Origin of the sequence: Streptomyces sp. NBC_00005, assembly GCF_045160215.1 — a bacterium.
Classification (GTDB): domain Bacteria; phylum Actinomycetota; class Actinomycetes; order Streptomycetales; family Streptomycetaceae; genus Streptomyces.
Map to the genome: position 1 here is coordinate 1,926,412 of NZ_CP108316.1, position 54,956 is coordinate 1,981,367.

At 70.9% G+C, this 54,956-nt stretch carries 56 protein-coding genes, 1 tRNA gene and 1 pseudogene (2 of these 58 only partly in view); 24 read left to right on the forward strand and 34 right to left on the reverse strand.

Annotated elements, in window-relative coordinates:
* The 10 genes from OG303_RS09220 to OG303_RS09265 form a co-directional block, all read right to left on the reverse strand.
* Positions 1–879, reverse strand: the 5' portion of a protein-coding gene (locus OG303_RS09220; protein WP_405866675.1) for a sensor histidine kinase. It extends 486 nt beyond the left edge of the window; only the first 879 of its 1,365 coding nucleotides appear in the window; its start codon is at positions 877–879; its stop codon lies off the left edge, out of view.
* Positions 880–917: 38 nt separating this feature from the next.
* Complete coding sequence (locus OG303_RS09225; RefSeq protein ID WP_405866677.1) at positions 918–1,130, reverse strand: hypothetical protein; 213 nt, start codon at positions 1,128–1,130, stop codon at positions 918–920.
* 98 nt (positions 1,131–1,228) lie between these two features.
* Positions 1,229–2,014: an alpha/beta fold hydrolase gene (locus OG303_RS09230; protein ID WP_405866679.1), complete on the reverse strand. Its 786-nt coding sequence runs from the start codon at positions 2,012–2,014 to the stop codon at positions 1,229–1,231.
* 168 nt (positions 2,015–2,182) lie between these two features.
* On the reverse strand, positions 2,183–3,508 hold the full coding sequence (locus OG303_RS09235) for an MFS transporter (protein WP_405866681.1): 1,326 nt from the start codon (positions 3,506–3,508) through the stop codon (positions 2,183–2,185).
* Between the two features lie 221 nt (positions 3,509–3,729).
* Positions 3,730–4,680, reverse strand: coding sequence for a catechol 2,3-dioxygenase (locus tag OG303_RS09240; RefSeq protein WP_405866683.1), 951 nt, complete (start codon positions 4,678–4,680; stop codon positions 3,730–3,732).
* Positions 4,677–5,789, reverse strand: a complete 1,113-nt coding sequence (locus OG303_RS09245; protein WP_405866685.1) for a 4-oxalomesaconate tautomerase — start codon at positions 5,787–5,789, stop codon at positions 4,677–4,679. The genes OG303_RS09240 and OG303_RS09245 overlap by 4 nt, the downstream gene beginning before the upstream one ends.
* The gene (locus OG303_RS09250; protein WP_405866687.1) at positions 5,786–6,490 is read right to left on the reverse strand and encodes a 4-carboxy-4-hydroxy-2-oxoadipate aldolase/oxaloacetate decarboxylase; all 705 of its coding nucleotides are present in this window, start codon (positions 6,488–6,490) and stop codon (positions 5,786–5,788) included. Before OG303_RS09250 ends, OG303_RS09245 begins: the two co-directional genes overlap by 4 nt.
* Positions 6,487–7,236 carry a PIG-L deacetylase family protein gene (locus OG303_RS09255; protein ID WP_405866689.1) on the reverse strand — a complete coding sequence of 250 codons (750 nt, stop codon included), beginning with the start codon at positions 7,234–7,236 and terminating at the stop codon, positions 6,487–6,489. Before OG303_RS09255 ends, OG303_RS09250 begins: the two co-directional genes overlap by 4 nt.
* Positions 7,237–7,295: 59 nt before the next feature.
* Complete coding sequence (locus OG303_RS09260) at positions 7,296–7,946, reverse strand: GntR family transcriptional regulator (protein ID WP_405866691.1); 651 nt, start codon at positions 7,944–7,946, stop codon at positions 7,296–7,298.
* A gap of 284 nt (positions 7,947–8,230) precedes the next feature.
* The gene (locus tag OG303_RS09265) at positions 8,231–8,758 is read right to left on the reverse strand and encodes a MarR family winged helix-turn-helix transcriptional regulator (RefSeq protein WP_405866693.1); all 528 of its coding nucleotides are present in this window, start codon (positions 8,756–8,758) and stop codon (positions 8,231–8,233) included.
* A 334-nt stretch (positions 8,759–9,092) separates the two neighbouring features.
* Between OG303_RS09265 and OG303_RS09270 the strand changes: the two genes are divergently transcribed.
* The 3 genes from OG303_RS09270 to OG303_RS09280 all read left to right on the forward strand — a co-directional run bounded on the left by OG303_RS09270 (position 9,093) and on the right by OG303_RS09280 (position 12,748).
* Positions 9,093–10,130, forward strand: a complete 1,038-nt coding sequence (locus tag OG303_RS09270; RefSeq protein WP_405866695.1) for a zinc-binding dehydrogenase — start codon at positions 9,093–9,095, stop codon at positions 10,128–10,130.
* A 137-nt stretch (positions 10,131–10,267) separates the two neighbouring features.
* A complete protein-coding gene (locus OG303_RS09275; protein ID WP_405866697.1) occupies positions 10,268–11,143 on the forward strand; it encodes a sensor histidine kinase in 876 nt (291 codons plus the stop codon).
* A gap of 129 nt (positions 11,144–11,272) precedes the next feature.
* Complete coding sequence (locus OG303_RS09280; RefSeq protein WP_405866699.1) at positions 11,273–12,748, forward strand: MFS transporter; 1,476 nt, start codon at positions 11,273–11,275, stop codon at positions 12,746–12,748.
* Between the two features lie 78 nt (positions 12,749–12,826).
* Here OG303_RS09280 and OG303_RS09285 read toward each other — a convergent pair whose 3' ends face one another.
* Genes OG303_RS09285 through OG303_RS09300 form a run of 4 tightly spaced genes read right to left on the reverse strand, consistent with a single transcriptional unit; the run spans position 12,827 to position 15,960 of the window.
* Positions 12,827–13,909 (reverse strand): maleylacetate reductase, encoded by a 1,083-nt coding sequence (locus tag OG303_RS09285; protein ID WP_405866701.1) that lies wholly within the window; start codon positions 13,907–13,909, stop codon positions 12,827–12,829.
* A complete protein-coding gene (locus tag OG303_RS09290; RefSeq protein WP_405866703.1) occupies positions 13,906–14,772 on the reverse strand; it encodes an intradiol ring-cleavage dioxygenase in 867 nt (288 codons plus the stop codon). Before OG303_RS09290 ends, OG303_RS09285 begins: the two co-directional genes overlap by 4 nt.
* A gap of 42 nt (positions 14,773–14,814) precedes the next feature.
* Positions 14,815–15,408, reverse strand: coding sequence for a hypothetical protein (locus tag OG303_RS09295; protein WP_405866705.1), 594 nt, complete (start codon positions 15,406–15,408; stop codon positions 14,815–14,817).
* 39 nt (positions 15,409–15,447) lie between these two features.
* Positions 15,448–15,960 (reverse strand): hypothetical protein, encoded by a 513-nt coding sequence (locus tag OG303_RS09300; protein WP_405866707.1) that lies wholly within the window; start codon positions 15,958–15,960, stop codon positions 15,448–15,450.
* A 131-nt stretch (positions 15,961–16,091) separates the two neighbouring features.
* On the opposite strand from OG303_RS09300, the gene OG303_RS09305 reads away from it, so the two are divergent.
* The gene (locus tag OG303_RS09305; protein ID WP_405866709.1) at positions 16,092–16,436 is read left to right on the forward strand and encodes a cupin domain-containing protein; all 345 of its coding nucleotides are present in this window, start codon (positions 16,092–16,094) and stop codon (positions 16,434–16,436) included.
* 60 nt (positions 16,437–16,496) lie between these two features.
* On the opposite strand, the gene OG303_RS09310 is transcribed toward OG303_RS09305, so the two are convergent.
* Entirely contained in the window at positions 16,497–17,501 is a 1,005-nt protein-coding gene (locus OG303_RS09310) for a LacI family DNA-binding transcriptional regulator (RefSeq protein WP_405866711.1), read from the reverse strand.
* 158 nt (positions 17,502–17,659) lie between these two features.
* Between OG303_RS09310 and OG303_RS09315 the strand changes: the two genes are divergently transcribed.
* The gene (locus OG303_RS09315; protein ID WP_405866713.1) at positions 17,660–18,823 is read left to right on the forward strand and encodes a Gfo/Idh/MocA family protein; all 1,164 of its coding nucleotides are present in this window, start codon (positions 17,660–17,662) and stop codon (positions 18,821–18,823) included.
* Here the strand turns inward: OG303_RS09315 and OG303_RS09320 are convergent.
* Together OG303_RS09320 and OG303_RS09325 are read right to left on the reverse strand one after the other, a co-directional pair.
* Positions 18,801–19,421 carry a poly-gamma-glutamate hydrolase family protein gene (locus tag OG303_RS09320; RefSeq protein ID WP_405866715.1) on the reverse strand — a complete coding sequence of 207 codons (621 nt, stop codon included), beginning with the start codon at positions 19,419–19,421 and terminating at the stop codon, positions 18,801–18,803. The two genes, OG303_RS09315 and OG303_RS09320, sit on opposite strands and share 23 nt — an antisense overlap.
* 107 nt (positions 19,422–19,528) lie before the next feature.
* Positions 19,529–20,560, reverse strand: coding sequence for a LacI family DNA-binding transcriptional regulator (locus tag OG303_RS09325; RefSeq protein ID WP_405866717.1), 1,032 nt, complete (start codon positions 20,558–20,560; stop codon positions 19,529–19,531).
* 130 nt (positions 20,561–20,690) lie between these two features.
* Here OG303_RS09325 and OG303_RS09330 point away from each other — a divergent pair, with 130 nt between their 5' ends.
* From OG303_RS09330 to OG303_RS09350, 5 genes are all read left to right on the forward strand, one after another.
* Positions 20,691–21,854 carry a phytanoyl-CoA dioxygenase family protein gene (locus tag OG303_RS09330; RefSeq protein ID WP_405866719.1) on the forward strand — a complete coding sequence of 388 codons (1,164 nt, stop codon included), beginning with the start codon at positions 20,691–20,693 and terminating at the stop codon, positions 21,852–21,854.
* A 17-nt stretch (positions 21,855–21,871) separates the two neighbouring features.
* Complete coding sequence (locus OG303_RS09335) at positions 21,872–22,648, forward strand: SDR family oxidoreductase (protein WP_405866721.1); 777 nt, start codon at positions 21,872–21,874, stop codon at positions 22,646–22,648.
* 115 nt (positions 22,649–22,763) lie between these two features.
* The gene (locus OG303_RS09340; protein WP_405866723.1) at positions 22,764–23,768 is read left to right on the forward strand and encodes a Gfo/Idh/MocA family oxidoreductase; all 1,005 of its coding nucleotides are present in this window, start codon (positions 22,764–22,766) and stop codon (positions 23,766–23,768) included.
* A gap of 162 nt (positions 23,769–23,930) precedes the next feature.
* The gene (locus OG303_RS09345) at positions 23,931–25,289 is read left to right on the forward strand and encodes a protoporphyrinogen/coproporphyrinogen oxidase (RefSeq protein ID WP_405866725.1); all 1,359 of its coding nucleotides are present in this window, start codon (positions 23,931–23,933) and stop codon (positions 25,287–25,289) included.
* A gap of 15 nt (positions 25,290–25,304) precedes the next feature.
* Entirely contained in the window at positions 25,305–26,321 is a 1,017-nt protein-coding gene (locus OG303_RS09350) for a Gfo/Idh/MocA family protein (RefSeq protein ID WP_405866727.1), read from the forward strand.
* Here the strand turns inward: OG303_RS09350 and OG303_RS09355 are convergent.
* Entirely contained in the window at positions 26,276–27,964 is a 1,689-nt protein-coding gene (locus OG303_RS09355; RefSeq protein WP_405866729.1) for a hypothetical protein, read from the reverse strand. The two genes, OG303_RS09350 and OG303_RS09355, sit on opposite strands and share 46 nt — an antisense overlap.
* An 86-nt stretch (positions 27,965–28,050) precedes the next feature.
* On the opposite strand from OG303_RS09355, the gene OG303_RS09360 reads away from it, so the two are divergent.
* A complete protein-coding gene (locus OG303_RS09360; protein ID WP_405866731.1) occupies positions 28,051–28,506 on the forward strand; it encodes a GNAT family N-acetyltransferase in 456 nt (151 codons plus the stop codon).
* Here the strand turns inward: OG303_RS09360 and OG303_RS09365 are convergent.
* Genes OG303_RS09365 through OG303_RS09385 form a run of 5 tightly spaced genes read right to left on the reverse strand, consistent with a single transcriptional unit; the run spans position 28,497 to position 33,453 of the window.
* A complete protein-coding gene (locus OG303_RS09365) occupies positions 28,497–29,516 on the reverse strand; it encodes a Gfo/Idh/MocA family protein (RefSeq protein ID WP_405866733.1) in 1,020 nt (339 codons plus the stop codon). The two genes, OG303_RS09360 and OG303_RS09365, sit on opposite strands and share 10 nt — an antisense overlap.
* A gap of 18 nt (positions 29,517–29,534) precedes the next feature.
* Complete coding sequence (locus OG303_RS09370) at positions 29,535–30,437, reverse strand: sugar phosphate isomerase/epimerase family protein (RefSeq protein ID WP_405866735.1); 903 nt, start codon at positions 30,435–30,437, stop codon at positions 29,535–29,537.
* 1 nt (position 30,438) lies between these two features.
* Complete coding sequence (locus tag OG303_RS09375) at positions 30,439–31,353, reverse strand: ATP-binding cassette domain-containing protein (protein ID WP_405866737.1); 915 nt, start codon at positions 31,351–31,353, stop codon at positions 30,439–30,441.
* A gap of 4 nt (positions 31,354–31,357) precedes the next feature.
* On the reverse strand, positions 31,358–32,434 hold the full coding sequence (locus tag OG303_RS09380) for an ABC transporter permease (protein ID WP_405877151.1): 1,077 nt from the start codon (positions 32,432–32,434) through the stop codon (positions 31,358–31,360).
* Positions 32,434–33,453, reverse strand: a complete 1,020-nt coding sequence (locus OG303_RS09385; protein WP_405866739.1) for a sugar ABC transporter substrate-binding protein — start codon at positions 33,451–33,453, stop codon at positions 32,434–32,436. Before OG303_RS09385 ends, OG303_RS09380 begins: the two co-directional genes overlap by 1 nt.
* A 293-nt stretch (positions 33,454–33,746) precedes the next feature.
* Between OG303_RS09385 and iolC the strand changes: the two genes are divergently transcribed.
* The 7 genes from iolC to OG303_RS09420 are packed head-to-tail and all read left to right on the forward strand — an operon-like array spanning position 33,747 to position 41,799.
* Positions 33,747–34,709, forward strand: coding sequence for a 5-dehydro-2-deoxygluconokinase (iolC, locus tag OG303_RS09390; protein ID WP_405866741.1), 963 nt, complete (start codon positions 33,747–33,749; stop codon positions 34,707–34,709).
* Between the two features lie 14 nt (positions 34,710–34,723).
* The gene (locus OG303_RS09395) at positions 34,724–35,602 is read left to right on the forward strand and encodes a deoxyribose-phosphate aldolase (protein ID WP_405866743.1); all 879 of its coding nucleotides are present in this window, start codon (positions 34,724–34,726) and stop codon (positions 35,600–35,602) included.
* A 16-nt stretch (positions 35,603–35,618) separates the two neighbouring features.
* Complete coding sequence (gene iolB, locus OG303_RS09400; RefSeq protein ID WP_405866745.1) at positions 35,619–36,509, forward strand: 5-deoxy-glucuronate isomerase; 891 nt, start codon at positions 35,619–35,621, stop codon at positions 36,507–36,509.
* Positions 36,509–38,386: a 3D-(3,5/4)-trihydroxycyclohexane-1,2-dione acylhydrolase (decyclizing) gene (gene iolD, locus OG303_RS09405; protein ID WP_405866747.1), complete on the forward strand. Its 1,878-nt coding sequence runs from the start codon at positions 36,509–36,511 to the stop codon at positions 38,384–38,386. The genes iolB and iolD overlap by 1 nt, the downstream gene beginning before the upstream one ends.
* 51 nt (positions 38,387–38,437) lie before the next feature.
* Positions 38,438–39,931, forward strand: coding sequence for a CoA-acylating methylmalonate-semialdehyde dehydrogenase (locus tag OG303_RS09410; protein WP_405866749.1), 1,494 nt, complete (start codon positions 38,438–38,440; stop codon positions 39,929–39,931).
* Between the two features lie 33 nt (positions 39,932–39,964).
* The gene (locus OG303_RS09415; protein ID WP_405866751.1) at positions 39,965–40,747 is read left to right on the forward strand and encodes a GntR family transcriptional regulator; all 783 of its coding nucleotides are present in this window, start codon (positions 39,965–39,967) and stop codon (positions 40,745–40,747) included.
* Between the two features lie 50 nt (positions 40,748–40,797).
* Positions 40,798–41,799, forward strand: coding sequence for a glycoside hydrolase family 43 protein (locus OG303_RS09420; RefSeq protein WP_405877153.1), 1,002 nt, complete (start codon positions 40,798–40,800; stop codon positions 41,797–41,799).
* A gap of 60 nt (positions 41,800–41,859) precedes the next feature.
* On the opposite strand, the gene OG303_RS09425 is transcribed toward OG303_RS09420, so the two are convergent.
* Entirely contained in the window at positions 41,860–43,704 is a 1,845-nt protein-coding gene (locus OG303_RS09425) for an ABC transporter ATP-binding protein (RefSeq protein WP_405866753.1), read from the reverse strand.
* A gap of 255 nt (positions 43,705–43,959) precedes the next feature.
* Here OG303_RS09425 and OG303_RS09430 point away from each other — a divergent pair, with 255 nt between their 5' ends.
* Positions 43,960–44,844: a radical SAM protein gene (locus OG303_RS09430; protein ID WP_405866755.1), complete on the forward strand. Its 885-nt coding sequence runs from the start codon at positions 43,960–43,962 to the stop codon at positions 44,842–44,844.
* A gap of 14 nt (positions 44,845–44,858) precedes the next feature.
* Positions 44,859–45,275: an NUDIX hydrolase gene (locus OG303_RS09435; protein WP_405866757.1), complete on the forward strand. Its 417-nt coding sequence runs from the start codon at positions 44,859–44,861 to the stop codon at positions 45,273–45,275.
* Positions 45,276–45,326: 51 nt separating this feature from the next.
* Here the strand turns inward: OG303_RS09435 and OG303_RS09440 are convergent, their stop codons facing one another.
* From OG303_RS09440 to OG303_RS09455, 4 genes are all read right to left on the reverse strand, one after another.
* A complete protein-coding gene (locus tag OG303_RS09440) occupies positions 45,327–47,012 on the reverse strand; it encodes a hypothetical protein (RefSeq protein ID WP_405866759.1) in 1,686 nt (561 codons plus the stop codon).
* Positions 47,009–47,821, reverse strand: a complete 813-nt coding sequence (locus OG303_RS09445) for a hypothetical protein (RefSeq protein ID WP_405866761.1) — start codon at positions 47,819–47,821, stop codon at positions 47,009–47,011. The genes OG303_RS09440 and OG303_RS09445 overlap by 4 nt, the downstream gene beginning before the upstream one ends.
* 205 nt (positions 47,822–48,026) lie before the next feature.
* Entirely contained in the window at positions 48,027–48,584 is a 558-nt protein-coding gene (locus OG303_RS09450; RefSeq protein ID WP_405866763.1) for a hypothetical protein, read from the reverse strand.
* 106 nt (positions 48,585–48,690) lie between these two features.
* Positions 48,691–48,764 (reverse strand) — tRNA-Pro (locus tag OG303_RS09455).
* A 100-nt stretch (positions 48,765–48,864) separates the two neighbouring features.
* Here OG303_RS09455 and OG303_RS09460 point away from each other — a divergent pair.
* Together OG303_RS09460 and cobF are read left to right on the forward strand one after the other, a co-directional pair.
* A complete protein-coding gene (locus tag OG303_RS09460) occupies positions 48,865–49,407 on the forward strand; it encodes a DUF309 domain-containing protein (RefSeq protein WP_405866765.1) in 543 nt (180 codons plus the stop codon).
* 73 nt (positions 49,408–49,480) lie between these two features.
* On the forward strand, positions 49,481–50,254 hold the full coding sequence (gene cobF / locus OG303_RS09465; protein ID WP_405866767.1) for a precorrin-6A synthase (deacetylating): 774 nt from the start codon (positions 49,481–49,483) through the stop codon (positions 50,252–50,254).
* 33 nt (positions 50,255–50,287) lie between these two features.
* Here the strand turns inward: cobF and OG303_RS09470 are convergent, their stop codons facing one another.
* On the reverse strand, positions 50,288–51,034 hold the full coding sequence (locus OG303_RS09470; protein ID WP_405866769.1) for a cobalt-precorrin-6A reductase: 747 nt from the start codon (positions 51,032–51,034) through the stop codon (positions 50,288–50,290).
* Between the two features lie 270 nt (positions 51,035–51,304).
* Here OG303_RS09470 and OG303_RS09475 point away from each other — a divergent pair, with 270 nt between their 5' ends.
* Complete coding sequence (locus OG303_RS09475) at positions 51,305–52,780, forward strand: hypothetical protein (RefSeq protein WP_405866771.1); 1,476 nt, start codon at positions 51,305–51,307, stop codon at positions 52,778–52,780.
* 104 nt (positions 52,781–52,884) lie between these two features.
* Here OG303_RS09475 and ykgO read toward each other — a convergent pair whose 3' ends face one another.
* The 5 genes and pseudogenes from ykgO to OG303_RS09500 form a co-directional block, all read right to left on the reverse strand.
* Complete coding sequence (ykgO, locus tag OG303_RS09480; protein WP_266451931.1) at positions 52,885–53,007, reverse strand: type B 50S ribosomal protein L36; 123 nt, start codon at positions 53,005–53,007, stop codon at positions 52,885–52,887.
* A 62-nt stretch (positions 53,008–53,069) separates the two neighbouring features.
* Positions 53,070–53,330, reverse strand: coding sequence for a type B 50S ribosomal protein L31 (locus tag OG303_RS09485; RefSeq protein ID WP_405866773.1), 261 nt, complete (start codon positions 53,328–53,330; stop codon positions 53,070–53,072).
* A 68-nt stretch (positions 53,331–53,398) separates the two neighbouring features.
* Entirely contained in the window at positions 53,399–53,563 is a 165-nt protein-coding gene (rpmG, locus tag OG303_RS09490) for a 50S ribosomal protein L33 (RefSeq protein ID WP_405866775.1), read from the reverse strand.
* 93 nt (positions 53,564–53,656) lie between these two features.
* On the reverse strand, positions 53,657–54,430 hold the full coding sequence (locus OG303_RS09495; RefSeq protein WP_405866776.1) for a sulfite exporter TauE/SafE family protein: 774 nt from the start codon (positions 54,428–54,430) through the stop codon (positions 53,657–53,659).
* 183 nt (positions 54,431–54,613) lie between these two features.
* A pseudogene (locus OG303_RS09500) lies at positions 54,614–54,742 on the reverse strand (3-oxoadipyl-CoA thiolase); the annotation flags it as partial.
* Between the two features lie 125 nt (positions 54,743–54,867).
* Here OG303_RS09500 and OG303_RS09505 point away from each other — a divergent pair.
* Positions 54,868–54,956: the 5' portion of an alpha/beta hydrolase gene (locus tag OG303_RS09505; protein ID WP_405866778.1), read on the forward strand. It continues 721 nt past the right edge of the window; only the first 89 of its 810 coding nucleotides appear in the window; its start codon is at positions 54,868–54,870; the stop codon falls past the right edge of the window.

Genomic DNA, 54,956 nt, shown 5'->3' on the forward strand with positions numbered 1-54,956 from the left:
ACCGTCCGCGCCCAGCCCCTCCTTCGCCATGTCGAGGCTCATGGCCAGCGCGACCAGCCGTACCTGCGCGCCGTCGTGCAGGTCCCGCTCCAGGCGGCGCAGCAGGGCCGCGGAGTCGTCGACGGCGAGGGCGCGAGTCTCCTCCAAGTTCCGTACGCGCTGGGCGAGTTCGCCGGGGCCCAGCAGGGCGCGCACCAGCCAGCGGTCCACGGCGACGATGCCGCTGGTGACCCACGGCGCCGCGAGCAGCGTGGCCGCGCCGATCGCCGCGGCCACGAAGGTCCCGGCGAAGGTGGTGCTGTGCGGGGCGCCGCCGCCGGCCGGGACGGGGGTGATGGTCGGCATGCCCTCCATCCCGTCGTGCGGGCGCTGGCCGAAGGCGGCCCAGCGCAACGGCGCGGACAGATTGACCAGGCCGGTGAGCCACCACGCCACGGCGTACAGCTCCAGGGCGGCGACGGGCAGCTTGACGAGTACGTACGCCACCGAGCGCCATCCGGCGGCGTCCCGCAGCCGCGCGTCCAGCCGCGCGAAGAACTTGCCCGCGGGCCTCAGCGGCGGCGGCGCCGGCACCCGCTCCCCCAGCAGCCCTGCCGCCAGCCCACGGTGCACGGCGGCGAAGGCACGGGCGAGTCCCGTCGAGGTGACGACGAGCAACAGCCCGAGCACGGCACCGAGCAGGGACGCGGTGAGGCCGGTACCGAGGGCGAGCAGGAGGAGGACGAGAACGAACCCGACGAGGGCGACCGGAAAGCCGACCAGACAGTACGCGGCCTCGGCCCGGGCACGGCCACCGAACGGGGCACCCAGCACTACCCGCAGGCGGGCGGCACCGACGGCCGGCGGCTGGGACGGCGCTCCCGTCGGTGTGTCCTGCATGGTTCCAGTGTCCCGTCCGTGCGTCCGCCGTGAGGCGGCTACGCGTCCCGTCGTGCGAGCAGCCGCCCGCCCACGCCGAGTACGGCAGCCACGTACAGGCACAGCACCGCGAAGCCCGTCCACGGCGAGCGGCAGCCGGCGACCGGTTCGGCGCCGGCCGGCGAGTTGGCGGCGATCATGGTCGGGAAGAACTTCGCGACCGTCACCCCGGTCAGCCCGGCCGACGCCGCCGGTACGACGTAGGGCTGCACTCATGCCATCGAAGCTAGGCCCGTCCCACGGTGCCCGGAACGTGGTTGACCTCCGTCTTCACCTGGGGGATTTCCCCCAGCCGTACGGAAGGCCAGGTTCAGCGCGGCGCCGTGATCGCGTCCACGACGACGTCGGCGACCCGTGCGGGCTGCTCGACCAGGACGGCGTGCCCCGCGTCGGGCACGGTGACCGTCCAGACGTGCGGGCAGGCCTCCAGGCCCCGCCGCTCGCTGTCCGTCAGACCGATCTCGTCGTGGTCGCCGCGGACGACCCAGGCCGGGACAGCGGCCTCGCACAGTCGCGGGACCAGCGAGGGAAAGCGGTCCAGATACTCGTAGTAGCGCCGTACGATCCTCCGGCAGGTCGCCGGGTCGTTGCCGCTCATCGCCGCCGCCAGCGCCTCGGCGCGCCGGGGCGGCAGTTCGCGTTTCATGGCCCTGGGCAGCAGCTTGAGCATGGCGGTCCAGCCCGCGGTGCCGAGTCCGGGCACCCGCCCCAGGGCGTTCATCACGGCGAGGAACTTCGCCTCGTCGCCACGCGAGAAGGTCGGCGACAGCAGCACCAGCGGCCCCGAGAACAGGCCGGCGGCGGCCATCTCGATCGCCACGTTGGCGCCGAGACTGTGCCCGACCACCACGTCACACTCGGCCTCGGCGGCGAAGCGGGCCATCAGCCGGGCGTAGTTCTCCATGCTCACGTCCTCGGGCGCCGTGGTCCGTCCGAACCCGGGCATCGTGACCGCGACCATCCCCAGCCCCGCCAGGGCAGGTTCGGCCATCACATCCGCGTAGAACTCGGTCGTGCACAGCCCACCGGGAATCATCAGCACCCGACGCGCGGCCTCAGCCGGCCCCACCCGGCGCACATCCCAACCCTCACTCATACCCCGAGCGTGACGCCGCCCGCGGACCCCCGCATCCGCTACGGCCGCCGTCCTGGGACGCGGGCCCCCGCACACACCGGACGCCGGCCCCGCGTCGTGCGCGGTGGCCGGCGTCCGTCCACTCCCCCGGGCCGGGCACAGCACGGCACCCGGTCCTGGTTGTCCTGGTCAGTGGGCGGTGGCCAGTTCCCGGTCGCTGGTGTTCGGCGTGCCGGACTTCGCGCTGCGCAGGGCCGCGATGCCGATGAAGACCATGGACGACAGACCGGCGAGTGCGAAGGCGGTGAAGCCGAAGTCGCCGTTGCCCGCGGCGAGCAGCTGGCCGCCGAGCCACGGGCCGAAGACGGCCCCGAAGCGGCCCATGCCGGAGGTCCAGCCGACGGCGGTGGCGCGGTTGTCCGGGGTGGAGCGGATCGAGACCGTCGCGTAGATCATCGTCTGGGCGCTGTTGAGGAAGACCCCGGTGAGGAAGACGACCAGCGTGGTCACGCCCATCGGCATGTGGACGCTCAGCAGGTAGACACCGGCGGCGGTCAGCGCGAACCAGATCGCCGAGATGCGCGGGGCACCGAAGCGGTCGGCGGCACGGCCCGCGACCAGCATGCCCACGATGCCTCCGAGGTTGAACACCACGACGAAGGTCAGGGCGTTGGCGAGTTCGTAGCCCTCGGTCCGCATCAGCGTGGGCAGCCAGGTGGCGACGCCGTAGACCAGGAGCAGACCGCCGAAGGAGGCCAGCCAGTACAGGAGGGTCTGGGTCCACTCGCCGCCGCGGAACAGGCCGACCAGAGCGTCCCAGCGGTCGGCGGCGGTCTTCTTGCCGGCCGCGGCGGGCAGTTCGACGTCGTAGCGGGCGGCGAGCGCCTGCGCCTCCTCGCCCCGCCCCTTGGCGACCAGGAAGCTCAGCGACTCGGGCAGGAACCTGGCGAGCACCGGAGCGAAGGCGAGCGGGACGACGCAGACCCAGAAGGCGGCACGCCAACCGACCGGATCCACCAGCCACTTGGCCACGTACGCGGAGAGGATGCCGCCCGCGTGGTGCGCGGTCATCAGCATGCCGATGATGATGGCGCCGCGGCCGCGCGGGGCGTAGTCGGAGACCATGCTGATCGCGGTGGGCAGCAGCCCGCCGAGGCCCACGCCCGCCAGGGTCCGGCCGAGGCCGAAGACCTCCACGCTGCCGGACACGGCGCATATCGCGGAGGCCAGCGAGAAGACCGTCACGCAGACGACCATCAGCTTCTTGCGGCCGATCCGGTCCGCGACCGTCCCCGCGGTCAGGGCGCCGACCAGCATGCCGAAGGTGGCGTAGCTGCCGAGGTCGCCGGCCTGGTCGGGGGTGAGGCCGAAGGTCTTCGTCTCCAGCAGGTGCGGCAGCACCGAGCCGTAGATGAACATGTCGAGACCGTCGAAGAGCACCGCCAGCCAGCACAGACCGACGACCAGAAGGGCCAGTCTGCTGCCGCGAGCGGACAGCGAGGGGGAGGAGGACATCTTTGTTTTCCTCTCAGCCAGGAGACGAACCCTGGAGGGGATCAAGTGGTGGGGGTCCCCCGGCTCGAGCGGAGCCGAGAGCTGGGGGAGGGTCGTCGCGGCTCGTGCGGAGGACCCGTGGTGCGCAAGACGCTAAGGACCCGAGGGCAAAGGTGTCAACGTTTTTGTCAACAATCTCATCAACGGTCCAGACGCAGCGCCTTGCGCACCGGAAAACGGGCCTACGCGACCGGCGGCGTCCCGTGCGTGTGGAAGGACTCGATGGTCTTCAGGCCCCAGGCCTGGCCCTTCTTCCGCTCCTCCTCGGTCCAGGTGATCAGCGGCCAGTCGGGCGCCAGGACGAGGCGGGTGAGCGGGTTGCACAGCTCGATGCGGTTGCCGCCCGGCTCGTAGACGTAGAGGAAGAACGTCTGCTGGATGGCGTGCTTGTGCGGGCCCGTCTCGATGAACACGCCGGTGTCGATGGCGAGATCGGCTGCGCGCAGGATGTCCTCGCGGGTGTCGGTCGCGAAGGCGATGTGGTGCAGCCGGCCGGTCGAGCCGGTCCAGTCCTCGGTGTAGACGACGTCGTACGACTTGTTCGTGTACGTCAGCCAACGCGCCGCGATCCGGCCGGAGTTGAGCTGGATCTGCTCCGTGGGGCGGGCTCCCAGGACGTGTTCCTGGAACTCGGCACTGGCGAGCACGTCGGCCGCGAGGAAGTTGATGTGGTCCAGGCGCCGCACGCCCACGCCCCGGTTGGGCTTGGCCTGCGGCTGGTTCTTCAGCGCCGGCTTCAGCTCGTCGGGGGCCCGGTAGTGCTCGCTCTCCCAGTACAGGGCGTGCTCGTGGCCGTCGGGGTCGGTCGTCAAGTACAGCTTGCCGAGGCCGGGTTCGTCCTCGACCCACTTGCCGCTGCCGCCCGCCTCCTCGATCGCCTTGATACGGCGATGCAGTGCCTCCTCGCTGGAGGCGCGCAGGGCGAGCCGGCCGAGGCCGGGGTGCTCGCGGGCGGTGAGGACCAGGCTGTGGTGTTCGTAGTCGTCGAAGGTCCGCAGATAGACGGTGTCGCCGTCCTGGCCGTTGACCGTGAGCCCGAGGTAGTCGGTGAAAAAGGCGACGCTGGCGTCCAGTTGGGGAGTGAAGAGCTGGGCGTGGCCGATGTGGGCGATGTCGCCGAGCGGCGGAGTCATCGTTGACCTCCTTGGGATTGCGGGGGGATCGGTGCCGTCTCGGCCGACCTGGGGAACACGGTGCCGTCGAAGATCTTGCGGGCCGTGCGGACCACGGCCGTGCGGCGGGCGGCGGGAAGGCCGTCCGGGGCAGTGGCGAGACTGCTCTCGATGTCCAGGAATCCCGTGGGATGTTCTATCCGGACCCGGTCACCACTGCCATCGATCTCCGCGAGCTCAGCGCCCACGCTGCCTTCGATCCGCAGGCCGGCGGCCACACTTGCCGCGCCGAGCACGCCGATCGAGGTGTGGCAGCGCACAGGGATGAACGTACGGGTGGTGACCGCGCCGCCGTCGCGGGGCGGGGCGAGCAGGGTGAGCTTGGGCACGGTGGTGTCGGAGACGTCGCCGAGGCCCATCAGGCGGCCCGCTGCCAGGCGGATCTCGCGCAGCCGGTCGGCGAGCGCCAGGTCCGCCTCCAGGTCCTTGGGCACCTCGTAGCCGGTGATCTTCAGGGCCGATGCTTCGATGAGCACCGTCGGCATGCCGTTGTCCACGCAGGTCACGGCCACACCGTCGATGTCGTCCCGGACGTTGCCGGTGGGCAGCAGCGGATTCTCGCTCGGCGGGAACTCGATCACCACGGGCGCCGCCGCCCCCGGCACGCCCGAGATCTCGGCGTCTCCCGTGTAGTCCACGCGGCCGCCCGGGGTGGGGAAGGTCGCCGTCGCGTGGTCGCCGGTGTTGACCATGCGGATACGGACGGAGGTCTCCTCCTGCCCCGCCGCCACCAGCCCGCGCTCGACGGCGAACGGACCGATACCGGCAAGGATGTTCCCGCAGTTCTGACGGCCGCTCACCTCCGGCCGGTCGACCACGACTTGGAGAAAGAGGTAGTCGACGTCGGCGCGGGGGTCGGCGGAGGGCGAGACCACGGCCACCTTGCTGGTGAGCGGGTGCGCGCCGCCCAGGCCGTCGATCTGCCGCTCGTCGGGGCTGCCCATGACGCGCAGCAACAGCTCGTCGCGCAGGGCCGGTTCGGCGGGCAGGTCGTCGGCCAGGAAGTAGGCACCCTTGGAGGTGCCGCCCCGCATCAGCAGACAGGGCACCCCCTCGGGTACGCCGGTCACGACCGCTCCCCCGCGTACTCCTCGTACGTCCGGTACTCGACGCCGAGCCGAGTGAGCGTTTCCCTCAACCCATAGCGGTCCAGGCCGAGTTGGCCTTCGAGGAAGGCGGCTCGGGTGGCGGCCTCCTTCGCCTCGCGGGCCTCGGACCTCTCGGCCGTCTCGCGAGCGCGCTCACGCGGGACGACCACGACACCGTCGTCGTCGGCGAGGATCACGTCGCCGGGGCGGATCACCTGGCCGTCGACGGCGATCGGCACGTTGACCGAACCGCCGGTTGCCTTCACCGTGCCCTGCGAGGAGACCGCCCGGGACCAGGCGGCGAAGCCCATCTCCCGCAGCTCCTGGGTGTCGCGGATGCCCGTGCTGAGGACGACGCCGCGCACGCCGCGCTGCTGGAGGGCGGTCGCGAACAGCTCGCCGAACAGGCCGTCCGTGCAGGGCGAGGTGGTGGTGACGACCAGGATGTCGCCCTCGCCGCACTGCTCCACGGCGGCGTGGATCATCAGGTTGTCGCCGGGCCAGCTGAGCACGGTGACGGCGGTCCCGGCGACCCGTACGCCCTGCTGGACGGGGCGGATCTCCGGGCCGAGCAGGCCCGTTCGGCCCATCGCCTCGCTCACCGTCGCCACACCGAAGCCGGCCAGCGCCTCGACGTCCTTCGCGTCGGCCTTCGGCGGGTTGGTGACGATCACGCCGCTCATGCCAGCTCCTTCGCGATCTGCGGGAACGGCCGCATGTAGGCCTCGGCCATGGTGTTGTGCGCCAGGCCCAGATTGGGGCCGGCGTTGCGCTTGAGCTGGACGCCCCGGCGGACGGCGAGGTCGGAGTAGTAGGCCCACAGGTGCTGCTGGGCGCCGAGGCACTCCATCGCCTTGCGCTTGGTGTCCCACACCTGGGTGATGTCGAGCAGGACCTCGGGCTTGAAGCCGCTCATCTCGGGCTGGTGCGGCTCGAAGTAGAAGACCGGCGGGGCGCCGATGAGGTCGCCCTCGCCCGGGTAGCCGATGGCCTGAGCGAGGATGCGGGCCTCCAGGGCCATGCGGTTGGCGGCCGGGTGGTCGCCGTTGTACGGGTCCTCGACCGGGTGGGTGAGCACGACGTCGGGCTGGGTGTCGCGGTAGACGGCGACGAGCTGGTCGGTCAACTCGGCGGTGGGGACGAGCGGATAGTCCCCGGCGTCGAAGAAGCGGACCTCGGCACCGAGGGTGGCCGCCGCGCGCTCGGCCTCGTCCCGGCGTATCGCCTTGATCTCGTCCAGCTTCTTGCCCTCGCGCCACGCCTTGGCGGACTCGCCGCGCTCGCCGAAGGTGAGACAGGCGACGGTGACCTTCTCCCCGCGGGAGGCGGCCAGGGCGATGGCGCCGCCCGCCCGCCACACGAAGTCCCCGGCGTGCGCGGTGACGACGAGTGTCGATCGTGGCTGGGCGGGCGCGTTGGCCTGGGTCATTCTCGAATCTCCTTGGTGGACAGGTGGCGCCCGCCCCCCACGCGTGCCCGCAGCGCGCGTCAGTGGCGCAGCGCCTCGATCACGCTGGTGAGGTGGGCGCGGACGGCCTCCTCGGCCGCCTGCGGGTCCCTGGCCCTGATCGCCTCGATCATCGCCAGATGCTCGTTCAGGGAGTGCTGCGGTCGTCCCGGCCGCAGCGCCAACTGGAAGCGGTGGCGCACCAGTTGGGCATTGAGTCGCTCCAGCAGGTCCACGGCCGTCTGCTGGCCGGAGAACTCCCGGACCTTGGCGTGCAGCTCCTGGTTGAGCTCGGAGTAGGTCACCGGCTCACCGTCGGCCACGGACTTGGTCATCGCCGTGCCCAGCTCCGTCAGCTCGGCGAGCTGCTCGTCGCTGGCCGAGACCGCAGCCTTCGCCGCGCAGAGCCCTTCGAGGACCATGCGGCACTCGGTGATGGCGACCGCCTCCTCCACGGTCACCACCCGCACCCGCGAGCCGCGGTTGCGGATCCGCTCGACGAGGCCCTGGGCCTCCAGATCGATGAGTGCCGCGCGGATGCTGGCCCGCGTCACACCGAACTGCTCGGCGAGCTCGTTCTCCACCAGCCGCTGCGCCGGTGCCATCTCGCCGTGCAGGATCGCCTGCCGCAGCTGCGCGAACGCATGCTGTTTGGCCTGCTCTCCGGTGCTCGGACGGGCTTCCTTCGGCATCGTTGCCCTCCCTGACTGAGTGCCTGTCGAACCTAAATCTAGCCAGACAAGATTGTCAACAATTTTGTCCGCCGCATTGCTCGCACACTCCGGCGCCGCGAGCAGCATCAATGCGACCCCCGTCTCCACAGGCGAAAGCAACAGCAACACGTACGAGTACGCGTACTGGAAGGTACGGCCTCGATGCGAGCCGCACACGCCACACCCCGGCGATCCGACCGGCGGGGACACAGCGCGTCAGGGCCGCCAGGCCCCCTGCCGCCCGCGCAGCGATCCCCTCACCGTCAGACAGCGGGCGGCATCCGCACGGGATCCTCGGCGTGCGCGACGAAGTCGTCCACCAACCGATGGAAGAGCGCGGCGAGTTGCTCCAGATCCTCCCCCGACCAGCCGGCCAGGACCATCTCCAGACCCCGGCGACTCGCCTCGCGGATGCGGTCGACCGCCGCCAGTCCGAGGTCGGTGATGCGGACGCGCTGGGCCCGGCGGTCGTCCGGGTCGGCGATGCGGATCACATAGCCATCGCACTCCAACTGGCGCAGCTGGCGGGTGACATGGGAGGCCTCCACCGACAGGCGGACCGCGAGCACGCCGGGGCGCAACGGCTCACTCTCGGCGATGTGCCGCAGGATGGCGACGGCGGCCCGGTCCAGCGGCAGCCCGGCCAGAGCCATCAGACGCTCGTGCTGCCGGGCCCGGCCGGCCAGGTACGTGACACGGGTGAGCGCCCGCTCGATGTCGCCGACGTTCGCCGAGGCCCCTGTCGGGACGTTCGCCGGGACGGACGCTGAGGCGGATCGCTGCGCGGGCATACATCCACCGTAGATCCGCTTGCCTGACTTAAGCAATATAAAAATGATTGCTTGACTTAAGTAACATACCTGTGCTTGCCTAAGTCAAGGAAACCGGTCAGCACCCGGACCGGGGCCGCATCGAGCGAAGGCGGCCCCTGCCGCGCCGACTCCGTGGGGACGGGGAACGGCGCACGTCACCGGGTCCGGCCGCCGGGACTCCCCCCTCCGGCGCCGGGCCCGGTGACACCGCGCACGTCCGGTCGGTCACCGTGCTCCCCCGTCCCTCCCGTCCGGACTCGCCCGAGTCCGGAGACACCAGTCGCGATGCACCTCCACGAAAGCGAGTCTCCCGATGGCCACGATGAAGTCCGTCCGGACCGGCGCCCAGAACCACATCGACCTGGTGGACGTCGAGCGTCCCGTGCCGGGGCCGAAGGACGTGCTGATCAAGATCCGCGCCTGCGGCATCTGCGGCACCGACACCTTCTTCCTGCACATCGGCGGCATGCCCGCCGGTGCCGACGGGTCGATGCGTTCCATCCCGCTGGGTCACGAACCGGCCGGCGAGATAGTGGAGTTGGGTGCCGAGGTCACGGGCCTGAAGGCGGGCGACCGCGTGGTGGTCAACCCGCAGGGTGTGCCCTCCGGGATCATCGGGTGCGGCGGCGAACACGGCGGCATGAGCGAGTACCTGCTCCTGGAGGACGCCGAGATCGGCAGAACCGTGGCCGTCTTCCCCGACACCGTGCCGTTCGACGTCGCCTCCCTCAACGAGCCGATGGCCGTCGCCCGGCACTGCGTCAACCGCTCGGAGGCGAAGCCCACCGACAAGGTCGTCGTCTTCGGCGCCGGACCCATCGGTCTGGGCGCCACCATCTGGCTCAAGCTGCGCGGCGTGGAGCACGTGGTCGTCGCCGATGTCATCCCCGAGCGCCTGGAGACCGCGCTCGCGGTCGGCGCGGACGCGGTCATCAACTCGGCCACCGAGGACGTCACCGCCCGGCTGACCGAACTGCACGGTCAGGCGGCCAACGCGCTGGGCCAGCCGCGCGCAGGGACCGACATCTACATCGACGCGGCCGGTGTCGCGGCCGTGTTCAACGCCACCGTCGACGCCGCCAAGTGGGGCGCCAAGCTGGTGATGGTCGCCGTACAGAAGAAGGGCGCCGACATCGATCTCGGCGGCATGCTGCGCAGCGAGCTGACCCTGATCGCCTCGCAGGGCTATCCGACCGAGATCTTCGAGGTCACACCGGAGATCGTGGAGCACCACGAGCGCTTCGCCCGGCTGATCAGCCACCGCGTGCCCTTCGCCGAGGCCGACCGGGCCTTCGAGTTGGCGCTGACGCCGGGGGCGGCCGAGAAGGTCGTCGTCACCTTCGACGCGTAGGCGCTCCGCCGGGGTGCCGGGTTGTGCGTGGGCCTATCGGGCCGCCACGGCGTCGTCGTGGCTGGGCGCGCAGTTCCCCGCGCCCCTGGAGGGGTGCGGGCCCGCTCCACTGCGTCACGGACAGGAACTCCACATCCATGATCGACAAACTGCAAGGCCGCTCCGGCGGTTGGCCCAGCAGCACCGTGATGGTGATCGTCAGCTGCGCCATGGTCGCCATCGCGCTCGGCTGCCTGGTCACGGTCCTGCCGGTCGGCACCGCTGCCTGGTTGCTCCTGCCCACCGTCCTCGGCACCGCGCCCCGGGTGCGCGCCGCGTATCTGGACGCCGAATGCGCCCGGGAGGCGGAGGTGCGGCGCCGGGTCACGGAGGAGCGGATGCGGATCGCCCGCGACCTGCACGACGTCGTCGCCCATCACCTCGTGCTGGCCAACATCCAGGCCGGCGCAGTCGCCAAGCAGCTGCCGGGGCGGCCGGAGGAGGCCCTGCGGATCGCCTCCGTCCTGAGCGGAACCACCGCCACGGCGCTGCGCGAACTCAAGTCCACCGTAGGCCTGTTGCGTCAGACGGCCGACGCGGAACGGCCCCTGGATCCCACCCCGGGACTCGCCCAACTCCCCGACCTGGCCGGCTCGTTCCGGAGCGTCGGGCTCGAAGTCACCGTCATCACCGAGGGCGTGCCCGAACCGCTGTCCGCCGGTACGGACCTCACGGCGTACCGCATCGCGCAAGAGGCCCTGACCAACGTCACCAAACACGCCGCCACCCGCGCGGCCGAGGTGCGGCTGGTCTACTCCCGGGACCGGCTGACGGTGACGGTCGTCAACGAGGGCGGTGCCGCACCTGCGCCCTTCGCTCCCCCGGGCGGCGGGTACGGCGTGATGGGCATGCGCGAGCGGGCCCGTTCGGCCGGTGGGCGCTTCCGTGCGGGCCCGCGGAACCACGGCGGCTTCGAAGTCGTCACCGAGCTGCCGCTCGGGGCGGACCGGCTCGAGGCATCCGCGGCCCGCTGAACCGCCGCCCTCCCCGCGTGGGCCTGGTCACACCGGGACCCGCGCGCCAACCATCCACTTGCTTAACTCAATCAATCCTGCATATGCTTGCGTAAGTCAAGCAACAAGCACTGGCCTGGAGGCCCTGCCATGTCCGACGCACTTGCCCGACCCGCTGCCACGGGGACATCAGCCCCGCCGAAGCCGAACGCCGTGGTGGCGGTGCTGGCCCTGGCCGGAATCGTCGTCTCGCTGATGCAGACCCTGGTCATTCCGATCGTCCCGGAGCTGCCCACGCTGTTGCACGCCTCGGCCTCCAACGCCGCCTGGGCCGTCACCGCCACCCTCCTCGCGGCCGCGGTGGCCACTCCGGTGGTCGGCCGCCTCGGGGACATGATCGGCAAGCGGCGCATGCTCCTGGTCAGCATCGTTCTGCTGGTCTCCGGCTCCGTCGTGTGCGCCCTCGCCGACTCCCTCGTACCGATGATCATCGGTCGCACCCTGCAGGGCCTCGCGGCCGCCGTGGTGCCGTTGGGCATCAGCATCATGCGGGACGCGCTGCCGGCCGACCGGCTGGCGGGGTCCACCGCGCTGATGAGCGCCTCGCTGGGTGTGGGCGGTGCGCTGGGCCTGCCGACGGCCGCGTTCATCGCCGACAAGTGGGACTGGCACCTCCTGTTCTGGGCCTCGGGCGCGCTGGGTGCCGTCGCCTTTGTGCTGGTGCTGCTGATCGTGCCGGAGTCCAAGGTGCGCACCGGTGGCCGCTTCGACCTGGTGGGTTCGCTCGGTCTGTCCGCCGGTCTGGTCTCCCTGCTGCTGACCGTCTCCAAGGGCGGTGACTGGGGCTGGACCAGTGGCACGACGCTCGGCCTGGGCGCCGCCGCCGTCGTGATCCTGCTGGCCTGGGGCCGGTGGGAGCTGCGCGCCGAGCAGCCGCTGGTCGACCTGCGTACGACCGCCAAGCCGCAGGTGCTGTTCACCAACCTGGCGTCGGTCTCGCTCGGCTTCTCGATGTTCGCGATGTCCCTGGTGCTGCCGCAGTTGCTGCAACTGCCGGAGCAGACCGGCTACGGGCTGGGCAAGTCCATGCTGACGGTCGGCCTGGTGCTCGCCCCGCAGGGCCTGGTCATGATGGCCATGTCCGCCGTGTCCGCCGCCGTCACCAAGGCCAAGGGCCCGAAGGTCACCCTGATGATCGGCGCGCTGATCGTGGCCGCCGGCTACGCCCTGAACATCGTCCTGATGTCCGAGGTGTGGCACCTGATCCTGGTCTCCTGCATCATCGGCGCCGGTGTCGGCTTCACCTACGGCGCGCTGCCCGCCCTGATCATGGGCGCGGTCGACCCGTCCCAGACCGGCGCCGCCAACAGCCTCAACACCCTGATGCGCTCCCTGGGCACCAGCTTCGCCAGCGCCCTCGCCGGCGTCATCCTGGCCCAGATGACCACCGACTTCGGCGGCCACGCGCTGCCCTCGGAGAACGGCTTCAAGGTCGTCATGGCCATCGGCGCCGGAGCCGCCCTGCTCGCCTTCCTCGTCGCCTCCTTCATCCCGCGCCGGCAGGCCCCGCCAGCGGCGGCCGCCGAGCCGGACGAGCAGCCCGAGGCCGTCACGGCAAAGGCGTAGTACCCGGCCGACCGCCCCCCGGCGGCCGTCGTCCCGCTCCGGCGGGCGGCGGCCGCCCGGCGTTTGTTCGGCAGGTCTTCAGGCAGCGGGAAATTCAGGCGGTCCACCCTCGTACGCCGCCCGCAGCACCGCGAGCGCCCCGTCCTCCGTCACCGTGCGGGGGTTGGCGTACGCCTGGCCCGCGGCCTGAGCGGCTGCCACCGTCAAGTCGGCTTCCTTCAGGCCGAGTTCGGCGAGGGAGCGGGGGGCGCCGAGCCGTTCGGCCAGGTCTCGCAGGGCGCGCGGGGCGTCGGTCGCGTCCAGGGCGCGGGCGACGGCGGCGGCCGCGTCCGGGGCAGCGGGCGCGTTGTACGCGAGGGCGTACGGCAGGACCACCGTGTGGGTCTCGGCGTGCGGCAGGCCGAAGGTGCCGCCCAGGACGTGGCACAGCTTGTGGTGCAGGCCCATCGTGGTGGCGCCGAGGCAGGAACCGCACAGCCAGGCGCCGTACAGGGCGCGTCCTCGGGCCTGAAGGGAGTCCGGGTCGGTGGCCACCGCGGGCAGGGCGCCCGCCATGGCCCGTAGGCCCTCCTGTGCCATCAACGCGATCAGGGGCGAGGTGTCGGGGGCGTACAGCGCCTCGACGGCGTGGGCGATCGCGTTGATGCCGCTGGTGACCGAGAGCGGTACGGGCAGGGAGAGGGTGAGTTCGGGGTCGTAGACGACGCTGCGCGGGAGGACCACAAAGTCCCGGCCGGTGCGTTTGGCGCCGTGTTCGGTCAGGCCCCAGACCGGGGTCATCTCCGAGCCGGAGTAGGTCGAGGGCACCGCAATCAGCGGCAGGCCGGTGCGCAGGGCGAGCGCCTTGCCGAGGCCGATCGAGGAACCGCCGCCGACGGCCACGCAGCCGTCGGCGCCCGCCGCACGGGCCACTTCGACGGCCCGGTCGGCGACCTCGACGGGGACGTGCATCCGGGCGCCGTCGTGCAGGCCCGCGCAGGCGGAGCCGAGCGAGTCGGCGACCGCCCGCGCGGTGTCCGCGCCGTGGCTGCCGCAGACCACCAGCAGCCGCCGCAGGCCGAGCCTCGCGGCCTCGCCCGCCGTCGCGGTGGTGGCGGCGCCGGGCCGGAAGACGACCCGCACGGGCCGGGACTCGTAGGAGAAGTCGAGGTCGTAGTTCACGACCGCTCCAGTACGAGGTCGAAGCGGGCGTGGCGGAACGGGTTCGCAAGGCCGAACTCCCGTGCCAGGGAAGGGTCGTCGGTCTCCGTGAAGTCCTGGACCAGGCTCGGCTTGACGGCGAACACCGCGTCCGAGTCGAGGTATGCGCTGCCCGCGACGAAGATGTGCGTGGTCACCGGGGTGTGTCCGGCGGCCGAGGCGATGAAGTGGATGTGGGCGGGCCGGTAGGGGTGGCGGCCGGTGGCGCGCAGGAGGTCGCCGACCGGGCCGTCGGTCGGGATCGGGTACGCGCTCGGCACGCAGGTGCGGAACCGGAAGCGGCCCTCGGCGTCCGCGGTGAACAGTCCCCGGCCGTTGCCCGGCGGCTGCACGTCCGGGCGCTGGACGTCGTAGAAGCCGTTCCCGTCGGCCTGCCAGACGTCAACCACCGCGCCCGGCAGCGGAGTTCCGTCCCTGGACAGGACCCGGCCGCTGACCACGCAGGGCTCGCCGCCGCCCACCAGGTCGATGTCCGCGCCGAGTTCGCGGACCGGGGACTCGGTCATGTGGAACGGGCCGAGGACCGTGGACTCGGTGGCGCCGGGGGCCCGGTCACCGTTGATGGTCTCGACGAGCATCGACAGGCCGAGCACGTCCGACAGGAGGATGAACTCCTGCCGCGTGTCCGTGCAGGTCTGCCCGGTCGCCGTCAGGAATCCGACCGCCCGCTCCCACTCCTCCTGCGTCAGGCGCGTCTCGCGCGCGAAGGCGTGGAGGTGGCGGATCAGGCCGGTGAGCAGCTCGCGCAGCCGCGGGTCGGCGGTGCCGTCCAGGCTGTTCACCGCCTCGTCCGTGACCGTCGTGTCGGTGGCGTCGGTGGTCATCTCGGCTCCGTTCCCTGATGCGCTCGTCGACCGGACCCGTGGTCAGCCGAACCAGACGACGAGCCGTACGTTCTCGTCGCCGTATCCGGTCGCAAGGTTCCGCATGGCGTTCCACACCAGTGCCCAGCATCCCTCGTCCGGCGGGGCGAGCATCCGCGCCGTGAGGACCACGGGCCGGTACACCGCGCCGTCCAGGTGCACCTCGGCGCCGGGCGGCCACTCCGGCGGTGCGAGGAGCAGGTCCCCGCCGAACGTGCCTGCGGCGGCCTCGCGCAGGCCCGGAGTCACCCGTACGAGGTGGTCGCCGGCCGGATCCGACCTGTGCGCCCAGTACCAGGCGGGTCGGGGGGCGAGCGGCGCGTCCCAGTCGGCCGCGGCGACCTCGGCCCAACTGACGTACGTGTGGTCGTGCTGATGGTCGCCGATGCCGGTCTCCCGTACCGGATCCGAGACGTCGTCCGGCAGTCCGCGGTCGGCGAAGAGCGGGCGCTCCACGTCTCCCGTCCCGCGCACGCCGAACAGGCAGTCCCAGGCGACATAGTCCCGCGGCGGTCGGAAGTCCAGCAGATCTGCCTGCGTCTGCCAGCGTCCGTCGGCCGAACGGCTTTCGATGGCTCCGTCGATGTCGGTCCCCACGCGGCAGACTTTATGGCAGACGGCGGGTCCGTGGTGCCGTCACTTGATGATCGCGTTCGCCACGACGACGATCACCCCGAGCAGCGCGTCCACCAGGCCGGTCAGTACGGCGACGGGCCAGGAGCGGTGCGACCACCGCGCCGTCACCAGACCCAGGGCGAAGAGCAGCACGATGTTCAGCGTGAACGCCGGATACTCCACGCCGTTCGCCGGCCACCAGCCCCAGCCCGCCCCCGCGAGGATCGCGACGGTCGGCAGCACCGCCGTGACCAGCGGCCACTCGTCGGCGAGGACACGCAGGGCGTCCCAGCGGCGGTGCGGGGCGCGCTCGGCGATGTAGTGGGCGTAGCCGTGGGCGAGGGCGGAGGCGAGCGCGGTCACCAGCAGCCAGACGGCGTCGTAGCGGCGGCTGTCCTGGGAGGTGTGGCCGTACTGGGTGAGCGCCGCGACCATGGAGCAGGCCAGTACGGAGCCGTAGACGCCGCCGAAGAGGATGGCCTCGCGGGTGTCGTGCCGCCGTGGCTCGGGGACGGCCGTCGTGGAGTCCGCCATGCCCTCAACGATCACCCGGGCCGGGGCGGTCCGCCAGTTCGCGGCCCCGCGACGATGTGTCCTCCCACCTGGGCCGATACCGCACACAGTGTCCACGCCCGGCCGTCGGACGATGTCGTTAGGGTCGCCCCATGACCCACAGCTTCGTACTGCACATCCCCGACGCCGAGCTCGAGCCCGAGCCCCTCGATCCGGAGCAGATCGTGTCCGGGACTCCGGAGGTGACCGGGAAGGTCGTCTGGGAGTCGGCGGACGGGAAGCAGATCCGCGGCATCTGGCAGATCACGCCGGGCGTCGTCACCGACACCGAGGCGGACGAACTGTTCGTGGTGATCAGCGGGTCGGCGACCGTCGAGGTCGAGGGCGGGCCGACGCTGACGGTGGGGCCCGGGGACATGGCCGTCCTGCGCGAGGGCGACCGCACGACGTGGACGGTGCACGAGACGCTGCGGAAGGCGTACGCCATCAATCTGTGACCGGGATCGGATCCGTGACCGGGATCAGGTTCGTTGTCGGGATCGGATTCGTGAGCCGGATCAGTCCGTGAGTGGGGCCGCCGTCGTGCCGCGGATCTCCAACGTCGGGGCGGCCAGGTGCAGTTGGCCCTCTCCCCCGGGCCGTTCGAAACGGTCCAGGAGGCAGCGGGCGGCGCGGCGGCCGACCTCGTGGCCCGCGTTGTCGACCGTGGTCAGCCAGACGTGGCGCAGGCGGGAGATGCTCGTGTTGTCGTAGCCGACCACGGACACGTCGTGCGGGACGCGCAGGCCGAGCTCCTCGGCGGCCGAGATCGCGCCGACCGAGGCGATGTCGTTGACGGCGAAGAGGGCGGTGGGCCGGTCCGGGCGGCTGAGCAGCCGGACGGTCGTGCGGTAGCCGCCCTCCTCGGTCATGTCGCCGGCCTCCACCACTGCCTGGTTCGCGAGCCCGTGCTCCCGCATCGTCGCCTCGAAGCTGCGGCGGCGCAGCTCGCCGACGGCGCCGTAGCCCGCGAGGTGCGCGATGCGGCGGTGGCCGAGGCCGATGAGGTGCTCGGTGACCAGCCGGGCGCCACGCTCGTCGTCGCCCGCCACGACGTCCACGCCCGCCGGGGCCGGCTCGCGGGCGCCCGCGACGACGAGCGGGACGCGCTCGGCGGCCGTGCCGAGCGCGGCCGGGTCGGGCAGGGTGCCGACGACGACCAGGCCGTCGACCCGCAGGTCCAGGAGCGGGTCGGTGGGGTCCTGGCCGGTGCGGCGGTTGAGGCGGGCGTCCGCCAGCAGCATCCGCAGGCCGTTGTCGTGCAGCAGCGGGTTCAGGCCGTCGAGCAGATCGACGAACCAGGGGTTGCGCAGGTCGTTGAGGAGCACGCCGACCGTGCGGGTGCGCTGCTCGCTGAGGCTGCGTGCGGCGGCGTTGGGCCGGTAGCCGAGCTCCCGCACCGCCCGCAGTACGGCCTCCCGCTTCTCGGGCCGCACCTGCTCGGAACCGCGCAGCACGAGTGAGACCAGCGACTTGGACACGCCGGCCTGCTCGGCCACGTCGCGGATCGTCGGCGGTTTCATGTTGTGGACCGTTCCATGAGCCGCCGCGGCTTGTCAAAGGGTCCGGGTGGAGGACCTCGGCGAGGTTGTGACGTGGGCCTGGGAAGGGTTGACAGCGGCGGAACAGGGGCTTCAGGGTGGCCTGGACAGATTGTGGACCGGTCCAAAGAGGGGCTGTCATGGTGGATTCGCTCGGTGTCGCCGTCGTCGGGTTCGGCTGGATGGGCCGGGTGCACACCCAGGCGTACGCCCGCGTCCCGCACCACTACCCGCAGCTGGGCCTGCGGCCGCGGCTGGTGACGGTCGCCGAGGAGGTGCCGGGCCGGGCCGAGGAGGCCGCCGCGCAGTTCGGGTTCGCGTCGACGACCCGGGACTGGCGGGAGGTCGCCAAGGACCCGCGGGTCCAGGCGGTCTCCATCACCGCCCCGAACTTCCTGCACCGTGAGATCGGCGTCGCGATGGCCGAGGCGGGCAAGCACATCTGGATCGAGAAGCCGGTCGGGCTGAGCGTGGCGGACGCCCAGGCGGTCGCCGACGCGGTGGCCGAGGCGGGCGTCCGGAGCGCCGTCGGCTTCAACTACCGCAACGCGCCTGCCGTCGAGGCCGCCCGCGAGCTGATCGCCTCCGGCGCCATCGGCACCGTCACGCACGTCCGCGTCCGCCTGTTCAGCGACTACGCCGCCCACCCCGAGGGCGCCCTGACCTGGCGGTACGAGAAGGAGCGCGGCGGCAGCGGAGTGCTGGGCGACCTCGCCTCGCACGGCGCGGACCTCGCCCGGTACCTGCTCGGCGACATCGCCTCCCTCACCGCCGACACCGCCGTGTTCATCCCCGAGCGGGCCCGCCCCACCGGCGCCACCGCCGGCCACACCCGGGCCAGTGGCGGCGAGCTCGGCCCCGTCGAGAACGAGGACTACGTCAACTGCCTGCTGCGCTTCGCCTCCGGCGCCCGCGGTGTCCTGGAGGCCTGCCGGGTCTCGGTCGGCGAGCAGAACAACTACGGCTTCGAGGTGCACGGCACCCGGGGCGCGGTCTTCTGGGACTTCCGCCGGATGAACGAGCTGGGCGTCAGCCGCGGCACGACGTACCAGGACCAGCCCGTCAGCACGGTGTATGTCGGCCCGGGCGACGGCGAGTTCGGGGCCTTCCAGCCGGGCGCCGCCAACGCCATGGGCTACGACGACCTGAAGGTGATCGAGGCCCACCGCTTCCTGCACTCGATCGCGGAGGGCAGGCCCTACGGGGCGACGCTCCAGGACGCCGTACACAGTGCCGCCGTACTGGAGGCGATGGTGCGGTCGGCGGAGAGCGGCGCGTGGGTCACTGTCCAGGGGGCGACGTGACGGACCGGACCGCGAGGAGCCGGACGCCGGTGACCAGGGCGTCGACGACGGAGCTCGGGGGCGTGTCGGGGACCTCCGGGTACCGGCCCGGTCGGCGGGTGCGGGCGGAGAGCGGGAGTTCCACCTGAACGCCCCCGCCGCGGGGCAGGTTCACCGGGTTCCTGGAGTGCACCCCGCGTAGCGCGGCAGGGATCGCGGCGAGGTCCGTGATCGGGTCGAACTCCGGCCGCAGCGCGCTCAGGCCCGAGGCGAGGAGCTGTGCCGCAGGCCGGTTTCCGCCGCCGAGGAAGATGGACCGCGGCGTCGCCCGTCGCATATGGCCGTGCAGGGAGACCGCGACCGCCACGTGGGACAGGAACGCCCGCAGGAGTGCGCAGTGCTCGACCGCCATGCGCGGGGACGGGATGTGCACCGGCTCCCGCGCGCCGGGCTGTGTGAAGACCAGGCTGGTGGCGCCGCAGCGTTCGGCCACGGAATGCGCGAGCTCGGCCGTACCGCCTTCGTTGCTGCCGTGCAGCGCGAGCAGCCCCACCTCGCCGCCCGTCCTGAGCGTGGCGACCAGACGGACACCCTCGATCTCCACGTGCTCGGTCGTCATCGTCACCGCGCCCCCTCAACCCGCAGCCTGCGGCGGCATGTTGTACGGCATCACCACATGCACGCTCGATCTCCACCCGCTCGGTCGTCATCGTCACCGCCCCCCTCTCAACCCGCAGCCTGCGGCGGCATGTTGTACGGCGTCACCACCTGGATCGCCGACGGCAGCGTAGGGCCCGCGGGCGGCAGGGCGCCGTGGGCGCGCATCACTATGTGGCAAGCCTCGCGCATGTCCTGGCGCAGGTCGTGGTGGAGGACGGCGGACAGGCGGTGCTCGCGCAGCAGGCGGGTGTTGTCGTGGTCGAGGTCGTGCGCGACGAACACCGCGCACTCGCGGTCCAGTTCCCTGAAGGCGCGCAGGGTGGCGATGTTGCCGCCGCCGATCGAGTAGACGGCGCGGATGTCCGGGTCGCGTTCGAGGGCGGCGCGGACGAGGTCGTACTGAGTGGCGTCCAGGCCCTGGCCCTCGGCGATCTCGACCAGGGTGCGGTCCGGGTGGTGGGTGCGCATGGCGCTGCGGAAACCCATCTCGCGCTCCTCCTCGTTGCGGAAGAAGCCGCTGCTGAGGCTGGTCAGCACATTGCCGGGACGGTCGCCCAGCCACTGGCCCATGAGGTACGCGGCGGTCGCGCCGGCCGCCCGGTTGTCGATGCCGACGTAGGCGAGACGAGCGGTGGCGGGCAGGTCGGTGACCAGGGTGACGACGGGAATGCCGGCCTCGGCGAGCCGGCCGACCGCGGCCGTCACCTCGGGGACGTCCGGGGCCTTGAGGATCACGCCCTGCGAGCCGCGCCGGGCGATCCGGTCCAGGATCCGGGTCAGCTCCGCCGCCGGAGCGGTCTCGCGGAAGTGGAAACGCGAGCGCACGACCGCCGGGTGCAGCGACGGCAGCTCCGACTCCAGGGCGGCGCGCACGGCGGTGGAGAACCGCTCCGGCGTCTGCATCACGATGTCGATCATGAAGGTGCGGCCGACCAGCCGGACCTGGGTGCGCTGCCGGTCCAGGTCGGCGATGGCCTGCTGGACCTCCCGCGCGGTGCTCTCCCGGACGCCGCCCCTGCCGTTCAGGACCCGGTCGACGGTGGCCTCGCTCAGGCCCGCCTGACGTGCGATCTCCCGGATGGGGAAGGGATGGCCCATACGGTGGCTCCTTGAGGGGTTTTTGATGGCAGCGTGCTGGTTGTTCGACGGGTTTGTAATGACAAGAATGACAGCGCGGCCCGGCCCTGTCACCGCGCGCCGCATGGCCTCTCCGACCGAAGGGACGACGATGTCCTCCATCTCCGCGGATCACCGTGCCTGGCTGTCCGAGCGGGACTGCGACCTGGCCGACTTCCGTGCGCTGGTCGAGCGGACCACCGACCTCGCGGACTATCCGCACGCCTCCGCCGTGGAGCAGGGCGTCCTGATCTACGACAGCGAGCGGCTGCGCAAGGCCGAGCGGCGACCCGTGCGGGCCGAGCTGGTCCGGGCCCTCACCGACGGGCCCGGCATCGTGGTCTTCCGGGCCGCGTTCCCCGAGCCGTCCGTCGTCGACCGGCTCAGCGCGGTGTTCGACGCCCTGATCGCCGAGCAGCACGCGTCGGGCGCGAACGCCGGTGACCACTTCGCCAAGCCGGGCGCCAACGACCGGGTGTGGAACGCGCTGGAGAAGGCGGCCCTGTACGACCCCGAGGCGTTCGCCGACTACTACGCGAACGACATCCTGGCGCTGGTCTCGGCGGCCTGGCTCGGCCCCGGCTACCAGGTCACCTCGCAGGTCAACGTGGTCAACCCGGGTGGCGCGGCGCAGACCGTGCACCGGGACTACCACCTGGGCTTCCTGTCCAACGAGGTCGCGGCCGCCTACCCGGCCCATGTGCACGTGCTCTCCCCCGTGCTCACCCTCCAGGGCGCGGTGGCGCACGGCGACATGTCCGTGGAGTCCGGGCCGACGATGTACCTGCCGTACTCGCAGCGGTACGAGCCCGGCTACCTGGCCTGGCGACTGCCGGAGTTCCAGGCGTACTTCGAGGCGCACCAGGTCCAACTCCCGCTCGCCAAGGGCGACGCGGCCTTCTTCAACCCCGCGCTGTTCCACGCGGCGGGCACCAACCGCACCACCGACGTCCGCCGCATGGCGAACCTGCTCCAGGTGTCCTCCGCGTTCGGGCGGGCCATGGAGACGGTCGACCGCGAGGCCGTCGCGAACGCCGTCTTCCCCACCCTCCTCAAGCGCCGGACCGAGGGCGTCGGCGAGGAGTGGCTGGAGAACGTGATCGCCGCGAGCGCCGAGGGCTATCCCTTCCCCACCAACCTCGACAGCGACCCACCGGTCGCCGGTCTCGCCCCGCCCGCACAGGCGGACCTCGTACGACGGGCCCTGCGCGAGGCATGGACTTCCGAGGCTCTCAGGGACGAGCTGCGGGCCGGCGCCGAGCGCCGGGAAAGCTGAAAGGACGCGGGAGAGACATGGGACTTCTCGACGACAAGGTCGTGCTCGTCAACGGCGGCAGTCAGGGCGTCGGCGCCGCCATCGCGCGGGCCGCGGTCCGCGAGGGCGCGGTCGTGGCAGTGACCGGGCGGCGTCCGGCGCCGGGCGAGGCGCTGGTGACGGAGCTGACGGCCGGCGGCGGCAAGGCGATGTTCGTGCGCGCCGACCTCGCGGACGCCGAGCAGGCGAGGACCGTCGTCGGCGACGTCGTCGCGGCGTACGGGCGCGTCGACTGCCTGGTCAACTCCGCGGGGCTCACCTCCCGGGGCACGCTGCTCGACACCACGCCCGCGCTGTTCGACCAGCACATCGCGATCAACCTCAAGGCGCCGTTCTTCGCCATGCAGGCCGCCGTCGCGGACATGGTGGAGCGCAAGGCGCCCGGCACGATCGTCAACATCATCACGTCCTCGGCGCACGGCGGTCAGCCCTTCCTCGCCCCGTACGTCGCCGCCAAGGCCGGCCTGATCGGCCTGACCCGCAACGCCGCGCACGCCCACCGCTGGGACCGGGTCCGGATCAACGGCCTCAACATCGGCTGGACTGCGACCGAGGGCGAGGACGCGACGCAGAAGACCTTCCACGGCGCCGACGACGACTGGCGCGAGGAGGCCGCCGCGAAGCTGCCGATGGGCAAGCTCGGCCAGCCGGACGAGATCGCCGACTTCGTGGTCTTCCTCCTGTCGGACCGGTCGGGCGTGGTCACCGGTTCGGTGATCGACTGGGACCAGAACGTGCTCGGCGGCCTCGACTGAGCGTATGGAGCCCGTCCGGCGTTCGAGGACGAGCCCGAAGGGCGAACGGGGTCCGGGGCCAAGCCCCGGCAACGGCAACGGACAGCAACCACACACCAGGAAAGCAGCAGAGCTCATGCGTATCGGAATCCTCGGCCTCGGCCGCATCGGCGCCTTCCACGCCGAGACCCTCTCGGGCCTCGACGCGGTCGAGTCGCTCGTCCTCACCGACCCGTTCGCGGACGCCGCCAAGACCGCCGCGGAGCGGTTCGGCGGCGAGGTCGTGGACTCGCCGCAGGCCCTGCTGGCCGCCGGCGTGGACGGCATCGTGATCGCGGCCGCGACGGACGCCCACCCCGGGCTGATCCTGGCCGGCGTCGAGGCGGGCATCCCCGTCTTCTGCGAGAAGCCCGTCGCCAAGACCATGGCCGAGGGTGTCGAGGTCCTCAAGGCCGTCCAGGGCACGGACGTGCCGATCCAGATCGGCTACAACCGCCGCTTCGACACCGGATTCGCCGCCGCCCGCGCCGCCGTGCAGAGCGGCGAGCTCGGCAAGCTGCACACCGTACGGTCGACCACCCTTGACCCGGCGCCCCCGCCGGCCGCGTACATCGCCGCTTCCGGCGGCATCTTCCGCGACTGCTCGGTGCACGACTTCGACATCATCCGCTGGGTGACCGGCCGCGAGGTGACCGAGGTGTACGCCGTCGGCGGCAACCGGGGCGCCGACTTCATCAAGGAGGCGGGCGACGCCGACACCACCGGCGCGATCCTCACCCTCGACGACGGCACGATCGCCGTCGTCTCCAACTCCCGCCACAACGCCCGGGGTTACGACGTCCGCATGGAGATCCACGGCTTCCAGGACTCCATCGCCGTGGGCCTGGAGGACAAGCTCCCGCTGCGTTCCGTCGAGCCCGGCGTGACCTTCCCGGCCGGCACCCCGCACGACTTCTTCATGGACCGCTTCACCGAGGCCTACCGCGCCGAACTCACCGCGTTCACCGAGGTCGTGGCCGGCACCCGCCCCTCCCCCTGCACCATCGCCGACGCCCTGGAGGCCGGCTGGATCGCCGACGCGTGCACGCTGTCGCTGCACGAGCACCGGCCGGTGACCATCGCCGAGGTCCGCACCGCCTGACGGGCGGCCCCAGTCCCTCGTGCTCCGGGCGCAGGCCGGCCTCCGGCGCCCGGAGCACGAGAGTGTGTGAACCACCACGTTGTCCCTGTCGGTCACGCCCATGAGATCTCCGCGTACCACCATGAGACCCACTCATGTCCGACCGACCGAGGAGCGACGCACATGAACGTCGGTGAGATATCCGGGCCCGACGGCAACTCCCCCGAACCCGCCTTCGCGGAGGAGGAGTTACGCCACCGTCTCGACGCCGAAGGCTCCCGCAGTGTGATCGTCGTCGGTGCGGGACCGAGCGGTCTCGCCATCGCCCGTGAACTGGAGCGCGCCGGTCACCGGGTGACCGTCCTGGAGGAACAGGACGCCGTCGCCGGGAAGTGCCAGAGCGTGGACGTCGACGGCCGGGCCCACGATCTGGGCGGCCACATCTGCACCAACCGGTACGAGCGGATCGCGGAGTTGGTGACGGAGCTGGACGTGGAGACGGAGCGCACCACCCGGTACCGCGTCCTCGACGTCGAGGGGCGCACCGCGGCCCGCCAGGCCATGTCGTTCCTCCGCGGCGACGCCTTCCTGCGCTATCAGACGCTGCGCGAGCGCGAGTTCCCGCACATCACGGATCCCGGGCTCGCGCACTCCGCGCGCGCCCTGGCCGCACCCGTGACCCGCTGGCTCGCCGAACACGGCCTGGAGTCCATGGCCGAGTCGTTCGGCACGGGGTACACGGCGGCCGGGTACGGCTATCTCGACGACGACGTGCCCGCGCTGTACTTCGTCAAGTACGCGGAGATGACGGGGCTGTTGGCCCCCACGCCCGAACTCCTCGGCCACACAGCTGCGTTCACGGTCACGGGCGGTTTCGCCACGCTGTGGCGCCGGGTCGCGGCGGAGCTGAAGGACGTACGGTGCGCGGTGCGCGTGGAGTCGGTCGAACGACACGCGGGTGGGGTGCGGGTCCACACGGACTCCGGCCCGTTGGAGGCGGACGACCTGGTGCTCGCCGTCACCCTGGACCGGATCCTGCCGGTCCTGGACGCGAGTTCGCAGGAGCGCGATCTCGCCGCGCGGATCCTCTCCCACGCCTACCACACCACCCTCGCCACCGCGTCCGGACTGCCGGACAACGCCTTCTACTTCCTCGACCGGTACACCGCGACCCGCGAGGCGAGGGGCCACTGCGTCTCGTACCACCACCGCTACCCGGACAGCGACGTGCGGACCTTCTACTCCTACGGCCGCCCCGAGGACGTGACCGCTCTGCTGCGGGAGGACGTCGCGGGGCTCGGCGGGCGACTGGAGGAGGTGCACCTGCGGCGGCAGTGGGCGTTCATGCCGCACTTCGGCAGCGACGACCTCGCGGACGGCGTCCTGGACCGGCTCGACGCACTGCAGGGCCGGGACCACACTTACTACGCCGGAGGCCTGCCCGCCTTCGAACTGGTCGAGTGCACCGTCGCCCACGCCCAGGACCTCGCCCGCCGCTACTTCCCACGCCGACGGCACACCGACCCTGCACGAACGGACTGAGGAGGAACGGACGTCATGAGCGAACCCGTCCGCGAACCACTGCGCATAGGTGTCCTGGGCGCCGCACGGATCACCGAACGCGCCCTGATCGACCCGGCCCGGGCGGGCGGCCACCGCCTCGTCGCGGTGGCCGCCCGCGACCGGTCCCGCGCCGAGGCCTTCGCGGCCGAGCACGGCGTGGAGCGGGTCGCGGACTCGTACGCCGACCTGCTCGCCGACCCCGAGGTCGAGGTCGTCTACAACCCGCTCGCCAACGGGCTGCACGGCCCGTGGAACCTCGCCGCCCTCGCGGCCGGCAAGCACGTCCTGAGCGAGAAGCCGTCGGCGAGCAACGCCGAGGAGGCCGCCGAGGTGCGGGAGGCGGCGGCGAAGGCCGGCACGGCGTTCATGGAGGGCTTCCACTACCTCTTCCACCCGCTCACCCGCCGCCTGCACGAGCTCCTCGCCGGCGGTGAACTGGGCGACCTGCAGCGGGTGGAGGCGATGGTCGCGATCCAGGCGCCCGCGGACACCGACCCGCGCTGGTCCCTGCCGCTCGCGGGCGGCGCCGTGATGGACCTGGGCTGCTACAGCCTGCACGCCCTGCGGATGCTGGCGCCCTGGGCGGGCGGTGCGCCGCGGCTCGTCTCGGCGCGGGGTGGCGAGCGTGCCGGAGCACCCGGGGTCGACGCATGGCTCGACGCCGAGCTGGAGTTCCCGGGCGGGGCCACCGGGTCGGCCCGTTGCCACATGGCGTACGACAAGCTGGAGATGAGCTGCCGCATCGTCGGCAGCCGGGGCGAGGCGTACACCCCGAACTTCGTCCTCCCTCAGATGGACGACCGGATCGTCGTGCGCACAGAGGAGGGCGCGCGGACCGAACGGCTCGGCACCCGCTCGTCGTACACCTACCAACTGGACGCGTTCGCGGCCCATGTGCGGGAGGGCACCCCGTTGCCGCTGGACGCGGACGACGCGGTGGCGACGATGACGCTGATCGACGAGTGCTACCGCGCGGCGGGGTTCGAGCCGCGGCCGCGGACCCGCCTGTAGACGAACGTCGGGTACGGCTCCCCGGTCGCCCGCTCCCACGCCCGCGTCACGTCGCTCCCCCGCTCCGCGCGGATCTCGGCGAACGTCGTGACACAGCGGGCGTGGACGTCCGGGGCGTCGGTCCGGCGGGTGAGGGCGAGCAGGGAGCGCAGGGCCGTGACGGCCTCGGCGGTGCGGTCGGCGTCGAGGTGGGCCCGGGCCGCCGTGCGGAGGGTGGTGGCCAACCGCGAGTGCGTCAGGGCGAGTTCGGCCGTGTGGTCGCCGCCGCCGTCCAGCAATTCCCGCAGGGCGGCCTCCGCCTCCTCGTAGCAGGTGACGGCCTCGGCGTATGCGCCGGTACGGCGCAGGGCCTGGCCGAGGACGCGGAGTCGGCGGGCGGTCTGGGGCTGGTACGTCGTCCAGTCGGCCTCGGCCAGCCGCCTGGTGAGCGTCACCGCCTCGCGCGCGGTCGGCACGGCCGACTCCGGTTCGTCGGCGTCCTGCTGACGGATACTCAGATTCCCCAGCAGTCGGGCGAGCAGCGGCTCGTGGCGCTCGGGCTCGCGTTCCGCCACGCGCCGGGCGACGGTCACGGCGCGCTCCGCTTCCACCATCGCCGCCCGGTCGTCGCCGGTCTGCCCCAGGCAGCGAGCGATGTCGTCCAGGGTTTCCGCGAGCGAGGGGCCGTCGTCGCGGCGGGCATGCAGGTCGGCCAGCTCGCGCAGGGCGGTCAACTCGTCGTCGTAGGCCCTGAGTTCATCGAGAACGGTGGCCAGCCCCTCCAGGGATGCAGTCAACAGCCACTCGCCCGAGGCCGGATACCGCTCGGCCAGCCGATGCGCCTCCGCAACCGCCTCCTCGGCGGTGTCACGCGCCTGCGTCCGCCGACCTGTCGCGCTCTCGCAGGCGGCCAGGTCCCTCAGAAGCGACACTCTCAGCGCCAGGACGATCTCGGGCATGAACCACGCCATCGAGTCGTACACCGCCTCGCGGGCCTCCGGGGCGACCGCCAGCGCCGCCTCGTAGCGGCCGAGGGTCCGCAGCCCGCCGACCAGTTCGGCGTAGACCCGCGGGTGGACCAGCTGAACGTGCGCCAACTCCCTCATGGACATGGCCCGTAGGAGCGTGACGCACTCCTCGTACACCGTGACGGACTCCGCCGTGCGGCCCAGCCTGGCCAGCAGCAGCGCGTGGGTGCGCAGGGCTCCCGGCAGGTTGCCGAGCGTCCGGTCACGGCGCTCCGGAGAGGGGGCTCGGCGATACTCCTCGACGGCCTCCCGGGCCGCTTCCAGGGCCTCCTCGTACCGGCCGAGGCCGTCGAGTGCCTGCGCCCGCACATGGACGGTGTACGCGGACTGCGCCACCGACGGCCGCGCGCCCGGGACCGCGAGCGAGGCGTCCGCCGCCGCACACGCCTCCTCGTTCCGCCCCGACAGCATGAGCGCGAACGCCCGCAGAGCCAGGGCACGGGACAGCCGGTCGGGGTCGGACAACGGCCGGTACAGGGCGACCAGTTCCTCAGCCGCCGCCAGCCGGCCTGCTGTCGACGGTGGCCGCAGCAGCACCCAGCGGGGCAGCACGCACCAGAACAGCGCCGCCCCCAGCAACGGCCGCCCCACCCCCGGCACCAGCCGGGCCACCGCACGCGGCACCGGAAGCGTCATCCGCACGAGCCCCATCCGCGCCCCCCACCGTCACTCAAAGGACGGCCGGGGCCGCGCCGCAGTTGCACGGCTGCCATGATCGGCGGATGGCCGCACACATCGCCCCCGCCCAAGTCACCGACATCCAGCAGGTCCTCGCCGACCAGCCCCGCTACTGGGGCGACCGGGACATGCGCGCGCTCCATCTCCTGACGCTGGTGCACGAGTTCGGGGAGACCTGTCTGGTCGCCCGTGCCGAGGACGGCATCCTCGGTTATCTCATCGGGTTCGTTACGCCCGACGGAACGGGGTACGTGCATCTGGTCGCGACGCGGGACGACGCCCGAGGTACCGGGCTGGGGCGGGAGTTGTACGCCGCCTTCACCGACGCCGCGCGGGGGCAGGGGGCGGTTCGGCTGAAAGCGATCACCTCCGTCGGCAACGAGGGGTCGATCGCCTTCCACCGCAGCCTCGGCTTCGACGCCCGCGTGGCGGAGGAGTACAACGGGCCGGGTCAGCCCCCTCGCGTCGTGTTCACACGGGAACTGGACGCTCAGCGGTAGAGCGCGGGCCGTTCCACCAGTCCCACTTCCACCCGGCCGCCCTCCTCCAGTGCCCGTACGCCCGCCTCGCACACCGCGGCCACCGCGTAGCCGTCCCACACGCTCGGGCCGGTGACCTCGCCGCGGCGGGTGGCGTCGGCCCAGGCCTGGACCTCGCGGTCGTAGGCGTCGGCGAAGCGTTCGACGAAGTCCTGGGCGATGGTGCCGCCCCAGCGGCCGGCCATGTTGGTGACCATGGCGTGGCCGTCGCCGATGCGGGCGGTGCCGCGTTCGCAGACCACCTCGGCCTGGACCTGGTAGCCGAAGCCGCAGTTGACGAAGATCTCGACGTCGACGATCGCGCCGCCGTCGGTCTCGAAGACGACGAACTGCGGGTCCTGCACCCCGTCCGGCGCGTTCGCGGACGGCCTCGGGCGCAGCACCGTGACGGCGGTGATCTCCTGGTCGAGAAGCCAGCGCGTCACGTCCATCTCGTGCACGACGGAGTCGTTGATGAGCATCTCGCTGTGCCAGCCGGGCGGGGAGGCGAGGTTGCGGTGCCGGTTGTGCAGCATCAGCGGGCGGCCCAACTGGCCAGTGTTCAGCAGGGCCTTGAGCCTCATGTACTCGGCGTCGTAGCGCCGCATGAAGCCGACCTGGACCCGGCGACGGCCCAGCTTCTGCTCCGCTTCCAGCACCCGCAGGGCGGAGGCCGCGTCCGGGGTGAGCGGCTTCTCGCACAGCACGGGCAGGTCGTGCTCGAACGCCGCCAGCAGGGCCGCCTCGTGGGCGGGCCCCGGGGAGGCGATCAGGACGGCGTCGACGTCGGCCGCCGCCATCGCGGCGGCCGGGTCGGTGTAGGCGGTGCAGCCGTCGACGCGGGCCGCGACGGCCTTGGCGCGCTCCGCGTCGACGTCCACGACGGCGGTCACCCGGGCCCCGCTGGTGACCTCCTGGATACGGCGGACATGGTCGGCGCCCATCTTGCCTGTACCGACGACGGCGACTTGCAACGTTCCGGGCCGGGCCATGGTGGTCCCCCTTCGGGTTCAGGCGCCGCAGGACCTCAGAAACTTGCGGGTGCGCACCGCGATGGGCAGCGGCTTGTCCGGCTCGCAGGGGTACATGTCCTGCTCGACGATGGCGAACAGCTCCACGCCGAGCCGCTGTGCCGCCACCAGCACCGGCTCCAACTCGGGTACGCCGGACGGGGGTTCGCACATCACGCCGCGCTGCACCGCCGGGCCGAAGGGAACCTCGTTCGCCACGACGTCCGCGAGGATCTCCGGGTCGACCTGCTTGAGGTGCAGATAGCCGATGCGTTCGCCGTAGGTCTCGATCAGTTTGACGCTGTCGCCGCCGCAGTAGGCGTAGTGCCCGGTGTCCAGGCACAGGTTGACCAGCTCGTCGTCGGTCGAGTCGAGGAAGCGCTCGACGTGGTCCTCGGTGTCGATGTGCGTGTCCGCGTGCGGGTGCACGACGAGGTCGAGGCCGTACGTCTCCTTCACCTCGTGGCCGAGCCGTTCCATGCCCTTGGTCAGGTGGGCCCACTGCTCGCCGGTCAGCTCCGGCGGCTCCAGGATCTCGGCGGTCTTGTCGTCCCGCCAGAAGGAGGGGATCACCACCAGGTGGCGCGCACCCATGGCCTGGGTGAGCGCGGCGACCTGGCTGACGTGCTCCCAGGTGGACTCCCAGACGGAGGGGCCGCGGTGCAGGCCGGTGAAGACCGTGCCCGCCGAGACCTTCAGGTCCCGCTTGGCGATCTCGTCGGTGAGGCGGGCCGGGTCGGTCGGCAGGTAGCCGTACGGTCCCAGCTCGATCCACGAGTAGCCGGCCTCGGCGACCTCGTCCAGGAAGCGTTCCCAGGGCACCTGCCGGGGGTCGTCGGGGAACCAGACGCCCCACGAGTCGGGGGCCGACCCGACCCGGATGCGGTCCAGGGCGCCCGTCATCTCAGGAGTTCCCTTCCGGGGTCTTCGCCACGGGTGCGGTGAGGTCCTCCTGCTCGGGGAGTTCTTCTACGTCGACGCCGCTGACCTGTGACAACTCGTGCTTGAGGGCAGCGAGTTCGGCGCCGCCGGCCATGTGGTTGGTGAGCTCTTCCAGGGTGATGTCGCTGCGTTCGGCGGACAGTTCCATGGTGCCCAGGCGCAGGACGCTGAAGTGGTCGCCGACCATGTAGGCGTGGTGGGGGTTGTGGGTGATGAAGATGACGCCCAGGCCGCGGTCGCGGGCGGCGGCGATGTACTTGAGCACGACACCGGACTGCTTGACGCCGAGGGCCGCGGTGGGCTCGTCCAGGATGAGGACGCGGGCGCCGAAGTAGACGGCGCGGGCGATCGCGACGCACTGGCGCTGGCCGCCGGAGAGGGTGCCGATGGGCTGTTCCAGGTTGTCCAGGACGATGCCCATGTTGCGCAGTTCTTCGTCCGCGGTCTTCTTCATCTTCTCGATGTCGAGGCGGCGCACGGGCCAGGGGCCCTTGGTCATCTCGGAGCCGAGGAAGAAGTTGCGCCACACCGGCATCAGCGGGACGGTCGCCAGGTCCTGGTAGACGGTGGCGATGCCGCGGTCCAGCGCGTCGCGCGGGGTGGTGAAGCGCACCGCTTGCCCGTCGACGAGGAACTCGCCCTCGGTGTGCTGGTGCAGGCCGGAGATGATTTTGATGAGGGTGGACTTGCCGGCGCCGTTGTCGCCCAGGACGCAGGTGACCTGGCTGGGGCGGACCTGAAGGCTCACGCCGTGCAGGGCGCGGATGTTGCCGTACGCCTTGCCCGCGTTGCGCAGTTCGACGATCGGGCGGTCCTCGCCCTCGGCCGGGCTGTCCTGGAGGACGGCTCCGTGGGTTCCGGTTCCGTTGCTTGTCATCGGGTCACCTCCGGGTCATGGTGCGCTGGACCCACAGATTGATCAGGACGGCGCCGAGCAGCATGACGCCGAGGAAGGCCTTGAACCAGTCGGGGTTCCAGCCGGCGTAGACGATGCCCTGCTGCACCATGCCGAACATGAACGCGCCGAAGACCGGGCCGATCGCCGAGCCGTAGCCGCCGGTCAGCAGGCAGCCGCCGATCACCGCTCCGGAGATGTAGATCAGCTCGATACCGACGCCTTCGCCGGACTGGACGGTGTTGAACGTGAACAGCTGGTGCATGCCGACGAACCAGGCGCCGAAGCCGACCAGCATGAACAGCGAGATCTTGGTGAAGGCGACGGGCACACCGACGGCCCGCGCGCTGTCCTTGTTGCCGCCGACCGCGAAAGTCCAGTTGCCGTACTTGGTGCGCAGCAGCACCCAGGTGGCGATCGCCGCGAACAGCAGCCACCAGAAGACGGTGATCTTCACCTGGACGCCGCCGATGTCGAAGCTCGAGGCGAAGACCTTCTGGGCCTGGCCGAAGCCGTCCATGTTGCTGATGTCGTCGGTCGCCACGTTGCCGGTGACCATCTTGGTCACCGCGAGGTTGACGCCCTGCAGGATCAGGAACGTGCCCAGCGTGACCAGGAAGCTGGGCAGGCCGGTCTTGACCACCATCCAGCCGTTGAAGAACCCGATGCCCAGCGACACGATCAGTGCGGCGATCACACCGACCCACACGTTCATCGTCAGCTGGTAGCTGATCATGCTCGCGGTCAGGGCCGAGGTGATCACCCCGACACCGGCCGACAGGTCGAACTCCCCGCCGATCATCAACAGCGCCACCGGGATCGTCACGATCCCGAGGGTGGACGACTGGTACAGGATGTTCGCCATCGAGCTGGCGTCGCGCACCGGCGGCGCGGCGATCAGGAAGAACACGTACACCGCGACGGCACCGAGGAAGACACCCACCTCGGGCCGGGCCAACACCCTGACGACCAGGGAACGTTCGGCCGTACGGCCGTCGGTCCCCTTGGGGCCGGGGGCCGGCGGTGTGGTCACCGCCGGCTCGGCGTGCTGCGACATACTGATCACCGAGTGCCCTTCGCGGCGAACTTGGCCACCGCCTCGACGTTCGACTTGTCGACGAAGGCCGGGCCGGTCAGTACGGGCTGCTCACCGCCGCCGCTGTAGTTGCCGTTGTTCTTGTAGAGCCACAGCGAGTCGACCGCCAGGTAGCCCTGCAGGTACGGCTGCTGGTCCACCGCGAACTCGATCGTGCCCTTGCTGATGGCGCTCGTGAGGTCCTTGTTCAGGTCGAAGGTCGCGACCTTCGCCTTGCTGCCGGCGTCCGACACCGACTGCACCGCGGTCAGCGCGTACGGAGCGCCGAGCGTGGCCACGTAGTCGATGGAGGAGTCCTGCTTGAGCTTGGCGGTGATCGTCGACTTCACGGACGGCATGTCGGTGCCGTTGACGTTGAGGACGTCGGTCTTGCCGGAGAAGGTCTTCTTCAGGCCGTCGCAGCGCTGGGTGAGGCCGACGTTGCCCTGCTCCTGGACGACGCAGACCGCGTGCTTGGCACCGAGGTCGTTCAGCTTCTTGCCGAAGGCCTCACCCGCCACGGTCTCGTCCTGGCCGAAGAACTCCATCAGGCCGAGCTTCTTCCAGTCGCTCACACCGGAGTTGAGGCCCACCACGGGTATGTTGGACGACTCCGCCTTGCCGATGACCGTCTTGAGGGCGTCCGGCTTCGCGAGGGTGACCGCGATGCCGTCGACCTTCTGGTCGATCGCGTTCTGCACCAGGTTGGACTGGTTGCCCGCGTTCGGGTCGGCGGAGTAGATGAGCTTGATGTTGTCCTTGTCCGCGGCGGCCTGGGCGCCCTTGCGGACGATGTCCCAGAAGGTGTCGCCGGGCGCCTGGTGCGTGACCAGCGCGACGGTCATACGCGGCGTGGTGGCCTTGCCCGCGGAGGCGTCGGCGCCCCCTTCTTCGGACTTCTTGCCCCCGGAACTGCTGGAGCAGCCGGCGAGGGTCAGGGCAGCCGCCGCTGCCACCGCGATTACGGGGGCGAACCTGCGGGAGCGGGGGTGAGAAGAGCGGTCCATCTTTCCTGGCACCTCACTGTGCGTTGCGGGGGAAAGGGAGAGGGGGATCACGAAGATCCAGGGCCCGGGATCTTGGCATGTCCGGGTCGTCTGCCGCAAACGCGGCGGTTGGCCTGGGACGGGATCAAACCCCCGGCCGGGTCCGGTGTCAATACTTTGTTAAGACATCATTTCACGATCAGGTCCGAATGTAAGTACAAACTATTGACAGGGTCGGCCCCCGAGGCCTACACCTGGGAGGCGGCAGGCCCACTGGGACCCGCATCCCCAGTCCAGATCGAGGAGCGTCGCGCATGGCCGAGTCAGCCCAGACCTTCGACTTGATCACTATGGGCCGTATCGGAGTCGATCTCTACCCCCTGCAGTCGGGCGTGGGCTTGGCCAAGGTCGAGACCTTCGGCAAGTTCCTCGGTGGTTCGGCCGCCAACGTGGCGGTCGCCGCGGCCCGGCTCGGCCGGGCCACCGCGGTGATCACCCGCACCGGGGACGACCCCTTCGGCACCTATCTGCACGAGGCGCTGAAGGAGTTCGGCGTCGACGACCGCTGGGTCGCGCCCGTCGCCGCCTACCCGACACCGGTGACCTTCTGCGAGATCTTTCCGCCGGATGACTTCCCTCTCTACTTCTACCGGCAGCCTAAAGCCCCTGACCTGGAGATACACACCGAGGAGCTGGACTTCTTCGCCATTCGGGCGACCAAGGTCTTCTGGATCACCGGCACGGGGCTGAGCGAGGAGCCGAGCCGTTCGGCCACGCTCGCCGCCCTGAAGGCGCGCGACAGGGCGGGCACCACGGTCTTCGACCTCGACTGGCGCCCGATGTTCTGGCGCGACCCGCAGGAGGCCCGTCCGTACTACGCGGAGGCGCTGCGGCACGCCACGGTCGCGGTCGGCAACCTCGACGAGTGCGAGGTGGCCACGGGCGTCCGGGAGCCGCGTGCGTGCGCCGAGGCGCTGCTGGAGGCGGGCGTGGAACTGGCGGTCGTCAAGCAGGGCCCCAAGGGCGTGCTCGCGGTGCACCGCGACGGCACCATCGCGGAGGTCCCGCCGGTGCCCGTCGAGGTGGCCAACGGCCTCGGCGCGGGCGACGCCTTCGGCGGCTCTCTCGTCCACGGACTGCTGTCCGGCTGGGAGTTGGCCGAAATCATGCGGTACGCCAACGCGGCCGGCGCCCTCGTCGCCTCCCGTCTCGCCTGTTCCTCCGCGATGCCCACCGAGGCCGAGGTCGAAGACCTCCTCGCGCGAGCCACTCCCTGAACGGAGCTTCCCCCTTGACCATCAGCATCCCCGACCTCGTCTCGGTCAGGGCCCGGCATCCCGAGGCCATCGCCGAGGCGGCCGCCCGGCGCGTACGCCGCCCGCTCGTCGGCGACAGCGGCCGCCTGATGATCGTGGCCGCCGACCACCCGGCACGCGGCGCGCTCGGCGTCGGCGACCGCCGGTTCGCCATGGCCGACCGCGCGGACCTGCTGGAGCGCCTGTGCGTCGCGCTGTCCCGGCCCGGCGTCGACGGGGTACTGGCCACCGCGGACATCCTGGAGGACCTGCTCCTGCTCGGGGTGCTGGAGAACAAGGTCGTCATGGGCTCGATGAACCGCGGGGGCCTGGCGGGCGCCGCCTTCGAGATGGACGACCGCTTCACCGGCCACCGCGCCGAGGACATCGCCCGCCTCCGCTTCGACGCGGGCAAGCTGCTGCTCCGCATCGACTACGACGACCCCGGCTCGCTGACCACCCTGGAGTCCACGGCCCGCGCGATCGACGCCATGGCGGCACACCGGCTCCCCCTGTTCGTCGAGCCCTTCATCTCGCGCAGGACCGACGGCAAGGTCCGCAACGACCTGTCGGCCGAGGCCGTCACCAAGTCCATCGCGATCGCCGCGGGCCTGGGCGGCACCTCCGCCTACACCTGGCTGAAGCTCCCCGTCACCGAGGACCCGGACGACATGGGCGAGGTCCTGGAGACCTCCACGCTGCCGACCGTCCTCCTCGGCGGCGAGGTGGGCGAGGACCAGGAGGGGGCGTACGAGCGCTGGCGCAAGGCCCTGCGGCTGCCGACCGTCGTGGGCATGGTGGTCGGCCGGTCGCTGCTCTACCCGGCCGAGGGCAGTGTGGAGACAGCGGTCGACACGGCCGTAGGCCTGCTGTGACACGGAGGAGTGCCAAATGACTTACCACCTTCCCGCAGGAAAGGCCCTCGGCGGCCCGTACGTCGTGGACGTCACCCCGGAGAAGGCCGGCTGGGGCTACTCCAGCCTGCGTGTCCTGGAGCTGCCGCCGGGCGGCACGCACACCTTCGACACCGGTGACAGCGAGTGGATCGTGCTCTCGCTCAGCGGCGCCTGCACCGTCTCCGCCGCCGACGACTTCGGCCACGACACCTTCGAACTCACCGGCCGCGACAGCGTGTTCAGTGGTGTCAGCGACTTCGCGTACGTGCCGCGGGACGCCCGTGCGACCGTCACGAGCGACGGCGGCGGACGGTTTGCGCTGACCGGCGCGCGCTGCACCAGGCGGCTGCCCGCCCGCTACGGACCGGCCTCCTCGGTACCGGTCGAGCTGCGTGGCACCGGGAACTCCTCCCGCCAGGTCAACAACTTCGGTGCGGCAGGCGTCTTCGAGTGCGACAAACTCATCGCGGTCGAGGTGATCACCCCCGGCGGCAACTGGTCGTCGTTCCCGCCGCACAAGCACGACGAGCACCGGCCCGGCGAGGAGTCCGTCCTCGAAGAGGTCTACTACTTCGAATTCGCCGACCACGACGGCACACCCGGCCTCGGCTACCAGCGCGTCTCCCCCTCCGGACAAGGTCGCAACACGGACGTCCTGGCCGAAGTGCGCGGCGGCGACGTGGTGTTGATCCCCGACGGCTGGCACGGGCCCTCCATGGCCGTGCCCGGCCACCACATGTACTACCTCAACGTCATGGCGGGCCCCGAGCCCGAGCGTGCCTGGCTGATCTGCGACCACCCCGATCACGCCTGGGTCCGCGACAGTTGGCCCGACCAACCGGTCGACGCCCGCCTCCCCCTCTACACGGCCCCGGAGAAGTCCTGATGAGCACCCCCACCCGCCGCCTGACCGTCGCCCAGGCCCTGGTGCGCTTCCTGTCCGTCCAGTACACCGAGCGCGACGGCGTGCGCAACCGGCTGATCGCGGGTACCTGGGGCATCTTCGGTCATGGCAACGTTGCCGGTGTCGGCCAGGCGTTGCTGGAGGCGGGCGAGGACACGATGCCCTACCACCAGGGCCGCAACGAGCAGTCCATGGTGCACGCGGCCGTCGGCTACGCCCGTCAGCTCGACCGTCTCTCCGCGCAGGCGGTGACGACGTCCATCGGCCCCGGCGCCACGAACCTCGTCACCGGCGCCGCGCTGGCCACCATCAACCGCCTGCCGGTCCTGCTCCTGCCCGGCGACTACTTCGCCACGCGCGCCGCCGACCCGCTGCTCCAGCAGCTGGAGCACCCGACCGAGGCGGACGTGTCGGTCAACGACACCCTGCGCCCGGTGTCGAGGTACTTCGACCGCATCACCCGCCCGGAGGCCCTGATCCCCTCCGCGCTGGGCGCCATGCGCGTCCTCGCCGACCCCGCCGAGACCGGCGCGGTCACCCTGGCCCTCCCCCAGGACGTGCAGGCCGAGGCGTACGACTGGCCGGAGGAGTTCTTCGCCGAGCGTGTGTGGCACGTACGGCGTCCGGCTCCGGACCCGTTCGAGCTGGCGGAGGCCGTGGCGGCGATCCGGGCCGCCGAGCGTCCGCTGATCGTCGCAGGCGGCGGGGTCCACCACAGCAGGGCCGAGGAGGCACTGAAGGCTCTGGTGGAAGCCACCGGCATCCCGGTCGCCTCGACCCAGGCCGGCAAGGGCTCGCTGCGCCACGACCACCCCGCCGACCTCGGCGGCATCGGTCACACCGGCACGGCGATCAGCGACGACATCGCGCGTACGGCCGACCTGGTGATCGGCGTCGGCACCCGCTACACGGACTTCACCACCGCGTCCAACACGCTCTTCCAGAAGCCGGACGTCCGGTTCGTCAACCTCAACATCGCCGCGTTCGACGCGCACAAGCTGGCGGCGCGGACGGTCGTCTGCGACGCGCGGGCAGGGCTCACGGTGTTGACTGAGGCACTGTCGGATCACCGTGTGAACTCGGTTTACGAGGCCGAGTACCGCGACGGCAAGAACCGGTGGGAGCAGGTTGTCGACGCGGCTTTCACCGCGCCCGACGAGAACGCCGTACCCACCCAGACCCAGGTGCTCGGCGCCCTGGACGCGGTCGTGGGCGACGACGACGTGGTGATCAACGCGGCCGGTTCGCTCCCCGGCGACCTGCACAAGCTCTGGCGGGCGCGCGGCCGCCGCCAGTACCACCTGGAGTACGGCTACTCCTGCATGGGCTACGAGATCCCGGCCGGCATCGGCGTCCAGCAGGCCGCCCCCGACACCCCGGTCTGGTCGCTGGTCGGCGACGGCACCTACCTGATGATGCCGACCGAGATCGTCACCGCCGTCCAGGAGGGCCTGCCGGTCAACCTCCTCCTCATCCAGAACCACGGCTACGCCTCCATCGGCGGCCTCTCCGAGTACGTCGGCGGCGAGCGCTTCGGCACCGCCTACCGCTACCGCGCCGCCGACGGCACCTTCTCCGGCGCCCCGCTCCCCGTCGACCTGGCCGCCAACGCGGGCAGCCTCGGCATGGACGTCCTGCGCGCCAAGACGGTGCGCGAGCTGCGCGAGGCGCTTGCCACGGCCCGCGCCTCCGACCGCCCGACCTGCGTCTACGTCGAGACCGACACCGCCACCCCGACCGCTCCCCCGGCCGAGGCCTGGTGGGAGGTACCGGTGGCCGAAGTCGCCTCCCGCGAGGCGGCGTTGACCGCCCGCGAGGAGTACGACCGCCAGGTCGCCGACCAGCGCCGCCACCTCTGACGCCCCCTGACATCCCCCCTGCGTGACCCCTTTGCGAAAGGCCCCCGCACCATGAAGACCATCACCCACTGGATCGACGGCAAGCCCGTCGACAGCACTTCCGGCCGCCACGGCACCGTCTACAACCCGGCAACGGGCGCGCAGGAGAAGCAGGTCGCGTTCGCGGCCGTCGAGGAGGTGGACGCCGCCGTCGCCTCCGCGAAGGCCGCGTTCGAGAGCTGGGGCGTCTCCTCGCTGGCCAAGCGCACGGCGATCCTGTTCAAGTACCGCGAGCTGCTGGACGCGCACCGCGACGAGATCGCCGAGCTGATCACCGCCGAGCACGGCAAGGTGCACTCGGACGCGCTCGGCGAGGTCGCGCGCGGCATGGAGATCGTGGAGCTGGCCTGCGGGATCAGCGTGCAGCTGAAGGGTGAGCTGTCCACACAGGTCTCGACCCGGGTGGACGTGGCCTCGATCCGGCAGCCGCTGGGCGTCGTCGCGGGCATCACGCCGTTCAACTTCCCTGCCATGGTGCCGATGTGGATGTTCCCGCTCGCCATCGCGTGCGGCAACACCTTCGTGCTGAAGCCGAGCGAGAAGGACCCGTCGGCCTCCTTCCGCCTCGCCGAACTGGCCTCCGAGGCCGGCCTGCCCGACGGTGTGCTGAACATCGTGCAGGGCGACAAGGTGGCCGTGGACCGCATCCTGGAGCACCCGGACATCGAGGCGGTCTCCTTCGTCGGCTCGACGCCGATCGCAAAGTACATCCAGCTCAAGGCAGTTGAGCACGGCAAGCGCGTCCAGGCCCTGGGCGGCGCCAAGAACCACATGCTCGTCCTCCCCGACGCCGACCTGGACTTCGCCGCCGACCAGGCGATCAACGCGGCGTACGGCTCGGCGGGCGAGCGCTGCATGGCCGTGTCCGTCGTGGTCGCGGTCGGCGACACGGGCGACGAGCTGGTCGGCAAGATCGCCGAGCGCGCGAAGAACCTGCGCATCGGCCCCGGCAACGACCCGTCCTCCGAGATGGGCCCGCTGATCACGGGCGAGCACCGGGACAAGGTGGCGTCGTACGTGTCCTCAGCCGCCGAACAGGGCGCCGAGGTGATCGTCGACGGCACCGGCTACTCGGTCGAGGGCCACGAGAACGGCTTCTTCCTCGGCGTATCCCTCCTCGACAAGGTGCCGCTGACGGCGGACGCGTACAGGGACGAGATCTTCGGCCCGGTGCTCGTCGTGGTCCGCGCGGAGTCGTACGACGAGGCCATCAAGCTGATCAACGACTCCCGTTGGGGCAACGGCACCGCGATCTTCACCCGGGACGGCGGCGCCGCCCGCCGCTTCCAGCTGGAGGTCAAGGCGGGCATGGTCGGCGTGAACGTGCCGATCCCGGTGCCCGTCGGCTACCACTCCTTCGGCGGCTGGAAGGACTCCCTCTTCGGGGACCTGCACGTCTACGGCAACGACGGCGTCGCCTTCTACACCCAGGGCAAGGTGATCACCACGCGCTGGCCGGACCCGGCCGACGCGGGCATCAACCTCGGTTTCCCCAGCCACTCCTGACGTCTCGTCAGCTCACCAGAAGGAGGTACACCCATGGCGAAGTCCGGCCCCACCGCACGTGCCGCGACGGCCGCTCTCGACTCGCTGGACTTCGCCCTGGACCGGGGCAGTCCGGTGCCGCTGTACTACCAGCTCGCCCAGCAGCTGGAGGGGGCGATCGAGCACGGGGTCCTCGCCCCGGGAAACCTCCTGGGCAACGAGATCGACCTCTCGACCCGCCTCGGCCTGTCCAGGCCGACCGTCCGCCAGGCCATCCAGTCCCTGGTCGACAAGGGCCTGCTGGTGCGCCGCCGCGGTGTCGGCACGCAAGTGGTGCACAGCCAGGTCAAGCGCCCGCTCGAGCTCAGCAGCCTCTACGACGACCTGGAGTCGGCCGGCCAGGCCCCGACCACCCAGGTGGTGCGCAACGAGCGCATAGCGGCGTCCCCCGACGTCGCGGCAGCGCTCGGGCTGGCGGAGGGCAGCGAGGTCATCGTCCTGGAACGGCTGCGTCTCACCCACGGCCGGCCGGTCGCCCTCCTGTGCAACCACCTGCCCGCGTCCCTGCTCGACCTCGACACCGACCGCCTGGAGTCGACGGGCCTGTACCGGATGATGCGCACCGCCGGCATCACCCTGCACAGCGCCCGCCAGACCATCGGCGCCCGCTCCGCCACCGCCGAGGAGGCGGCACGCCTCGACGAGGAGGAGGGCGCCGCCCTGCTGACGATGCAGCGCACGGCGTACGACGACACCGGCCGGCCGGTCGAGTACGGGACGCACATCTACCGGGCGTCGCGGTACGCGTTCGACTTCCAGCTGCTGGTCAGGCCGTGAACCCGGACACCGCGCGAACGTATCCTTCGGCCGTGGCCAACACCGAACCCATGCGGCTTCCCGACATGCCGCTGCACGATCCCTTCGTCGTCCCCGACGACAAGACCCGCACGTACCACCTCTACACCTCCAACGACCCGTCCGTGTCAGGTGTGGACGGCACCGGCACGATGGTCTACCGCAGCCGCGACCTGCGCGACTGGACGCGGCCCGTCGTGGTGTTCCTGACGGCCGAGCAGCCGGGACTCTGGGCGACCGACGGCGGCTGGGCTCCGGAGGTGCACGAACGGGGCGGCAGGTACTACCTGTTCACCACGCTGCACAACCAGGACAGGCCGCTTCCGGTACCACCGCCCAACCAGTGGGGCGCCCCGTTCCAGCTCCCGAACCACATGCGCGGCACGATCACCGCCGTGTCCGACTCGCTGCTGGGGCCCTTCACCGTCGTCGACCCCTCACGCCCCACCCCGCCGCCCCACCTCATGACCCTCGACGGCACGCTCCACGTCGACCCGTCCGGGCAGCCGTGGATGGTGTACGCGCACGAGTGGCTGCAGACCATCGACGGAACCATGGAAGCGGTCCGGCTGGCTCCGGACCTGACAACGACCGTCGGGGATCCGGTCTTCCTGTTCAAGGCCTCGGACGCGTCCTGGCTCGGCGAGCAGATCCCGGGCGGCGTACCGCACCAGCTCGCGCCCTACATCACCGACGGCCCTCAGCTGTACCGCACGCCCGACGGGGCGCTGCTCATGCTGTGGTCGACGTACGAGAAGAACGTGGCCGGCGAGGACGGCACCGTCAGCGGCGGCTATGTGCAGACCTGCGCCGTCTCCAAGTCCGGTGACATCACAGGGCCGTGGGAACAGCAGCGGCCGCTGGTCCGCGACGACAGCGGCCACGGGATGCTGTTCCGGACCTTCGACGGCGTGCTGATGATGGTCCTCCACCGTCCCTTCGACAACGCGCGCGGAAAGCTGTACGAGATGCGGCTCGACGGCCACGAGCTGCGCGTCCTGCGCCGGCGCACGGACCTCGACGGCGGCGGATGACGCCGTAGGGGCCGGCAGGCGACGGAGTCCGTCCGACGCCTGCCGGCTCTTCGCTCCGGTTCAGTGCAGGTCTGCACCGGCGGGGCTGTCGGTGACAGTGCTGTCAGTGACCGTGCTGTCGGCGAGGAAACCGCCCGACTGGTGCTGCCACAGCTTCGCGTAGGCGCCGTCCGACGCGAGCAGTTCCTGGTGCGTGCCCTGCTCAACGATCCGTCCGCGGTCGAGGACGACGAGCTGGTCCATGGTGGCGACCGTGCTCAGCCGGTGCGCCACCACGAGCGCGGTCCGCCCCTCCATGAGCCGCCACAGCGCCTCCTGGACGAGGATCTCGCTCTCCGAGTCCAGGGCGCTGGTCGCCTCGTCGAGCAGCAGGACCGGCGCGTCACGCAGGATCGCCCGGGCCAGGGCGACCCGTTGGCGCTGTCCGCCGGACAGCTTGATGCCGCGCTCGCCCACCATGGTGTCGAAGCCGTCCGGCAGCGCGTCGGCGAACTCCGTGACGTGTGCCGCCTCGGCCGCGCGGCGGATCTCGGCGTCGGTGGCGTCCGGTCGGGCGAAGGCGATGTTGTCGCGCAGCGTGCGGTGGAACATCGCCGGGTCCTGCGGCACGTAGGCGATCAGCCCGCGCAGGTCGGCCTGGCGCATCCGGCTGATGTCCTGGCCCCCGATCAGGATCCGCCCCCCGTCGATGTCCGTCATCCGCAGCAGCAGCCGCGTCAGCGTGGTCTTGCCGCCGCCGGACCGGCCGACGAGACCGATCTTCGTCCCGCCGGCCACGGCCAGGTCGAGGCCCTGGAAGAGCGGTTTCCCGCCCCCGTGGGCGAAGTTCACCTGCTCGAAGCGGACGTCGGCGGGCCCCGGCAGGAGCGGCTCCGGCGACGCCGGGTCGAGCACGGTCGGCGGAACCAGCAGCAGTTCGGTGAACTGCGCGGCCTCCGTCATCGAGCTCTCCAGCCGGCGGTAGATCTGGTTGAACTCGAACATGATCTTCGTCGCGTTGCTGTAGTACGTGAAGGCGACCACGACGGCCTCCACACCGTGCTCGCCCCCGCCGATGGCGACCGCGAGCAGCAGGCCCAGGACGTTGGTCAGCACGGACATCGGCGCGACCAGCGTGTCGATGCGCAGGTTGCCGTAGTCCCACGACCTCAGCATGAGCCGCCGCGACTGGGCGACGCGGGTACGGTGCTCGGCGGCCTCGCGGCGCTCGGCGGCGAACGCCCGGACCGTGTCCATGTTCATCAGGCTGTCGGCGACATGGCCCGACACCCGGGCGATGGCCTCCTCGCGCTTGCGGACGAGTGCCTGGCGGCGCCGGATGAGGGGCGCGACGCACAGCGCCGTCACCGCGATCATCGCCAACAGCCCGACGACGAGCAGCGGTTCGTAGCGCCACAGCACCACCGACCCGAACAGCAGCGGTACGACGCTGCCCACGACGTTGAACGTCAGGGTGTCGACGAAGTCCTCGAAGCGGGAGGCGAAACTCAGCACCCGCTTGGTCAGCGCCCCGGCGAAGTTGTCGTGGAAGAACGCCGCGTCCTTGGCGAACAGCTCGTCCATGCCGATCACGTACAGGTGCTCGACGCCGAGGGCGGCGAGGCGGTTCAGGCAGTGCAGTCCGATGCGCCACACTCCCTCCGCCAGCAGCATGACGCCCGCGAACCAGAGGACGTACGGCAGTGTCGAGCCGATGCCGATACCGGAGTCGTCGGCGATGCGGCCGACGAGCTTCGCGACGACCAGCGGCGCGATGTAGTTGAGGCCGGTGTTGCCCAGCGCCGGCAGCAGCATCGCGGGCACGGTCATCAGCCGGAGCCTGGCCAACTCCCGTCCGTAGTAACGAAGTGCGAGGAGCACGGAGCCCCTGCGTGGCGGAACCTCGCGTGATTCAGGTAATCCCATCCCGGTCCTGTGAGCTCGTAGGGCGGCCCGGCGCGTACTCCGGTCAGAGGTGTCGTTCGAGAAAGCGCCCTCGCACAGCTCGCGGCGACTCCATCGCGCGAGTACGGCGGGCCGGGGAATGGGAGTGTCCCTCGACGGCACCCACGGCGTCCAAGCGTTTTCCCGGGCTCCGGGGGCCGAACGGGGTGCGGGGTACCTCAATACGCCTCTCGCATCGCTAGTCTCATCCTGCGCACGAACATCACCTGGAGAGCAATGCCAGAACCCACCCTGCGGCTGCCGGCCTATGTCGATCTTCGACTGCTCGGCAAATGCAATCTGAGCTGCCCGTTCTGCTTCGGGCCTCGGCACGAGGTTCCCTCGATGACCGAAACGGACGCGTTCCGGGTTGTCGGGCTTCTGCGCCGGGCAGAAGTGAGGGGCGTGGTCATCTCGGGTGGGGAACCGACGCTGCTGCCCTATCTGGCCGACCTTGTGGCCGAGTTGAGCCGGCCGCTGCCCTCGGGCATGCCGGGTCCCCGGGTCGTGCTGTCCACCAACGGGCTGGCCCCGCTGCGGACGATGGAGCGGATCCTGCCGCATCTCTCCTGGATCGCCCTGCCCATCGAGTCCGTCGACAAGGAGCAGCATCGGCGTATGCGCACAGGAGTCGCGCCGCACCGCGAACGCGTCCTGGGACTCCTGAAGGAGGTACGCACACAGCACAGGCGCGTACAGGTGAAACTCGGAACGGTCGTCACCCGGCTGAACGCGTCCGGAGCCTCCGGCGTCCTGAATCTGCTCGAGGACGACTGGCTTCCGGACGTCTGGAAGGTCTATCAGATGTCCGAGACGAACTACGGCGCGGACAACCGGGACTGGCTGTCCGTCAGCGACCAGGAGTTCGAGGACGTGGTCGCTCGGTGCGAGAAGGCGGCCGCCAACCGCGGGATCCGACTTCAGGTGTACCGGAACACCACGCGCAGCGGCAGCTATCTGTTCGTCGACCCCGACTGCCAGGCGGTGGTCATCGACGACGGGTGCGAGCGGCGTATCGGCCATCTCTTCCATGACCCGGAGAAGGTTGCCGCAGGTCTGCGTGACGCACTCGATCACACGGGGAACGCCAGGAATTTCTCGGGCACTTATCCGGATCTGTGACGAGGAGGAGAGACATGGGCGCGGTTGTGCGTGTCGGTGTGCAGGCCATTGTCCGGTCGGCCGACGGTGTACTGCTGGGGCTGCGCAAGAACACCTTCGGCGAGGGCAGCTGGGGACTGCCCGGGGGGCACCTGGAGATCGGGGAGTCGATCTTCGAGGCGACCGCCCGGGAGCTCATGGAGGAAGTCGGCATCCGCCCCGTCGAGTTGAGGGTCGCATGCGTCACCGATCCCCAGCCCGAGGCCAACCACCACATGCAGATCGGCGTCGACGTACTCGGATACGACGGACGGATCACGGTCCGCGAGCCCGACCGCTGTGAGCGCTGGCAGTTCTGGCCGCTCGACGCGCTGCCCGACGCGCTGTTCGTCGGGTCGGTCAAGGTGCTGGACAGCGTGCGGGCCGGATCACTGCATCTGTCCGTCTCCTGAAGCCGTCACTGCCCCAAGAAGCCCTGCGGTCCCGTTTCCGGGTGGACGGGACTACTTGTCGTCGTTGGCCAGTGTCGTCATCAGTAAACGCAGCCGTGACTGGTACTGCTCCTCGAATTCACGGAAGTGATCGAGACTGCTGGCGAGTTCCCACTGGGTCGCGAATCCCGCGAGGCTGTCCTCGTAAAGGCGGGTGGCGCGGTTGAAGCGGACCTCGAACGTCTTCATGCCGTGGCTGGTCCGGTACTCGGGGTCGGTCGTGACATAGGGCTCGTAGAAACCGCCGTCCGACGTCAGCAGTGTGGTCGCCGGGATGTCCATGGGCGTGAGGCGCAGTTCTATCGCCTCGCCGTACGTCGCGCGCAGTTCCTCGTAGGCCTCGGTCACCGCGACGAATGTCTCGCCGTAGTACTTGCTGTTCCTGATGTGTTCGATGATGTTGTCGGCCGTGACCTCGATATCGGGGTGAAGGTCCTTGTTGATGAAGACCCCGAGGCTGTTCCACGGATTGCTGATGATGATCTCGAAGTGAACGTGCCGGTCCAGCGCTTCGAGCATGATCGGCCGGAATCTGTTGGCGCCTTCGAGCAGATAGGACGCCCCTCCGTGAGCGATGAGCCTGACCAGCGAACCCTCCTTGCGCAGGGCTTCCTTCTTCGCCTCGTTGCGCGCGGCGGTGTCCTGGGGCAGATAGAAGTGGTCGATGTGGTACGGCAGTTCCAGCGAAGCAGGCAGGTCGGCCGGTATGCGGGCACGGCTGTCGAGGGTCGCGAGGCTCTGGGGGTGGTCGACGCCGAGGAGCGCGGAGGTCGTGCCGGCGATGTGCTCGAGGGCGGCAAGGGCACTGCTGCGACCGGGGTCGGAACCCGCGACCGTGGCTTCGAACTCGGCGCTCGCGAGAACGGCGCGGACCGCCAGGGCGCGCGGGTCCTCGGTGCCGTAAGTGGCGGAGACGTGGAGGCCGATGATCTCCAGGGCTTCCCTGCCACGGGCCGCCTGGTCGGGCCGGCCGGTGGCGTCGGCATTCCTGATGGCCCGCAGCGCGAGGTCGAAGGCCGCGTTCAGGGAGAGGGAGTGGCTGTCACCCGCCACCTCGGAGAACTGCCGGGCGGCCTGGGTGAAGGACGCCAGGGCCGCCTCGTCCCCCGCGTCGGCATGGGGTGTCGTGGCGGCCGCCCGCACCCAGTGGACCAGCAGCCGGACCGCGGCTTCCTCCTCCTTCTCGGCCTGGTCCGAGGCCCAGGAGTCACCCAGCGCGTCGAGCGCCTCCTCGGCCAGCTCGGCCCACCTGCCGGCGTCCTCCGTGTTTCCCGAACGCAGGTTGACAGCGGCGAGGTTGGCGAGAATCCGGGGCCACAGGGATCCCGCTCCTCTCCGCGCCTTGCCGAGGCCCGTGACCAGCGCTGATCGCGCCTGGTCCAGCTGCTCGTGCTCGGCGAGGAGAGCAGCCGCGTCACTCCAGACCTCGGCCCCGAAGGCGTAGGGGCCGGCCTCCGCGATCTCCAACTGCCGCAGGGCCAGCCGTACGACGCGCAGGGAGACCGCTTCGAACCGGAGCGCCAGCAGCACCTTCGCCAGGTGGACCAGCCGCTCCGCCGATTCGGGCGGCAGAGCGGCGGACTCCAGGCGCACCGCGCAGTCCTCGAACGTCGACCGGTCCGACTCCTCGGCCGTCCGTCCCACGCCGAGGAACAGATCTTCGGCGAGGTCGATGGCTGATTCGAGATCCGCATTCATGACTGGCCCTCCGTCTCGTCATTCGCGCGCGTCAGAGCGCTGGGGATGGTGACGGGGGTGATGAAGCCGAACTCGCGCAGACGGGCGAGGACTTCACTTGCGTACTTCTCACGGTACGGCACGACGCTGTCCTGCTGTACCTCGTCGATCCTGAACAGTTCCACGGGCTGCGAGGGCTCCACGGTCGGTCCCGGCTGCAGGGTGGCGTCCGTGCCCGCGATCGCCGGCCACAGCGACTCGATCACCTCGGTGAGGCACAGACAGCGCAGCCGTCTCAGGGCTTCTCTGACCGTCGCCGCGACCAACTGCGGTTGTCCGTCCGCCTCATGGGTGGTGCCGTCACCGCCGTTGTTGAGCCGGATCGCGACACCGAGCACGACGGGGAAACGGGCCGCCCCGGCGCGTTCGATCGGCATCCCCGCGCGTCCCGTGTAGGCGGTGCGGTTCGCCTGCTGTTCCTCGTCGTCGGCACCGGCACAGTCGAGTACGAGTATTTCGACGGCCGAGCGGCCGGGAGCTCCGTGGTGGAAAGTGGAGGCCTTGAGCACGGTCCCGTACAGCATTCCGCCGTACGGAGTGGGGCGGGCCGTGCGCCAGGGCTCGCCTCTTCTCGCCTGGTCGAAATAGATCTCGGGACCGGGTAGATCGTCGCTGTAAAGCCTGATCAGCGCCAAGTCGGCGTCCGGGCAGCGCTGTTCCACGGTGCCGGCGACCCGGACGCCCTGCGGCAGCCGGAGATCCACGGAGCCGTGCTCACGGATCTCGTTCCCGAGGTGGTGGTCGGCGGTGAGGACGAAATGCCGTGTCATACGGAATCCGCCGCCGAGGACCCTTTCGTTGCGGGACAGCTCCACAGTGTATTCGGCCGACGTCACCCGTGATCCCCCGATCGACAACAGGATCAGTATGCCCACGATCCTGAACCGATAAGGATAGCGCGGCAGTTGGTGCGAAATCGAGATCGTGCGCCGGCAACCCTGCCCGGCAATGTCACGAGGGCTGTCGCAAGGACTGTCACGAGGGGCGCCGCCACCACAGCGCGCGCGGTCGGCGCGGACGTTCCGCCTCGTCCGCCTGGATCTCCTCCTGGACGATTCTCACGAATTCGAGATCGACGCTCCGGGCACGTTCCGCCTCCCGCAGCACCGTCCCCCAAAGAGGGTCGGTTGCCGGATCCCGGACGGGGGTTCTTCCGTGTGCCGCCTGCTCTCTCCACGTGGCGAAGCTCGTGATCCATTCCGTCATCGCGGCGATGGTGCCCAGGTGCGCGTCCACCACACGGCGCGAACCGTAGATCCTCAGCCGCGCCAACACCAGATCGGCCTCCACCTCGCGCCCCCGCTGCCCGGGCACCTCCGGCAGGTCGCCCGTCTCCAGGACCCCCGCCCTGAACCGCTCGCCGCGGTTGACCGAGGTGAGCGCGTCTTCGTAGACCGCCGCCCGCCGTTCCCATATCCGGCTCTCGCGCTCGCGCGCCAAGGTGGCCCGCTGGATGAACCACGTGCTGGAGAAGGAGGCCAGCGCACCCACGGTGGTGCCGATCAGGGTGGCCTCCACCGGAGTCAGACGCATGACCGTCATCATGGCAGCGCTCCGGGAAGCGACCTCACCACGGTCCGAACGACCCACACGAAAAAGGGCCCCCGCAGGCTCTCGCCTGCGAAGACCCTTCGCACCGTCGGGACGACAGGATTTGAACCTGCGACCCCTTGACCCCCAGTCAAGTGCGCTACCAAGCTGCGCCACGTCCCGGTGCGTTTCCCGCGGTGAACCGCGTGATCACGCGGACAGCACTTTACCCCACGTCCTGGGTGGCTCCGAAGCGGGCCGGGAGCGCGGGACAATCGGACGTATGGGCAGTACAGGACGCAGGAGCAGCGCGTCGTCGGGCCGGGAGGCCGGGGCGCGGGACCGGGACGGCGAGGGGCGGGCGCGCAATGCCCGGCCGCGGGACGGGCTCGGGCGGCCCCTGCCGTACGGCGCCGACGGGGTGGCCCGGCAGCCCGAGGGCGTCGTACGCGCTCCGGAGCAGACCGTGACCGAGGCGCAGGAGCTGCTGGACGCGGGGAAGCCGTTCCACGCGCACGAAGTGTTCGAGGACGCCTGGAAGTCGGGGCCGGAGGAGGACCGGGCCCTGTGGCGGGGTCTGGCGCAGGTCGCCGTGGGGCTCACGCATGCCGCCCGGGGGAACGTCACGGGCGGTGCCCGGCTGCTGCGGCGGGGCGCCGGGGCCGTGGAGCAGTGGGCGGCGGAATCGGGGCGGCAGCGGCCGTACGGGATGGATCTGGTGGGGGTGGTCGGCTGGGGGCGTGACCTGGCGGACGACGCGGAGAGCGGTGGCGGGGCCGTCGATGCCGGGGCGCGGGCGCCGCGGCTGCGCGGGCAGGCCCGGTAGGACCTGCGGCGCCGTATCCGCTCGGTGCGGACGCGGTGTACGGACTGTCAGTGGCGTGCGGCAGACTCGGGGTGTGCGAAAGATTCATGTCATCGGTATCGGCGCGGGCGACCCCGACCAGCTCACTCTGCAGGCCGTCAAGGCGCTGCGGAGCACGGACGTGTTCTTCATCCTCGAGAAGGGCGAGGTGAAGAACGACCTCACCGGGCTCCGCCGGGACATGCTCGACGCGCACATACCGGACGCGGCGTCGTATCGGGTGGTCGAGGCGCGGGATCCGGAGCGGGACCGCAGCGCGGGGGGTACCGCCTACTCCCCCGCCGTCGGGGACTGGCGCAGTGCCCGTGCCGACATCTACGAGCGGCTGATCGCAGAGGAACTGGGCGAGGAGGAGCGCGGCGCGTTCCTGGTGTGGGGCGATCCGGCGTTGTACGACAGCACGATCGGGATCCTGGAGGAGGTGCGGGAGCGGGGTGCCGTCGACTTCGAGTACGACGTCGTGCCCGGCATCAGCAGTGTCTCCGCGCTCGTCGCCCGGCATCGGACGGGGCTCAATCGTGTCGCCCGGCCCGTGCAGATCACCACCGGGCGGCGGCTCGCCGAGGGCTTTCCGGAGGGGGTGGACGACGTGGTGGTGATGCTGGACGCGCACCAGGCGTTCCGGCAGTACGCCGAAGAGGACATCGACATCTACTGGGGCGCGTACATAGGCACCCCGGACGAGATCCTCGCCTCCGGACCGATCGGCGAGGCCGCGCCACGGATCGAGCGGCTGCGCGCCGAGGCCCGGGAGCGCAAGGGCTGGATCATGGACACATATCTGCTGCGCCGCAACCCCACGGAGTAGGCCGGAGTCCGGTCGTGCCCATCCGTCGCTGCTTCAGGGCGAGTTGAGCCCCAACCGGTCCAGGACGCCCGCCACGTCCGACACCACGCTCGCCCTGTCCGGCAGGGGAGGCCGGCGTACGACCACGACAGGCAGCCCGAGTTGGCGGGCAGCCGTGAGTTTGGCCGCCGTCGCCTCTCCCCCGCTGTCCTTCGTCACCAGTACGTCGATCAGGTACTCGCCCAGCAGCGCCGTTTCGTCGGCCACCGTGAACGGCCCGCGCGCGAGCAGCACTTCCGTGTGCGGCGGCATCGGCGGCTCGGGGGGCTCCACCGACCGTACGACGAAGTGCGTGTCCGTCAGGTGCGCGAAGGCCGACAGGCCCAGACGGCCGGTGGTCAGGAACGCCCGGGGGCCGAACCGTGGCAGTACGTCCGCCGCGGCGGTCAGTGAAGTGACCATGTGCCAGCGGTCCTCGGGACCGGGCTGCCAGCCCGGGCGGCGCAGCACGACCGCGGACACGCCGCTCGCCGCCGCAGCCTGCGCCGCGTTCGCCGTGATCGATTCGGCGAAGGGGTGCGTGGCGTCGACGAGGGCGTCCACGTGCTGGTCGCGCAGCCAGTCGGCCAGCCCTCGCACCCCGCCGAAGCCTCCGACGCGCACGTCCCCTGCCAGCGCGCCCGGCCGTGTCACGCGCCCCGCGAGGGAGGTGGTGACGCGCACGCCGGAGCGTGCCGTGAGCGCGGCGGCCAGTTCACGGGCCTCGGTGGTACCGCCGAGGATCAGGACGTGGGGGGACATGGGGCGAGCGTACGAGGTCCGGGGTGCCGAACGGCTCGCAGGGCCCCGGCCCAACCCCGCTCTCCCGTCGCCGGGCGCCTCTCCGCCGAACGCCGTGAGCCGGACGCTGGGGGCTGCGGGCTGCGGGCCGCGGGCTGCGGGCTGCGGGCTGCGGGCTGCGGGCTGCGGGCTGCGGGCTGCGGGCCGAACACTATGAACAGAACGATCAGAGCGTGGATACCGGCCCGCCCTCCTCCCTAGCATCGCCGCCGACGGCGCAACGGAGCGTCGATGAGGACGAGGAGCAGCGTCTTGGAGAGGTCGAGAGCGCGCGCACGGATCCGCAGACCGAGCCGGCGGACGGGCCTGCTGGCCTCCCTGGCGGCCGTGGTCACCGCCATCTTCACCGGCACCGGCACACCTACCGCACAGGCGGCCGCGCCACCGCCGTCCGCCACCGCCTGTCCGGCCGAACTCGCCGCGAAGGCAACGTGTTACACCGGGCAGGACTCCAACGGCGCCTACTACGCCATCGCCGTCCCGAACCGCTGGAACGGCTCCCTCGTCGTGCACGCGCACGGCGGTCCCGACCTCGGCGCCGGTTCGGACCCCGAGCGCAGCGTCGACGACCTGGCCCGCTGGTCGGTGATGGTGGACGAGGGATACGCCTGGGCGGGGTCGTCGTATCGCAGGGGCGGCTACGGCACCCGGATGGCGGCCGAGGACACCGAGAACCTGCGGCGGCTGTTCGTCGAGGAGTTCGGGAAGCCGAGGCGGACGTATGTGCACGGCCAGTCCTGGGGCGGGAACGTCGCCGCCAAGATCGTCGAGACCTACGGCCGCAAGCACGGGCCCTACGACGGGGCACTGCTCACCAGCGGTGTCCTCGGGGGTGGGTCGCGCGGTTACGACTACCGGGTCGACCTGCGCGTCGTCTACCAGTACTACTGCCACAACCATCCCCGCCCGACCGAGCCCCAGTACCCGCTGTGGCAGGGGCTGCGCGCCGGCTCGACGATGACGGCGGCCGGGCTGCGCGCCCGGCTGCAGGAGTGCACGGGCTACGCCTCGGCCCCGCAGGAGCGGACCGCGCTGCAACAGCGCAACCTCGACGACATCCTCGCCGTCACCCGCCTCCCCGAGCGCACCCTGGAGTCGCATCTGCGGTTCGCGACCTTCACGTTCCGGGACATCGTGCACGACCGGCTCGGCGGCCGGAATCCGTTCTCCAACCAGGGTGTGCGGTACGCCGGTTCGCACGACGACGCCGCGCTCAACGCCGGGGTCGAACGGTTTGCCGCCGACCCGACCGCCGTACGCGACCTGTCCTACGACAGTGATCTGACCGGCAAGGTGGCGATCCCGGTGCTCACCATGCACGCGATCGACGATCCGACGGCGTTCGTGGAGCACGAGGCGGCCTACCGGGCCACGCTCCAAGGCGCGCATCGGGACCGGTACTTGGTGCAGACGTTCACCCGGGAGTCCGAGCACAGCGAGCTGAGCGACGCCGAGTACGCCAACTCCCTTGCCGCGCTGGACACTTGGGTGCGCACCGGCAGGAAGCCGACGCCTCGGTCGGTCGCGGACTCGTGCGGCGCCTTCGACCGGACGTATGCCACTGGTTGCTTCTACGACGCCGGTTTCCACCCCTCCCCCTACGCCTCGCGTGTGCAGCCCCGGCCGGGCGGGCTGCGCTGGCCCGCGATGACGGCGGCGCAGGAGAGGGCGTGGAGCAGGATCGACGGGGTCGGGATCGCGCCCTGACGGAGGGCGCGACGCGGGACGGAACAGAACGGAACGAGACGGGACGGCATGGCGCGGCCGCCCGGCGGGGATGCCGGGCGGCCGTTGTGGTGTCGGGACCTTCGTCAGCCCTGGCGGGCCTTGAAGCGGGGGTCCTTCTTGTTGATCACGAAGACCACGCCGCGTCGGCGGACCACCTGGGCGCCGGGCTTGGACTTCAGTGAGCGCAGGGACTTGCGCACCTTCATGGTTCTACCCTCCTTGTGCCTTGTGCCTTGTGCCTTGTGCCTCGTGCAGACGCCGGGCCGCGTCAGTCGCGGGCCGCGGCCGTGCGGCCGTAGCGGCGTTCGAAGCGCTCCACTCGGCCGGCGGTGTCCAGGACCCGCGACTTCCCGGTGTAGAAGGGGTGGCTCGCCGACGAGATCTCGACGTCGATGAGCGGGTAGGTGTGGCCGTCCTCCCACTCGATCGTCCTGGACGAGTCGGCGGTGGAACGGGTCAGGAACGCGGCGTCGGCGGCGCGGTCGCGGAAGACCACGAGCCGGGAGTCGGGATGGATGCGGGACTTCATGGGGTTTCCTTCCTCGGGGACCGGTGCCGGGTGGCCCTGGGTCCCTGTGCCGGGTGGTGCGGCCTCGTTCAGCGCTCCTCGCGGAACGCGACGTGCTCGCCGACCACCGGGTCGTACTTGCGCAGGACCAGCCGGTCGGGGTTGTTCCGGCGGTTCTTGCGGGTCACGTAGGTGACACCGGTTCCGGCCGTCGACCTGAGCTTGACGACGGGGCGCGCGGTGCTGCGTGCCATGGGGTCCTCCCTTCGCCCACGCCACGGATCCATTGATCCGAGCATGTCAATCACAGCCTGTCCAACACCGCCTCCGGCCGTTCCATTCCCGGGTCAGCGCAGCAGTAGCTGCAGGCCGCCGACGATCGTCGCCGCGATCACGAGCTGTTCGAAGAGTCGCTGGTTGATCCGGTTCACAGCCCATTTGCCGAGGAACGCGCCGGGCACGACGAACGCCGCGAGCGCGGCGTCAAGGAGCAGCGAATGTCCGTCGATCAGACCGAGGCCGACGCTGAAGGGCACCTTCGAGACGTTCACGATCAGGAAGAAGAACGCCGACGTTCCCAGGAAGCCGAGCTTCCGGAAGCCCGCCGACAACAGGTACATCGACATCACCGGGCCGCCCGCGTTGGCGACCATCGTGGTGAAGCCGCCGAGGACGCCGTACGAGCGGGCCTTGACCCGGCCGGACCGCGTGACCACCGCGTCCGGCTCCTCCGCGGTCTCCGCCGTGCGCCGCCGCCACATCGTCACGCCCGCCATCAGCAGCAGGATCGCGCCGATCGACGTCCGTACGACCCCGTCGTCGGCCCACACCAGGAACAGGGTGCCGAAGACCACGCCCGCCGCGACCGCCGGGAACAGGCGCCACAGCGTGGGCCAGTGGGCGTGCCGCCGGTAGGTGAGGACGGCGAGGACGTCGCCGACGATGAGGATGGGCAGGAGTACGCCGGTGGAGGCGCGGGCGGGCAGTACCGCCGCGAAGATGGCGAGGCTCACTGTGTTCGCCCCGCTCACCGCGGTCTTCGAGAAGCCGACGAGGAGGGCCGCCGAGGCGAGGGCGGCGAACTCCCAGCCGGTTATGTGCCAGAGCGTCATCGTGTTCATGCGGGGACCGATGCTATGTGCAGCCAACGGTTCCTGTAAGCACCGTCTCGCTGGTTGGCCACCGTACGGTGCTGTGCCGTCGCCTGGGGCTGCCGCCCCCGGACCCCCGCCTCGGCCTGAACGGCCTCGTCCTCAAACGCCGGACGGGCTGAAGTGTGCTGACCGGCGTCCAGCAGCGAGCCTGGCGGGGACGTCCGCGACGAGGGCACGGATCACGTGCGCGGCGAGGTCGTCGGGGCGTACGGAGGACAGGGCTCCGCGCAGCTTGCCGATGGGGGTGCGGCGGGCGGCCGCGAAGTGGACGGGGCGCACGACGGGACTCCTGAGTCTCTGGCCGGCAGGGCCTTAATTAGCACTGCTAATTTTTGACTGTAGACCTCCGTCCCGCCCCCTGGGAAGATCCCCGAGGAGCTTCCGCCGATGCAGCTGGAGGAGACATGGCCGACGCCCGCGAGCACGTGCTGACCGGCACCCGGGGCACGATCACCGCACGCGAGTGGCCCCATGAGCGCCCGCGGTACCTCGC

Bases quoted from the DNA above. Each gene is read 5' to 3' on its own strand.
- OG303_RS09270 (WP_405866695.1), top strand. From the start codon at position 9,093: ATGGCCACGATGAAGTCCGTCCGGACCGGCGCCCAGAACCACATCGAC.
- OG303_RS09420 (WP_405877153.1), top strand. From the start codon at position 40,798: ATGCGGCTTCCCGACATGCCGCTGCACGATCCCTTCGTCGTCCCCGAC.
- OG303_RS09315 (WP_405866713.1), top strand. From the start codon at position 17,660: ATGGTGGATTCGCTCGGTGTCGCCGTCGTCGGGTTCGGCTGGATGGGC.
- OG303_RS09375 (WP_405866737.1), bottom strand. From the start codon at position 31,353: ATGACAAGCAACGGAACCGGAACCCACGGAGCCGTCCTCCAGGACAGC.
- OG303_RS09230 (WP_405866679.1), bottom strand. From the start codon at position 2,014: ATGAGTGAGGGTTGGGATGTGCGCCGGGTGGGGCCGGCTGAGGCCGCG.
- OG303_RS09320 (WP_405866715.1), bottom strand. From the start codon at position 19,421: ATGACGACCGAGCACGTGGAGATCGAGGGTGTCCGTCTGGTCGCCACG.
- OG303_RS09430 (WP_405866755.1), top strand. From the start codon at position 43,960: ATGCCAGAACCCACCCTGCGGCTGCCGGCCTATGTCGATCTTCGACTG.
- OG303_RS09475 (WP_405866771.1), top strand. From the start codon at position 51,305: ATGAGGACGAGGAGCAGCGTCTTGGAGAGGTCGAGAGCGCGCGCACGG.
- OG303_RS09410 (WP_405866749.1), top strand. From the start codon at position 38,438: ATGAAGACCATCACCCACTGGATCGACGGCAAGCCCGTCGACAGCACT.
- iolC (WP_405866741.1), top strand. From the start codon at position 33,747: ATGGCCGAGTCAGCCCAGACCTTCGACTTGATCACTATGGGCCGTATC.
- OG303_RS09355 (WP_405866729.1), bottom strand. From the start codon at position 27,964: ATGACGCTTCCGGTGCCGCGTGCGGTGGCCCGGCTGGTGCCGGGGGTG.
- iolB (WP_405866745.1), top strand. From the start codon at position 35,619: ATGACTTACCACCTTCCCGCAGGAAAGGCCCTCGGCGGCCCGTACGTC.
- OG303_RS09280 (WP_405866699.1), top strand. From the start codon at position 11,273: ATGTCCGACGCACTTGCCCGACCCGCTGCCACGGGGACATCAGCCCCG.
- OG303_RS09435 (WP_405866757.1), top strand. From the start codon at position 44,859: ATGGGCGCGGTTGTGCGTGTCGGTGTGCAGGCCATTGTCCGGTCGGCC.
- OG303_RS09470 (WP_405866769.1), bottom strand. From the start codon at position 51,034: ATGTCCCCCCACGTCCTGATCCTCGGCGGTACCACCGAGGCCCGTGAA.
- OG303_RS09370 (WP_405866735.1), bottom strand. From the start codon at position 30,437: ATGACGGGCGCCCTGGACCGCATCCGGGTCGGGTCGGCCCCCGACTCG.
- OG303_RS09365 (WP_405866733.1), bottom strand. From the start codon at position 29,516: ATGGCCCGGCCCGGAACGTTGCAAGTCGCCGTCGTCGGTACAGGCAAG.
- ykgO (WP_266451931.1), bottom strand. From the start codon at position 53,007: ATGAAGGTGCGCAAGTCCCTGCGCTCACTGAAGTCCAAGCCCGGCGCC.
- OG303_RS09250 (WP_405866687.1), bottom strand. From the start codon at position 6,490: ATGAGCGGCGTGATCGTCACCAACCCGCCGAAGGCCGACGCGAAGGAC.
- OG303_RS09300 (WP_405866707.1), bottom strand. From the start codon at position 15,960: ATGGCGGACTCCACGACGGCCGTCCCCGAGCCACGGCGGCACGACACC.
- OG303_RS09450 (WP_405866763.1), bottom strand. From the start codon at position 48,584: ATGCGTCTGACTCCGGTGGAGGCCACCCTGATCGGCACCACCGTGGGT.
- OG303_RS09385 (WP_405866739.1), bottom strand. From the start codon at position 33,453: ATGGACCGCTCTTCTCACCCCCGCTCCCGCAGGTTCGCCCCCGTAATC.
- OG303_RS09305 (WP_405866709.1), top strand. From the start codon at position 16,092: ATGACCCACAGCTTCGTACTGCACATCCCCGACGCCGAGCTCGAGCCC.
- OG303_RS09290 (WP_405866703.1), bottom strand. From the start codon at position 14,772: ATGACCACCGACGCCACCGACACGACGGTCACGGACGAGGCGGTGAAC.
- iolD (WP_405866747.1), top strand. From the start codon at position 36,509: ATGAGCACCCCCACCCGCCGCCTGACCGTCGCCCAGGCCCTGGTGCGC.
- OG303_RS09325 (WP_405866717.1), bottom strand. From the start codon at position 20,560: ATGGGCCATCCCTTCCCCATCCGGGAGATCGCACGTCAGGCGGGCCTG.
- OG303_RS09415 (WP_405866751.1), top strand. From the start codon at position 39,965: ATGGCGAAGTCCGGCCCCACCGCACGTGCCGCGACGGCCGCTCTCGAC.
- OG303_RS09330 (WP_405866719.1), top strand. From the start codon at position 20,691: ATGTCCTCCATCTCCGCGGATCACCGTGCCTGGCTGTCCGAGCGGGAC.
- OG303_RS09350 (WP_405866727.1), top strand. From the start codon at position 25,305: ATGAGCGAACCCGTCCGCGAACCACTGCGCATAGGTGTCCTGGGCGCC.
- OG303_RS09440 (WP_405866759.1), bottom strand. From the start codon at position 47,012: ATGAATGCGGATCTCGAATCAGCCATCGACCTCGCCGAAGATCTGTTC.
- OG303_RS09240 (WP_405866683.1), bottom strand. From the start codon at position 4,680: ATGACTCCGCCGCTCGGCGACATCGCCCACATCGGCCACGCCCAGCTC.
- OG303_RS09255 (WP_405866689.1), bottom strand. From the start codon at position 7,236: ATGACCCAGGCCAACGCGCCCGCCCAGCCACGATCGACACTCGTCGTC.
- OG303_RS09310 (WP_405866711.1), bottom strand. From the start codon at position 17,501: ATGAAACCGCCGACGATCCGCGACGTGGCCGAGCAGGCCGGCGTGTCC.
- OG303_RS09260 (WP_405866691.1), bottom strand. From the start codon at position 7,946: ATGCCGAAGGAAGCCCGTCCGAGCACCGGAGAGCAGGCCAAACAGCAT.
- OG303_RS09495 (WP_405866776.1), bottom strand. From the start codon at position 54,430: ATGAACACGATGACGCTCTGGCACATAACCGGCTGGGAGTTCGCCGCC.
- OG303_RS09275 (WP_405866697.1), top strand. From the start codon at position 10,268: ATGATCGACAAACTGCAAGGCCGCTCCGGCGGTTGGCCCAGCAGCACC.
- rpmG (WP_405866775.1), bottom strand. From the start codon at position 53,563: ATGGCACGCAGCACCGCGCGCCCCGTCGTCAAGCTCAGGTCGACGGCC.
- OG303_RS09460 (WP_405866765.1), top strand. From the start codon at position 48,865: ATGGGCAGTACAGGACGCAGGAGCAGCGCGTCGTCGGGCCGGGAGGCC.
- OG303_RS09335 (WP_405866721.1), top strand. From the start codon at position 21,872: ATGGGACTTCTCGACGACAAGGTCGTGCTCGTCAACGGCGGCAGTCAG.
- OG303_RS09235 (WP_405866681.1), bottom strand. From the start codon at position 3,508: ATGTCCTCCTCCCCCTCGCTGTCCGCTCGCGGCAGCAGACTGGCCCTT.
- OG303_RS09425 (WP_405866753.1), bottom strand. From the start codon at position 43,704: ATGGGATTACCTGAATCACGCGAGGTTCCGCCACGCAGGGGCTCCGTG.
- OG303_RS09360 (WP_405866731.1), top strand. From the start codon at position 28,051: ATGGCCGCACACATCGCCCCCGCCCAAGTCACCGACATCCAGCAGGTC.
- OG303_RS09265 (WP_405866693.1), bottom strand. From the start codon at position 8,758: ATGCCCGCGCAGCGATCCGCCTCAGCGTCCGTCCCGGCGAACGTCCCG.
- OG303_RS09345 (WP_405866725.1), top strand. From the start codon at position 23,931: ATGAACGTCGGTGAGATATCCGGGCCCGACGGCAACTCCCCCGAACCC.
- OG303_RS09445 (WP_405866761.1), bottom strand. From the start codon at position 47,821: ATGACACGGCATTTCGTCCTCACCGCCGACCACCACCTCGGGAACGAG.
- OG303_RS09340 (WP_405866723.1), top strand. From the start codon at position 22,764: ATGCGTATCGGAATCCTCGGCCTCGGCCGCATCGGCGCCTTCCACGCC.
- OG303_RS09485 (WP_405866773.1), bottom strand. From the start codon at position 53,330: ATGAAGTCCCGCATCCATCCCGACTCCCGGCTCGTGGTCTTCCGCGAC.